This is a genomic window from Phenylobacterium sp., assembly GCF_036495085.1.
Classification (GTDB): Bacteria; Pseudomonadota; Alphaproteobacteria; order Caulobacterales; family Caulobacteraceae; genus Phenylobacterium.
The window spans coordinates 1-57262 of record NZ_DASXNL010000195.1 but is presented as its reverse complement, the minus strand read 5'-3'; the positions used below and the strand labels follow the sequence as shown (position 1 = coordinate 57262).

Below are 57262 nucleotides of genomic sequence, written 5' to 3'. Positions count from 1 at the left end.
TCGAGACGCCCAGCAGCCCTGGCTCAGCGAGCGGATTGCGCAGCAGGCCCTGCAAGACCGCGCCGGACAGGCCGAGCGAGGCGCCGACCATGATAGCCAGGATCGCGCGCGGCAGGCGTAGCTCGGTCACGACCAGGCCGGCCAGGCTGTTCGGTTCGGCGACGCCGTGCAGAAGTTCGGCGGGGCTGATGTTCACCCGACCCAGAAACAGCGACACCGCCGCGGCCGCCAACAGCGCCAGGAAAGCCAGCCACGGCAGCGCGAGCGCCTGCAGGTTGGGGTTGGGCTTCAGCGGACCGGTCTCCGTTCGGGCAGTGCGTCCAACGCCCGGCGAAGTTCGCGCGCGGCGTCGGCCGACTGCGGCAGGCCGCAGGTGTGGGCGATGTCGTTGTAGGCGATGCGCCGGCCCGCGTAGAGCCGGCGGACGACACGGTGCTGGCCCTCGTCGCTGAGCAGCGACGGCTTGCCGAGCGTCGCGCCCCCGAACAGTAGCGCATCCGGGCGCGCTGCGAGCAGCTCCTCGACGCCGAAGCTCGTTTCGGCGCTTCCAGGTTGGGCTGCGATGTTCACGGCGCCAGCGGCGGTGATGATGGCGTCGGTCAGGCTGCCCTTGCCAGGCACCGCCGATCCGCCGCTCCAGGCGACAACGCGCAGCCGGCGCGTGGGCGGATGGGCGGCGAGCTCGGCAAGCGTGGCGTCCATCTGCCGGATCAGGGCGCTGGCGCGTCCGGGCTCGCCAACCGCCTCGCCGACCTGCCTAACCGTCTGGCGGATGTCTTCGAAGCTGTCGGCGTTCTTCACCTCGACGACCCTCGCGCCGACCCGCCGCGCCATGGCGCGGGTGAGCGGGGCGCCGAGCTGGCTGTCGAGGATCAGGTCCGGCTTCACCTGGACGACGTCCTCGGCGGAGCCGTGATTGAGCGCAATGCCGGCCTCGAGACCCGGAAACAGGGCGCGCGCTCCGTCCCGGGCCAGGAAGGTCACCGACGCGATCCTCGATTTCGGCGCGATCTGGAGCAGCAGCAGGTCGGTGCAGAGGTTTAATGACATGATCCGCCTCGGCGGCCCCGCCGCGGCTGTCGCAGGCCGGCCGGCGACTAGGATCGCGACGGCGGCCAGGGCCAGGACAGCGCGGCGGAGCGTTCGCCTCATCGTCAGAATCGCAGACGTACGCCGCCGTAAGCGGCCCGGCCCGGCGTCTGGAATCCGTAGACCTCCTCGTACTTCTCGTTCGTCAGGTTCTCCGCCCGGGCGAACAGCTCGACGGTGTCGTTGACCTTCACGGAGCCCGCCAGGTTGACCAGGGTGTAGGCCTTCAGCGTCACCGTGCGAGTCGGGAAGGCGGAGAAGTCGCTGTCGGTCATGTCGCCGTTATAGCGTACCGTGGCCGTGACGTAGGCTCGGTCGGCCGAGGCGTGCCAGGTCAGGTTGACGCTGCCGCTGTCCGGCGGCCGGCGAATCTCCTGAACGCCCTCCTGCTTGGCGTTCAGGTGGGTGTAGGCGACGTCCAGGTCGAAGGCGTCGGAGAGCCGGGCGTTCGCAAACAGCTCGACGCCCTTTTGCGTGGAGTCGGTGTCCTCGTTCCGCGTGGTGCTGCAGCTCGTCGGCGCGGGAAGGCCCGGCAGCGTGCAGAGCGCGATCGGAGCTCCAAAATCCGTGAAGATCTCGTCGCGCAGCACGGAGTCAAAGTAGGTCGCGCCCAGCCGCACCCGACCCGCGTCGAATCGAAGGTCTCCGCCGACTTCCCATCCTTCCGACCGTTCAGGTTTCAGGTTCGGGTCGCCCACGAAGGGGAAGGCCGAGGCGTTGAAGCCAAACAGTTCCGTCTGGCTCGGGGCCTTGATGCCCGAACCGGCCGCGGCCCGCAGGCGGACCATGTCGGTGACGTTGAAGAAGCCCTGCACCCGGTAGGTGGTGGCGTTATCGAAGTAGTCGTTCTCATCGTAGCGGACCGCCACGCCGACGCCGCCCCGGTCAGAGACGGTCAGGTCGTACTGGCCCACGAAGCCATTGTTCTCCACCGCGCGCTTGGTGGTGTCGGCGGCGAAGGCGCCGGGCGGATTGGTGTTCTGATAGGTCTCCCGCTCGTAGTCGTAAGCGCCCGTGAACTTTTGGGTCAGCTCGCCCCTATCGAGCCGGAAGGTGGTGGCGTAGGAAACCTTCAGCCGGGCGCCCTTGTCGCCGCCGGTGTGGACGAAGTCGGTCTCGTCGTCGCGCGTCGCATCGACGCCCTGGACCGACAGACTGTGGGTCCAGCGCCCGTCGAGCATGCTGTAGTCCGCGCCTAGGAAACCGTATCTGTTGACGGCGTCGGTCTTGCTGCCGGGGGAGTCTGTGGCGAAGCCCGGCGGGAGGAACGACTGACCGTTGGTGTCGGCATTGGTGTCGGTGACGCGAAACACCCCGCGCACCTTGAGCTGCGGCGTGACTTCATAGGCCAGCTTGGCAGAGGCTGTGAGCAGCTCCGAGCCGATGTTGCGACTGCCTCCCGGCGCCACAACGTAGCCGTCGGTGTTCTGGGCGCCGGCATTGAAGACATAGTCGAGGCCGTTCGAATACCCGGCGATGCGTCCCGCGCCGCCGTATGTGCCCATGGAGCCACCTTCGAGGCGCACCCGCATCCCAGGCATGTCGCGTCCGGTGGGCGTGATGTAGTTGATCACCCCGCCAATGGCGTCGGAACCGTAGATGGCGCTCTGCTGGCCCCGCAGCACCTCGACGCGCGCCACGTCGTCCGCCAGCAGCGTGGCCCAGTCGAATTCGCCAAAAAACGGATCCGAGGCCTTGATGCCGTCGATCAGCGACAGCACGTGGTTGCCCTCGGTGCCGCGGATGCGCACCTGGGTCAGGTTGCCCACCGCGCCCGTGCGGCTCACCGCGACGCCGGGGACGTCGCGCAGCACGTCGGAAACGATGCGGACCTGCCGTTCGTCGAACTGCTCGGCCGTGATCACCGTCACCGACGAGCCGATCTTGTCGGCCTCTACGCCGCTGGTGTCGCGGGTGCCCGTGACCAGGAGTTCATCGACATTGGCCGAATTCGCGGCATCGGCGGCGAGGGCCGCCATTGGGCTGGCGGCGATGATCGCCAGGATGCTGGCGCCTAAGAGATATTTGGGCATGAAAGCCCCCCGTTTGCTGGCGTCGAGACGTCAAGCGGGAAGCCTCCGGTGGGCGCTCGCCCTCAGGCCGACAGGCCGGCAGGCGCGGACGCAGTTGCGCCCCCGCCGGACCGGTCGAAGCGGCTTCCCACCGCTTGCTGTTCGTCGCTCAGACGGAGTTCCGCGCTTCGGATTCTCACTGATCCGACGCTCGAGCGACACGCACCGACCGGTTTCCTGGCTCGCGGGTCATAGCCTCATACGCGAACCTTCCCGGGCCAATCCGCCCAGTGGCTGGCAAGAGGAGCTGAACCTCCCGCCGATGCGTATGCGCTCACCGCTTACAGTTGCAGGGACAGCCGCAGATCGGACGCCTTGCGGCCTCCTACTGCGTTCCCGATTAAGCCCGAGGGCTTCGGCGCGCCTTGTCGTCACCCGCCATCTGGGCGGGCGATCACATCTGTTGATCCAGCTGTGACGGTCCTTCCTTTGGCGAGAGTTACGAGGATTGTCCAGCGCGCCGCGTCCGCCACTTCGACGGAAAAGGTGGGGCCTCGATTCGACTGATCCATGGTCATAACCGTCGTGGACCTGGGCTTGTCGTGATCTTGAGCGCTTCGAACAGGGGCGAGCGTGCGCTCCTGGGTCTGGGCCTGCAACCGCCCCAGGTTCCGCTGCAACCCCTCGGCCTCGGAAATGAGCGCACTGGCGGCTTGTAGGGGGGCGGTCGCCATCAGATCGTTGGTCGCGCCCCGCTCCCCCGATTCCATACCGGCGCTGTCCATGACGCGCCCGCCGCATTCGTGGACGTAACGATTGGTAACCTCGCGGCAACCGTAAACCGCCTTGCGGCGTAGCCGGCCCCCCGGCACGTTTGGTTTTCGCGGTCATGATGTCCGGGGAATACAGTTCAGGATGCCGTTAATGCCTCGCATGGTCCCAAGCGCCGCTGTCGCCCTTTTGCTGGCCGCGGGCGCGGCGATGGCCGCCGTGCAGCCCAACACTCCGACGCCGATGCCCAAAGTGCAGGAGCAGATGAAAACGATCGTCGACAAGACGTCGACGGACCTCTTCAACACCGCGGGCGAGGCCGACCCTGCCAATGGCGCTGATCAGAAGGTCCCTGACGCCGCCGGCTGGGCGCGGCTGCGGGCGGACGCCGACAAGCTCAAGGCCGTGGCCGAATGGATGCAGGATTCCAAGAACGGCAAGACGGGCGAAGCGAACTGGATGAGGGCCGCAAAGGCCATGTCCACGCACTCAGGCGCCGCCAGCAAGGCCGCCTCAGCTCACGACGCCAAGGCGCTCGCCCAGGCCGCCAATGACCTCTCCGACACCTGCACGGCGTGCCACAAGTTCTACAAGAAGCAGGACTGAGGCCCCTGGCGCCGAAGCGCTACTTCGGCATTTCGCTTGGGTCTGAGCCGTCTCGCGGCGCACCGGTGCCAGATGACCCCATGAATAGCTTGCGGCCGTCAGGGAAGGTGATGTCACGGCCGTTGGCTTTGCAGACCGGGGTGCAAGCCTTGTCCTTGGATTGGTAGCCGCGGACCACGATCTCGGTGCCGACTTTCAGCGAATTTCGGTCGATACCGGCGCGCAGCAGGGTGTTGGGCGTGCCGCCTTCCACCATCCACTCCTGCGGCTTGCCCTCGGGATCGACGACATCGAGGTGCACCCAGGCGTGGGGATTGATCCACTCGACCTTGGTGACCTTGCCGCGCAACAGAACTGGCGATTTGCCGTCAAATTCCGCGGCGAATGCGTGGTGTGCTGAGGCCTGCTCGACGCCCACCACCGCAGTGGCCGCTACCGCGGCCACGGCTAGAAATCTCAACCTGCGCATTCCCTGAATCTCACGGCTGTCACGTGCGCCCCAAGATAGTGCCGCGAGTTTTGTGGCTAAAATTCGGTTCGGCCAGGAGCAGGCAAGGCCTGCTGATCTCCCCTGTTTGGGCTTCGCTCGAAGGACGCCGCCCCAAAGGCGCCGGGCGTATGATCCGAGCCTCGGCTTCAGCAGGCCTTCGGCCAGCGGCCAGACCGATAAGGTCAAGACAAAGGTGTTCCGGTAGGAATCCTTCTGCGGCGCGCCTTAAGCTGACGCGGCGCCGAAAAAGGGCGCGGCGGAGTTATCATGGGCAAGGAACGGCTGACGGCGTTCAGCGACGGCGTGGTCGCGATCATCATCACCATCATGGTGCTGGAACTTAAGGTCCCGCGTGGCGTCTCCTTTGCGGACCTGGCGCCCATGCTGCCGGTCTTCCTCAGCTATGTGCTGAGCTTCATCTACGTCGGCATCTATTGGAACAATCACCATCACATGCTGCAGCTCGCGGGCTCGGTGACTGGGCCGATCCTGTGGGCTAACCTGCACCTGCTGTTCTGGCTTTCCGTCGTCCCGTTCGCGTCCGCCTGGATGGGGGAAAACCACCTCGCGGCGGCCCCGGTCGCGCTCTATGGCGCCGTGTTGGTCATGAACGCCGCCGCCTACACGATCCTCATGACCCTGCTCATTCGACATGAGGGCCCCGACTCGTCGCTCGCCAAGGCAATGGGGCGCGACCTCAAGGGCAAAATGTCACTGGCGATCTATGTGGCGGCCATCGCCCTCGCCTTTGTGCAGCCGATCATTTCGGTGGCGCTCTATGTGCTGGTCGCGATGATCTGGTTCATTCCCGACCGCCGCGTCGAGCGAACGATGAAGATTAGTTGAGATACAAGCGCTTCTATAGAAGCTTAGAATCTACCAAATGAGAACAAGCATCGCTGTTGCCACGTTCGCGCCAACGTGTCGCACGAACTTGCCGCGATAATCATCTATGTGACGCCGGATGAGCGTCAAAACCATTCTGAAAACCCGTCTCGATGGATTGCTCCGCAACAGGAAGATCACAACACGAAGCTCAACTGTCGCTGCGATGGCCTTCGCCGTGGCGACGATCTCGTTGGGCATCGCCGAGGCGGCTGCGCATGCAGTTGCGATCAACCGCAGCCTTATCGGCGAAGCGGTGGTGACGCCTGGTCCTTCGCCTGCGCCCGTCGAGATGCGTGAGCGGCTCGTCTGGGAAGGCGCCGATCTCGACGGCGACGGCCAGCCGGACCTCGCCAATCCCACCGGCCAGGCGCCGCGACAGACTGATGCCTATGGCGACGGTCGGTTTCACGCCCCCCGCGACGGCGGCGCGCGCGAGCACGAGGGCGTCGACTATGTGGCCACCCCCGGCCAGGTCGTCGAGGCGCCGATCTCCGGCTATGTCGCCAGGATCGGTTATGCCTACCCGGACGACACTCACCTTCGCTACGTCGTGATCGAAAATCCGGCCCTCCACCTCACGGCGAGGCTCTTCTACGTCGCCCCCGACGTCGCCGTGGGCGATACGGTCGCGGTCGGGCATCCGATCGGCCTGGCGCAATCCCTCCAGCGGCGCTACCGCGGGATCACCAATCACGTGCATCTCGAAGTGGCCAACGCCAAGGGCCGCAAATTGGATGCTGCGGACCTGATCGTGGCCCGCATGGAGACCGACCGGCTGGCTGCCGACTAGATCGTCCTTAAAAGCCGGCCATGTCTAAGCGGCGCACACGGAAAAAAGCCCCGTCCCGCGGACGGGGCTTCCTTTTCAGTGTCTTCCGCACCCCTAGATTCGTCCCGCTAGAGCGTGCGGCGGCCCACCAGGAGATGGTAGACAAACAGCACGACGACGGCGCCCAGGGTGGCGACGAGGATCGAGTAAAGGTTAAGGCCGGTGACGCCTGCCGCCCCGAAGCGGGTGAATAGGAAACCGCCGACGAACGCGCCGACGACGCCCAGCAGCAGATCCATCACGATGCCGCTACCGGTCTTGTTCACCAGCTTGCTGGCGATGAAGCCGGCGACGAGCCCCAGAACGATCCAAGCGAGAATTGACATAGTTTCCTCCAGTGTCCGGCGCGGAACGCAGCTCCCCAGGGCCGGGCACCTTAACAAGGCCCCCAACTGGCATTCGGTTCCGTTCCGGCAGGGGCGCGACAACTTCTTGGGCTTGCGCAACCTTCGCTGTAGTAGCGAGTTTAGCAGCGGGGCGTGTCTGCAGCCCTAAGGAGATATCGTGCGCAAGAAGCTATCAATCACCGCAACCCTGGTGTGCTCGGCGCTGGCCGTCGCCACCACCTCAGTGCCGGTTGCCGCCCAGGCCCAGCCCCACCACAAGGAGTACGTCTGCAGGGACGTGAGCTCGCGCGGGGCCCGTAACACAGGCACCGCCGTTGGCGCCGTAACCGGCGGCCTGCTGGGCAATGCGCTTTCACATGGCGGCGGTAAGACAGGCGGCACTCTTCTCGGCGCCGGCGTCGGCGCTGTGGCGGGCCACCAGATCGCCAAGCACAACAGCACTCACCGAGAGTGCCACTACGAGTACCGCTAGGCCCTGGTCTTACTCTGTCGGCTGGTGGGCTGAGCTTGAGGTTCGCCTGATCGCATGACGCGCCGGCGCAGCGCCATCCGGATTCATTCACCTGCTTGCGCCCCGATGGATCCCGGAGTCCGCCCGCCAAAGGGCCGGCGAACTTCGGGATCGGGGCGCTAGGGTTTGATGCACAACCACCGGGCGCGGTGGAAATTCTCCGAATTCGCCACCCAGCCGGTGATCTTCGGGTTCACGATATTTCGGTTCACAACGAAATATATCGGAATCATACCCTCGTCATCGAGCATGGTCTGCTCGGCGCGCGCCAGGAGTTCCGCCCGCTTTGCGTCGTCGGGCTCAGCATCGGCCTTTGCCAGCAGGGCGTCGTAGGCGGCGCTGCGGTAGTCGCCGTAGTTCTGCGCCCCGGTGTCGGATTTGAGCAGGCCCAGGAACGTCATGGGATCGTTGAAGTCGGCATACCAACTCATGGTGCCGACCTGGAAGTCGCGGTTGCGGTAGGCGGCGAAGGCGATCGAAGTGTCGTTTTGAGCAATCGTCGCTTCGACGCCTATGGCGCGCCAATCGGCCTGCACGGCCTCGGTCAGCAAAAGGGCGTCGCTGGCGTTCTGCGTCTTTATCTCCAGCTTCAGCGGATGTTTGGCGCTGAAGCCGGCCTGCGCCAGCAACGCCTTGGCCTCAACCTGCCGCTCGGCGAAGGGCTCGCGAGCCCAGACGAGCCTCGCGCCTTGCGCGTAGTGGGCGGTTCCGGGCGGCACGAAGCTGTACGCCGGCGCCTGTCCGGCGCGCAGCAGCTTTGTGGTGATGAAGTCGCGGTCTATCCCCTCCGAGAGCGCGCGCCGCACCCGCTTGTCCTGCAAGGGCCCTCGGTCATGGGTGTTGAACACCATGTAGGAGGTGGCCAGCGACATGTGAGGCCGGGCGTACCCCGGCATCGCCTGGTCCATCCGTTTCAGCCGGTTCGTGAGGAAGTTGGTGTTTATGTCGAGTTCGCCGCGCTGCACGCGCCGCTCGGCCGAGACCAGGTCCGGCGTCGGATAGTAGTTGATCCTGTCGACGCAGACGTCGGCGGCGTCCCAGAAGCGCGGGTTCTTGGCCACCTGGATCTTGTCGCCCAAGCTCCAGGACACCAGGCTGAAGGGACCGTTGCCGACGAACCGCCCCGGCTGCACCCAGTCATCGCCGTATTTTTCGATCACATGTTTAGGAACCGGGAAGAAGCTCTGGTGCTTGGCGAGCTCTGGCATGTAGGGCGCGGGGTGTTCCAGCGTCAGCTGCAGGGTGTGAGGGTCCAACGCCCGGGCGCCTAGGGTCTCGGGCGAGGCCTTCCCCTCGTTCACGGCCTCGCCGTTCTTCAGGAGGTAGACCAGGTAGGCGTAGATCGACGCGGTCTTCGGATCGAGGATTCGCCTGTAGGCGTAGACAAAGTCGTCGGCGGTCACCGGAACCCCGTCTGACCACCGGGCGTCGCGCAGATGGAAGGTCCAGGTCAGGCCGTCCTTGCTGGTCTCCCAGGACGTCGCCATGGCGGGAGCCGGGCTCCCGTCCGGCGCGTCGGTCGTCAGGCCGACGATCAAGTCCCCGATGATCGTGAACTCGTCGACCAGGTTCGACTTCTGCGGGTCGAGCGTCAGCGGTTCGGAGTTGTTGCCATACTCAAGACAGACCTTGCCGGAAGGGCACGTGGGCCGATGGACCTTGTCCTGGCACCCGGCCAGGGCCGCGGCGGAGATCAGGACGGCGAGCAGCGGCTTGCGCAAGAAGGGGCGACTCCAAGTGGGGCAAGCGCAATCACTCCCTTGCCGGACGGGAAAAGTCGAGACGGCTACCCGCAAGCGCCCTCAGTGAAGGTAGAATTCTCCGCCCAACGCGCGAAGCTCCGCCGGCTTGATCAGCCGGCAATGGCCGACGGTCACCTTGAACAATGGCCCATCCAGGGTCCGGCTCCAGAAGTCCAGGAACCGCCGCAGCGCAGGGAACTCGGGGAAGAGATCGTATTCCTGCCAGATGTAGCTCTGCAGGAGAGCCGGATGATCGGGCATCCGGTAGAGAATTTCGGCAGTGGTCAGGCTGTAGCCCGCGAGCTGCCTGCGGAACTCAGGTGACGCCTTCATCGTCAAGGCCTCGACTTTCTATTCGCCCCGACACCAAGTTAAGCCTGATTCCTAAATAAAGGTTCCTAAAAATCAGTGCCTTAGCACTCGCCGAGAGCGACTGCTGCTCAAGGCTTGGGCGTGAGCCTCACCGGCGTCGCCGGCTCGATCGGTGTCCAGCCGCGCGCAGCGATCACGTCGTTGCTTTCCCTGGCCTCACGACCGGGATCCAGAGACCAGGTGATGTGAAAGGTCCCGCCGTCCGGCCGCGAGATGGCGCCATCGATCCGCACGACCATCGCCTGCACCCCCGCCCCGTCGTCCGCCTGACCGACGATCTCGGCTGAAACTCCGGCGGGTGGCTCAGCCGTTGCATCGCCGAACTTCAGCGTAACGTGGTGCGCCACAATCGTTGCGTAGCGTGGCGGGAATTTCTCAAGCAACGCTGCCCTGTGCTCAGGTTCGACAAGCCAGCCGGTAAAGAATGAGGTTGGGTCGGCCATCGTCGTTCCCGTCCAGACGGCGAGCCATTGAACCTTAGCCTTGGTCCAGACGGCCGCGCTTCCAAGACCGATGGGCCACTGCCTGCGGTCGAATCGAGCTTGGTCCTCGCGTCACCGGCGCGCTACGCTTCTCAGTTGGCTACCGGGGGGTGGCGTAGCAGATGGCGCCAAAATGATCTGGCTCGTGGTTCTCGGCCTCGTCGTGGGCGTCTTATGGCTCTACGGGCAGACCAGCGAACTGAAGACGCGCCTGGCGCGGGCGGAGCGTCGCCTCGGCTCTCTTGAAGCGCACCTCGAAGATGGCGTTACCGGCGAGGCTCGCCCTGCGCAGCCCCAGCAGCGCGCGAGGTCCGCTGCGACATCAGCTGCATCCATCGTGACGCCTACGATCCCGGAAGCGAGGGCTTCGGCCCTGGCGACTCGGACGGAGGCGACGTCGACCTTCGCATCAAAGGTCATGGCCCGGAACCCGCCGCGAGGACCGACCCGCGAGCAGGTCGCCGCCTGGCTGTCGGAGAACGGATTGGCCTGGCTGGGGGGCGGAGTCCTCGGGCTAGGCGGAATATTCATGGTCGCTTACGCGGCCCAGCGCGGCCTCTTCACGCCGCCGTTCAGGATCGCCTCGGCGGTGGCGCTCGGCATTGTTCTGGTCGGTGTCGGGGAGTGGCTGGGAGCCCAGGCCAAGCGCGTGGCCGGCGGTCACGCCTTGGCCGCTGCTGCAGCGGCCGGAGCCGGCGCCACGACGATCTACGCCGCTGTCTGGGCGGCCTACTGGCTCTACGGCTTTGTTGGCCTGGGCGCGGCGGGGGTGCTGCTGGGCGTCGTGGCTCTTGGCCTGCTGGCGCTATCGCTACGCCACGGTGAGCCGCTGGCGGTGGTGGCGATCGCCGGAGGACTGCTCGGCCCCGCCATCACCGGTCCGCAGCATTGGGACGCTCCGGCGCTGACCGGTTACCTGTCGCTGGTCGTGATCACCGGCTATGGCGTGGCGGGCGCGCGCCGCTGGGGCGCCACGGCAATCGCAACCCTGGCCGGCGCAGTGCTCTGGGCGATCGCGGGTTATGCAGCCGAAGGCTACGTGCGTGTCGTCGCCTTGGCCATCGGGCCGCTGGCACTGGCCATCGCAGCTGCCGAGTGGCGGCTGCGCAAAAGCGACGCTCCAGCGAAACCGGACAGTTTCAGCCGCTCTCCTGCAGCTTCGTTAGTGGCCGCAGCTTTCCTCCTCGCGGGCCTCTGGACCCTTCGGCTGGCCGGGCCGGACCTTGCCACGCTCGCCGTGGGCCAGGGCGCCTTGCTGATCCTGGCCGTGCTCGGCGTCCGCCGCGGCGTTGTTCCGCCCTACCTGCAATTGGCGGCCTATTTGTCGACGGCCGTCGTGTCCGTCGCGTTCCTCTACCACCCGCCCACCGTGCATCTGGAACTGTGGGCCGCGGCCCTTGCGGTGTGCGCGGCGGCATGCGGCCTATCGGCGGCCTTCGGCGGCAGAAACCAGGCGGAAGGCCTCTACGCCAGCGGCGGCGCGGCAGTGGCGCTGCTCCTCTGCCTCATCCTTCGCGGTCCGTTGGCGACGCAGGCGCCTTGGGTGGCTCCCGCCGGCGGCGCGCTCCTCCTGGGCGTCTGCAGTGTTCTGCTCGGGCGGCGCCTCGAAGACCCACGCCGCAGCGTCCCTCTGGCCCTATGGATCTGGGCCGGAACAGCGGCGCTGCTCATGATGTTGCGCATCCAAAGTCCCGTGCAAATCCTGCCGCTGGCGGTCGCGGTGACGGCGCCGGTCTTTGCGGTGCTGCATGTTCGCATCGGTTGGCGAGGCCTTGCCGGCGCGGCGATCGCTGGAGGATTGGCCAGCCTCGCGGCGTTGCTCAATCCAGACCTGTTGCGCCCCGTCTTCGCCAGTCACGCCTGGCCGGTCGCGATGGTTGCGGTGGCGGCCGCTTCAGCAGGGGTCGTGGCCGGGTCTTCCCGCCTGATCCGCGAGCGCGACGCAAAAGCGCCCGCAGCGGACTCGCTGGGGACGGCGGCCATCCTCATCGCCCTGACGGGCGTCATGCTGCTGCTTCGTTTCTGGGGTTCGCAAGGCGCGGGCGGCTGGCGGCTGGATCCGTTCGCCGAAGCCGGCTTGCGGACGATCAGCATTGTCGCCGCCGGGGTCCTGAGCGCGATGGCCGTGCGCGACGACTCCCACCCCATCTCGCGTTGGCGCGGGCACGTCCTGCTGGCGCTGGGGCTAGCCCACGCCATGCTGTTCCAGGTGCTCATCTTCGACCCGCTCTGGGCCTGGTGGACGCCGGCGGTCAGCGGTCCGCCGCTGGTCGACAGCCTCGGGCTCGGGTTCCTGGGGCCGGCCCTGTTCTTCGCCGTAGCGGCTTCGCGGCGTGTGACGACCGAGCGGCGGTTGACGGGCCTCTATGCCGCAGCGGCGTTTGGCCTGGGTCTTTTGTGGGCCGTCCTGGAAATTCGGCGACTTTTCCAGAGCGCCGGTCTGCACCTGGGCGCTGACCTGGTCGGACGCGCGGAGGCGGCATCCTATGCGCTCCTTGGTCTCGTGGCCGCCCGCGCCCTCTTTGCGGCGGCCACCCGCTCGGAGCGCCATGGATGGGGGCTGGGCGAGGTCGCTGGCGCCGTGCGCCGTCTGGCCCACGGGGTTGGCTGGCTGGCCGTGACCGCCGCGGTGCTTGTCTACGGCGACCTGGCGAGCCCGTGGTGGGGCCCGATCACCCGACCGCTGGCGAGCCAGGCGAATGCGGGCCTGCTGTTTGCGCTCTATGCGGCGGGCGCCGCCATGACGCTTTGGCTCGTTCACGCAGACGAAGACCCGCCGTCCAAGCTTCTGGCGCGCGCCAGCAAATTGGCGGCGGTCCTCATCATATTCGCGCTGGTGACCCTCCTCGTCCGATGGGGTTTCCGCGGTCTCGACATGCGGCCTGTCATGCAAAAGGCCAGCCTCGAGACCTGGGCGTTTTCGGCGATCTGGGGACTGTACGGCTTCGGCCTTTTGATATTCGCCACCGCGCGCCGCGAGGCGGACCTAAGGTGGGCCGCCCTGACAGTGCTTATCGGAACCACGGCCAAGGTGTTTCTGTTCGACATGGCGCAACTTGATGGCGTGGTCCGCGCCGGCTCGTTCCTGGCGGTAGGGGCTTTGCTGCTCGGCGCCGCGGTGATCGCGCGGCGGCTATCAGCGGAAAGGCCGTCGACAAGTCAGCCTGTGTAGGTCGGGTCCATCGTGGGTGTTCTCTGCGCGATGCTCCGCTAGTCTGGTCTAGCCGCAAGCCAAGCCGGAGCCGTCCATGCGCACCAACGTCGTTCTTGCCCTCGTCTGCCTCGCGGCGGCCGCCGCCGCCCAGCCGGCGTTTTCCCAGCCGGCCGTATCGAAGACGGGGCCTGAGCGGTTCGCGCCGGAGATCGCAGCCTTTGCGGCCGCCGACCGGGAGCACAAGCCGCCGCCCTGCGGGTTCCTGTTCGTCGGCTCCTCCAGCATTCGCTTCTGGAAGACCCTCGACGCCGACATGGCGCCCTTGCCGACGCTGAACCGCGGCTTCGGTGGCTCGACCATTGCCGACGTGGACTACTATTTTGATCAGGTCGTGACGCCCTATCGTCCCCGGGCCATCCTCTTTTACGCCGGCGAGAACGACATCAACGGGGGCGAGGCCCCCAGCATCGTCACCGGCAATTTCGCCCGCTTCATGGATCTCAAAACCAAAACGCTCGGTGACGCTCCGGTCTATTTCATCTCCCTGAAGCCCTCGAAACTCAGATGGCTACAGCGCGATAAGCAAGCGCAGGTCAACGCCCAGATCCAGGCTCTTGCCGAGAAGCGGAGCGATCTGCACTACGTCGATGTCGTCCCGGCGATGCTGACCAGCGGCATGCCGAAGGACATCTACGTCGCCGACGGACTGCACATGACGCCCGAGGGCTACAAGCTCTGGACCGAGGTGATCCGTCCCGTCGTTCAGGCTGAAGCCAGGCGCCCTACGAGTTGTAAGGCGAGCTGAGTCGCCGCGGCGGACGTTTCCCGGTTGGCGCCCGCCGCATTGCGGTTATCGTTGTTCATATGACCACCCATTAGAGGTGGTGGCTCGGAGGACAGGCGTATGAAGTTCACCTGGTTCAACCTGATGCCTTGGCCCTATCTGCCGGACGACTTCCGGGAGAAGAACCGCTCGGTGTGGGTGGACATCGACCAGAAGCTGTTCGATCCGGTGAAGAGCCACGAAGTCTACAACACCTACATGGACCTGCTGGAGTACGCCGACTCCCTGGGGTTCGATGGTGTGGGGGTGAACGAGCACCATCAAAACGGCTACGGGATTATGCCCAGCCCCAACATCATCGCCGCTGGTCTGGCGCGGCGGACAAAGGACGCGGCGATCGTCGTCCTGGGCAACTCCATCGCCCTCTACAACCCGCCGGTTCGCGTGGCCGAGGAATTCGCCATGCTGGACTGCATTTCCGGTGGGCGACTGGTGGCTGGGTTCCCCGTCGGGACGTCGATGGACACCAACTACTGCTATGGCCAGATCCCGAGCCTGACGCGGGAAAAGTACCAGGAGGCGCACGACCTCATCATCAAGGCCTGGACGACCCGCGAGCCGTTCGCCTTCAACGGGCGCTACAACAAACTGAGGCACGTCAACATCTGGCCGCGGCCGATCCAACAGCCGCATCCGCCGGTGCACATCCCCGGCGGCGGGTCGGTCGAGACATACGATTTCTGCATCGACAACACCTACTCTTACTCATACCTGAGCTTCACCGGCTACATACGCGCCAAGGCGTTGTTGGACGGATACTGGAAGCGGGTGGACGAGCGCGGCGCCGACAAGAGCCCCTACCGCGCGGGATTCGCCCAGACGATCCTGGTGGCCGATACAGACGAAGAGGCCGAGCGGCTCTACGCCGAGCACGTCAACTACTTCTACAACCGCTGCCTGCACGTCTATCCGGGCTTTGCCGACGCTCCGGGCTACCGGACGATCAAGACCATCCAGAGCGGTGCGCTCTCGCAGTACGCGCCCCCGAGGGGCGGGTTCGCCACGTTGACCTGGAAGGACCTGACCGAGGGCGGCCACGTGATCGCCGGCTCCCCGGAGACCGTGCGCCAGCGTATGGAGGAGCTCTGCAAAGGCCTGAACGTCGGCAATATCTTCTGCCTGATGCACGTCGGGAACATGCCGTCCGACAAGTGCATGTATTCCACCAAGCTGTTCGCCGAAAAGGTCATGCCGAAGCTTCGAGGCATGTTCCCCGACTGGGCCGATGACAACCGGTTCTGGACCTCGCCTCTGGACAAGCGGGTCGCTTCCGGCCGGCTGCCCAAGGAGGCTCCCACCGGGGCAGATCTCGCCAAGACCTACGCGCTGGAGGCCTGAGCCATGGAGCTGAAGACCGTCCAGACCCGTCATGTACCGGTTCGCTACTTCGAAGGGGGATCGGGGCCCCAACTCTTCTACCTTCATGGCGCAGGCGGTTTGACCGCGGCGGACCCGTTCCTCAACGCCCTGGCCGCCAAGCATCACGTCTTTGCGCCGCTGATCCCTGGCTACGGTGACTCCGAAGAAGCGCCCGAGATACGCGACATGCTTGATTTCACCCTGCACAGTTGGGACGTCGTCGAGGCGCTTGGCCTTGCGGACCCCCTGCTTGTCGGACACTCCATGGGTGGGATGATCGCCGCTGAGATGGCTGCCGTGGCGCCCAACGACGTATCTCGGCTGGCGCTGATCGCACCAGCCGGCCTTTGGGACGACGAGCACCCCATTCCCGACCTCTTCTCGACCCTGCCGTTCGAGATGCCGGCGCTCTTGTTCCACGACGCCGAAGCGGGCGCCGCGATGATGACCGCCGGGCGCAACGTTGAGGACCCGGGCTTCCTGCAGGCCTACCTGGTCACCAATGCCCGCCAGCTCGGCATGGCCGGACGCATCCTCTTCCCGATCCCGGAACGGGGCCTAGCCACGCGGCTCTACCGCATCAAGGCCAAGACCGTACTGGTCTGGGGCGATTCCGACCGACTCATCCCGCCCACCTACGCCCACGCCTTCAAGAAGGCCATCACCGGCGCCCAGCTGGTCTCCATCCCCGAGGCGGGCCACATGGTGATCCTTGAGAAGACCGCCGCCGTCGTCGAGGCCATTTCGACGCTCGGCTAGGCGCACCATATGCCGGGCGATGTCACTCGCCCGCCAGCCATCGCTGTTCGACGTCGATCGCGGCCCCACCGCGCCGGCGGGTTTCGACTATCGCGACGCCTTCCTCACGCTGAGCGAAGAAGCCGAGCTTGCGGCGTGGCTCTCCACCCTGCCGTTCCAGGCCTTTCAGTTCCGAGGCTATGAGGCCAGGCGCCGGGTGGTCTCGTTCGGGTGGCGGTACGATTTCACGCGCAGCCACCTCGAAAAGGCTGACGACATGCCAGCCGAACTCTCGGGGGTGCGGGCCCGCGCCGCGACCTTCGCGGGCCTCGCGCCGCAGGACCTGCAGCAATGCTTGCTGAACGAATACCTGCCCGGCGCCCCGATCGGCTGGCACCGCGATCGGCCGATCTTTGACAAGGTCGTCGGGATCTCGCTGCTGGCGGCCTGCAGCTTTCGTCTGCGGCGACGGATCCCGGACGGGTTCGAGCGCACAGCCATCGAGCTTGCCCCGCGCTCGATCTATCTCCTGAGCGGGACGGCGCGTAGCGCCTGGGAGCACTCGATCCCGGCGGTCAAGGCCCATCGCTACTCGATCACCTTCCGCAACTTGCGCGTCTGAAGGTCGCGCCAACGCGATTGATTGCCACTGCGAGGGCGGGTCACCATGGGTTATGAACCGGCGCGCCATGACGCCGGGATTCGCGAGGAAAGAGTTGATGAGAACGTTGCTGATCGCCGCGGGCGCCGCAGCCCTGTTAGCCGGCCACGCTCAGGCCAGGGTCTTGACGGTGACGCCGGGCGGGGACGCGCAGGAAAAGCTGCAAACCGCGCTGCTCGACGCAAAGTCCGGTGACACCGTATCGATCGCCGCAGGGCGCTACGAACTCACCGACGGCCTCTCGCTTGATGTCCCGGGCGTAACGGTGAAGGGAGCCGGCCCTGACGCCACGATCCTCTCCTTCAAGGGCCAGAAGAGCTCAGGCGAGGGTTTCCTGATCACCTCCAACAAGGTCACGGTTCGCGACCTCGGCGTCGAAGACACCAAGGGCGACGGGATCAAGGCCAAGGGCGTTGACCAGATCAGCTTCGTCAACCTGCGGGTCGAGTGGACCGGCGGGCCCAAGGACACCAACGGGGCCTATGGGGTCTATCCGGTCTCCTCGACCAATGTCCTCATCGACAAGGTGACGGTGAAGGGCGCCGCCGATGCCGGCATCTACGTCGGCCAGTCGAAGATGATCGTCGTCAGGAACAGCCGCGCCGAGTTCAACGTGGCCGGCATCGAGATCGAGAACTCGATGAACGCCGACGTTCTTGACAACGTTGCGACCCACAATGCCGGGGGCATCCTGGTTTTCGACCTTCCGAACCTGCCGCAGATGGGCGGCCACTCGACGCGGATCTTCCACAACAAGGTCGTGCAGAACGACACCCGGAACTTCGCCCGCAAGGGCGCGATTGTCGGCGACGTGCCGACCGGCACCGGCATCATGTTGATGGCCAACCGCGACGTTCACGTCTTCGAAAACGAGATCGACCAGAACCAGACCGCGGCGGTCATGCTGGTCAGCTACACGCAAAAGTACGATGATCTGACCTACAACCCGTTGCCGCGCGACATCGTCGTCAGGAACAATAAAATCGGCAAGAACGGCTGGGACCCGAAGTTCCCGGGTGGCGATGTGATCGCCAAGGCGATGGGCGGCAGCATGCCGCCGACGATCTGGGACGGGGTCACCAACTACACGCCGAAGGGCGCGAGCGCGCCGCAGATGGTGCATGTGCGGTTGCTGGACGGCCCGGTGGCGAACCTCCACTTCGCCGCTCCAGGATCAGTCTTCAGCGCCAAGCCGCAGGTGGTGCCGACAATCGATGACGGCGCCATCGCCGAGCCCAAGCCCGTGGTGCTGCCGAAAGCGCAAACCGGCCTATGATTCGTGTGCTCGCAGTCCTGGCGGCGGCGCTGGGTCTCAGCGCAGCCGCTCCTGCGCCGACCGACGTGGCGCTGAACGCACTCCTTTCGGCCACGCCTGCGCCAACGCTGGCGGCCTATCGTCTGTTTACGGACGATAGTGCGCGCCATCCGAACGCCGGAGTAACGCCATATGCGCTCAACACGCCGCTGTTCAGCGACTATGCGGAGAAGTCGCGCTTCCTCTACCTGCCGCCGGGAACCAAGGCCCGCTATAAGCCCCAGGGCGCGCTCGATCTTCCGATCGGGGCGACGCTGATCAAGACCTTCGCCTACCCTGCCGACTTTCGTCGTCCGAACGAGAAGGTGCGCGTTCTGGAGACCCGGCTCCTCATCCATCGCCGGAGCGGGTGGACGGCGCTGGCCTACGTCTGGAACCCCGAGCAGACCGAAGCGCGGTTGAAGCGGGCTGGGACCCGGCTGGACGTTAATTTCATCGACGCCCATGGCCTGCCCCGTCAGGTCGACTATCACGTGCCCAACGCCAACCAGTGCAAGGAGTGCCACTCCCTGTCGGGTCGGATCGCGCCGATCGGGGTCAAGGCGCGCAACCTGAACGGGGTGTTCGCCTACCCCGAGGGTCCGGAGAACCAGCTCGCCCATTGGACACGGACCGGCCTTCTTGACGGCTCGCCCGCGCCGGAGAAGGCGCCACGAACTGCGGTCTGGGACGACGCCTCCGAGCCGCTCGAAGCCCGCGCCCGGGCCTATCTCGACGGCAATTGCGGCCATTGCCACAACCCCCGTGGCATGGCCTCCAACACCGGCCTTAACCTCGACCTTGAAGAGGCCCACCCCGCCAAGATGGGCATCGGCAAGCGTCCTGTCGCCGCCGGCAAGGGCTCAGGCGACCTGGAGGTCGACCTGGTCCCCGGCCACCCCGACACCTCGATCATCGCTTACCGAATGGCTTCCACCGATCCCGGCGTCATGATGCCGGAACTCGGCCGTTCCCTGGTGCACGACGAAGGCCTCGCACTGGTCCGCGACTACATCGCCAAGATGCAGGGGCGCTAAGGCCTAAAGCAGATCTCCGCCAGCTGCGGCGGCTGTGGTGCCGTCCTTTTGGAAGGCCTTGATGACATTTCGGCCCACCGTCCAGCGGTGCACCTCGTCCGGTCCATCCACCAGCCGCTGCGCCCGGATGTGGGTGTACCAGGCGGCCAACGGGGTATCGCGGCTGTAGCCCAAGGCGCCGTGCAACTGGATCGCTGTGTCCACCACGTGGTGGACCATGTGCGCCAGGTAGACCTTGGCGATGGAATTCTCCTGGCGCATGTCCATGCCCTTTTCCGCCTTGTAGGCGATGTGCAGGAGCATCAGGCGCGAGATATAGAGTTGGGTCGCGCACTCGGCGAGCATGAACTGGACGGCTTGGCGCTCGCTGAGCTTGCGGCCGAAGGTCTCGCGGTCGGTGACCCGCGCGGCGGCCATATCGAGCGCCCGCTGCGCCATGGCGATGTTGTGCATGCCATGCCTGAGGCGCCCGTAGGCCAAACGATGCTGGCCCATGTCGAAGCCGCGGCCCTCGCCGCCCAAGAGGTTCTCGGCCGGCACCACCAGATCCTTGATCTCGATCTCGGCGTGGCCGCCGCCCATGATGTGCGAAAGCGGCCCCTCGGCGGCCATGGTCTGAATGTCGCGCTTGATCCGGTAGCCCGGGTTCGGCAGCTCGACGATAAAGGTCGAGAATTGCTGGTGACGGGGCGCGTCCGGATCGGTGCGCGCCATGACCAGAGCCAGGTCCGCGGCGCTGGCGGCCGACGAGAACCACTTCTCGCCGTTCAAGATGTAGTTTTCGTTGCCGTCCTTGACCGCGCTCGTGCGCATGCCCGTGGCGTCGGCGCCCGACGCCTTCTCGGTCATCGAGTAGCAGACCCGCTTCTCACCGTTCAGCAGCGGCTTTAGGAATTTTTCCTTCTGGTAGTCGGTGCCGTGGGCCAGCAGCGTCAGGATCGTCGCGTCGTCGGGCCCCTGGCTGTTCATCGAAAGCGCGCCCAGGTGGCTCTGGCCGAGCTCCATCTGAACCAGCGCGTTGGCCAGCGGGCCTAGACCCATGCCGCCATATTCCTTGGGCACGAAGGGCAGCCACAGGCCCTGGCCGCGAGCCTTGGCCCTCAGTTCGGCGAGGACGGTCTTGTAGCTGTCCTTGTCCTTGATCCGACTCTCGGCCGGGATGCATTCGTCGTGCACCCACTGACGCACGCGCTCGCGCATGGCCTTGGCTTCCGGCGGAATCTCGAAGTCGATGGACATTGGCGGTTCCTCTCTCTTGTTGGAACCAGCGTGTGTCCCCAGCGGTCGAGGAGCAAGCCTCATCTCACATCAAGGCTGTCGTCAGTCAGCCTGGATACCGCCTCGCTGCCCCGAGATCAGCTTCAGCCAAGGCGCCGAATGAAAGGCGCTCATCAACAGGTACATTGTCAGCATTCCTCCCAGCGCCGGCGCGTCCTGCCCTCCGGCACAGAGCGTGTTTCCCCGGCCGGCGCCAAGAATGCCCGTCAGCAGCGCCATGATCGCAAAGGTCGGCGCGGCCGCGAGGCGGAGCCAGTCGGCCGCGCCGGGAGCTGTGGCGCCGGCTCCATGGCAGCTCGCGCCAGACCCGCCGGGATGGGCTTCGTTCACGCCTTGGCCCTTGCGTCGCGGTTCTTCCACGCGGCCTCGCCAGCGTCCGAGACCTTGACCCATTTGGGGTCGGGAGGGGCGTCGGGGGCGTAGCTGTCGTGCCAGTTCCACCACTTGTAGGGCGCCGTCTGCGGATAACCGGCCGGCGAGTCTTCCCAGGTTTCCTGGCGACCAAGCGGCGTTATGTCGAGATAGCTCCAAGTGCTCCCCATCGCCTCGTCGCCACGGCTGTTGATGAAGTACGTGCGGAACACGCGTTCGCCGTCGCGAAGGAACACATTGGTGCCGTGCCACTCGTCCACGCCGAAGTCCGCATCGAAGCCGTCTGTGATGGTGTACCAGGGTATCTCCCAGCCCATCTTCGCCTTCAGGCGGGCAATATCGGCCTGCGGCGCGCGCGAGGCGAACGCGAGGGTGGTGTCTCGGGCGTTCAGGTGGGCGACATGTGCGACCTGGTCGGCCACCATCGAGCAGCCCCGGCAGGCATGGTCAGGCCAGCCGAATACCCCGGGCTCAAAGAAGGCGCGGTAGATAATCAGCTGATGGCGACCGGCGAACAGATCGAGAAGGCTCGCCTTCCCCTCGGGCCCGTCGAATGCATAGGCCTTCTCCACGGCCAGCCAGGGCATCCGACGGCGCTCGGCGGCAAGCGCGTCACGAGCGTGGGTCAACGCCTTCTCCCTCGAGAGCAGCTGCTGGCGCGCGGCCTCCCAGTCCTGAGCGGAGACGATCGATGGGGTCTGCATGGTGGGCTCCTTTCGGTTGGCGCGCCGGATGCGCCGGGGGGAGGGCGCGCCTAGGTCAGGCGCTTTTCGTAGTCAGCCTTCAGGCGGGTCCAATTCGACCAGAACATGGGAGGCTCGCCGCCGCGCAGGCGCGCCTCCAGCACATCCAGGTGCGCATGCCAGCCGGCCGAGACGCCGAGCAGTTGGCCACGGTCGCGCGCGCGCCTATGGGTCACGGTGAGCTTCACCTCCGATCCGATTGGCTCCAGTTCGAAGGTCACGTCGCTTCCGCCGGTCCACCCGAACGCCAAGAGGCGCGGTGGGTCTATGCGGATGATCGTCGTCTCCATGCTGTGAACCGCCGGGATGCTCTCTGGGCGGCCCTCATGTTGGCCGGTCAACTCGTCGTTGCGCCACGTCAGCTCGACCTTGCCGCCGACCTGCAGGTCCATGTCTCCCGTGGCCAGCCACCGGCCGCGCAACTCACTCTTGGTGAGGTAGTCCCAGAGGCGCTCGATCGGACCGGGCAGCATTCGCTCCATCCGCACGGTGGCGGCTTCAATCTGTTGGCCATAGGCGCCGATGGTCGTGGCGTCGGTCATTTGTCGTCTCCCTTCGGATTTTGAGCGTCCTGGCGGCGAAGCAGGTCTTCGAGGGCGTCGAGGCGAGCGCTCCAGAAGCGTTCGTAGAAGCGAATCCAATCGTGGGCGTCCTCGAGCGGGCTGGCTTCCAGTCGGCAGATGTGGGTGCGCCCGCGGACCTCGCGGCGCACGAGGCCGGCTTTTTCCAGCGCCTTGATGTGCTTGGAGGCCGCGGCCAATGAAATGTCGAAAGGCGCGGCCAGCTCACCGACGCTACGTCGGCCGCCGGCCAAGTCGCGGAGCATGTTGCGGCGCGTCGCATCGCCGAGTGCGTGGAAGACGGCGTCAAGCCGGCCAGCTGAGGTCATGTCTAATTCAACCATGTGGTTGAATATAGAGTTCGGACCCCGATTGTCAACCAGTTGGTTGAAGATGCGCCGCCGGCTCAGCGCTCGGGCATGCCGCCACGTTCCCCGGTTTCCTTGCGGGCGCGTTCGAGATCTTCGCCTTCGGGTCCGTTGAGCGTTTCTTCGGCTTCAACCCCTTCTCGCCGTTCAGCAGATAGTACTCGTTGCCGTCCTTGCCCGACCCGCTGATTGTCAGTTCGAGTCTGAGCCGTTCGCCCACGCGAAGATCGGGACCATAGATTTTCTCGATACAATCCATGCCAACAATCGATTTTACAAGATCACGTAGTGGGCCTTGTCTGTCCGACACGCTCGCATTCCGCTCGCCCTGAGCGCCCTGCGCGGCCAACTTGGATGGGAGAGAGACATGGCAGACGACGCTGCGGCCAAATGCCCGGTGGCTCACGGACCCTCCCACAAGGGCAATCGTGACTGGTGGCCTGGCACCCTGCGCCTCGAAGGCCTCAATCAGCACTCGCCGCGCTCCAATCCGATGGGCGAGGCGTTCGACTACGCCAAGGAGTTCAAGACCCTCGACCTCGACGCCGTGATCCGGGACCTGCATGCCCTGATGACGGACTCCCAGGACTGGTGGCCTGCGGACTTCGGCCACTACGGCGGCCTGTTCATCCGTCTGGCGTGGCACAGTGCGGGCACCTATCGCGTTTCCGATGGCCGCGGCGGCGCGGGCGGCGGCCAGCAACGCTTCGCCCCCCTCAACAGCTGGCCGGACAACGCCAACCTCGACAAGGCCCGCCGCCTCTTGTGGCCGATCAAGCAGAAGTACGGCCGCAAGATTTCCTGGGCCGACCTCTATGTCCTGGTCGGCAACGTCGCCCTGGAGTCCATGGGCTTCAAGACCTTCGGCTTCGCCGGCGGTCGGCCTGACACGTGGGAGCCCGAGGAACTTTATTGGGGTCCCGAAGGCAGCTGGCTCGGCGACGAGCGCTACAGCGGCGAGCGTCAGCTGCACAAGACCCTGGGGGCCGTGCAGATGGGCCTGATCTATGTCAATCCCGAAGGGCCCAACGGCAATCCCGACCCTGTCGCGGCCGCGCATGATATCCGCGAGACCTTCGCCCGCATGGCCATGGACGACGAGGAAACGGTCGCCCTGATCGCCGGCGGCCACACCTTCGGCAAGACCCACGGCGCTGGCGACCCGTCCTTAATCGGCCCTGAACCGGAAGGCGCGGCGATCGAGGACCAGGGCCTCGGCTGGCGCAGCAAGTACGGCGCCGGTATGGGCGCGGACGCCATCACCGGCGGTCCGGAGGTCACCTGGAGCCAGACGCCGACCAAGTGGAGCAACAACTTCTTCGACAACCTCTTCAACAACGAATGGGAACTGACCAAGAGCCCGGCCGGCGCCCAGCAGTGGCAGGCCAAGGGCGCGGCCGCCGACATTCCTGACGCACACGATAGTGGCAGGAAGCGTGTGCCCACGATGCTCACCACCGACCTCTCACTGAGGTTCGATCCCGCCTATGAGAAGATCTCGAAGCGCTTCCATGAGCACCCCGATCAGTTCGCCGACGCCTTCGCCCGCGCCTGGTTCAAGCTGACCCACCGCGACATGGGCCCGATCCAGCGCTACCTCGGCCCGCTCGTCCCGAAGGAACGTCTGATCTGGCAGGATCCGATCCCGGCCGTGGACCATCCTCTCGTCGACGCCAAGGACATCGCCGCCCTCAAGACGGAGATCCTGGCCTCCGGCCTCACCGTGCCTCAGCTGGTCGGGGCTGCCTGGGCGTCGGCCTCGACATTCCGCGGGTCCGACAAGCGGGGCGGCGCCAACGGCGGCCGCGTCCGCCTCGCGCCTCAGAAGGATTGGGCGGTCAACAATCCGCCCGAACTTGCCAAGGTGCTGCAAGGACTCGAGGCGATCCAGGCCCGGTTCAATGGCGCGGCTTCGGGCGGCAAGAAGGTCTCGCTGGCCGACCTGATCGTGCTGGGCGGCTCAGCGGCGATCGAAAAGGCGGCCAAGGACGCCGGGACCGATGTCGCCGCGCCGTTCACACCGGGCCGTATGGACGCGTCCCAGGACCAGACCGACGCAGACTCCTTCGCCCCGCTCGAACCGATCGCTGACGGCTTTCGCAACTACCGCGCCGGCGAACAGTTCATGGCGCCTGAAGAGGCCCTGGTCGATCGCGCCCAGCTCTTGCGGCTGAGCGCGCCGGAGATGACGGTCCTGGTCGGCGGCCTGCGTGTCCTGGGCGCCAACGCCGCCGGCTCCAAGCAGGGCGTCTTCACCACAGCGCCCGGCAAGCTGAGCAATGACTTCTTTGTCAACCTGCTCGACATGGCCACCGAATGGCAGGCCACCGATAAGGAGAACCAGTTCGAGGGCCGCGACCGTAAGAGCAAGGCGGTTAAATGGACCGGTTCACGGGTCGATCTGATCTTCGGCTCGCACTCTGAACTGCGGGCGTTGGCCGAGGTCTACGCCTCAGCCGACGCACAGGAAACCTTCGTCAAGGACTTCGTGGCCGCCTGGACCAAGGTGATGAACGCCGACCGCTACGATCTGGCGTAACGCGGACCTGGTTCGCACCCGGCTGGGGGCGGCATTCCGCTGAATGCCGCCCTTGCCTTGAATCCTGGATGCTGACCGCTAGGTGTCATCCGAGGCGGCGGCAGTGGCTTCCTTCCATACCTAAGCTCTATTGTCCCTGAGGCCCATAGTGCGGCATTGAAGCGTGGGGCCACGCCGTCGGCCGGCCGCCGCCAGATCAGGGAGAGACCATGAGCCTTGCGACCAGCAAAACCCTCGACAACCTCAAGGCAGCCTTCGCCGGCGAGAGCCAGGCGAACCGGCGCTACCTCTACTTCGCTCAGAAGGCCGACGTGGAAGGCTACAACGACGTCGCCGCGGTGTTCCGCTCGACGGCGGAAGGCGAGACCGGCCACGCCCATGGCCACCTCGAATTCATGGAAGCCGTCGGCGACCCGGCCACCGGCCTGCCGATCGGCGGCACCTCGCTGAACCTTAAAGCCGCCATCGCCGGGGAGACGCATGAGTACACCGACATGTACCCGGGCATGGCCCGCACGGCCCGCGACGAAGGGTTCGACGAAATCGCCGACTGGTTCGAGACCCTCGCCAAGGCTGAGAAGTCTCACGCCGGCCGTTTCCAGCGCGCGCTGGACGCCCTCGACTGATCGCAGGCCTTCTCCGGATTGTTTCCAAGGCGGCGGCCTTCGGGTCGCCGCCGTCCATTGACGCGGCAGGCCCATAGTGAGCGATGACGAGGTGAGAGACGCCAAGAACGGTCCTCCACGGGAGGGCAGCCTCGACGCGCCGTTTCGGCATCCGATCGCCTGGCGCGATGACGACTACTACGACCTCGCTAAGGTCGAGGCCGAGATGGAACGGCAGTTCGACGTCTGTCACACCTGCCGCCGCTGCTTCAATCTGTGCGACAGCTTTCCGCGCCTGTTCGACGTCATCGACGAGAGCCCGACAGGCGAGCTCGACAGCGTGCCGAAGTCGGCCTACGCCAGGGTCGATGAGGCCTGCACGCTTTGCGACATGTGCTTCCTGACTAAGTGCCCCTATGTACCGCCGCACGCCTTCGACATCGACATCCCGCACCTGATCGTCCGCTACCGCGCGGCCAAGCGTCGGGAGGGCGAACGGGATTTCGTTCGCGAACAACTGGGCATGACCGATCGCAACGGCAAACTCGCCAAGCCGGTCGCGGGCCTCGCCAATTCCATCAGTGCACGGAAGAATACGCCGCTACGCAAACTCCTCGAGGCGATCGCGCAAATCGACGCCAACGTCGAACTCCCCAAGTACAGTTCGAAGTCCGCGACGGACCGGTTGAAGAGCCCGCTGGCGCCCAACCCCGCGGGTCCGGCGTTCGGGCGGCGGAAGGTCGCGCTCTATGCCACCTGTTTCGTCGACTACAACGAGCCGGACACCGCCGTGGCTGCGGCCCGCGTACTGGCGTTGCAAGGCGTCGAGGTGAAGCTGGTCTATCCCGAATGCTGCGGCATGCCGCAGCTCGAGGCCGGTAACCTTGCGGACGTGGCCGGCCGCGCAGGCCGCGTGGCCGGGATCTTCCAGCCGCTCATCGAAGACGGCTACGACGTGGTGGCCCTGACCGCCTCCTGCGGCCTGATGATGAAGTTCGAGTGGCCGTTGATCGAGCCGCAGAACAAGGCCGTCGCCGCCCTCTCCGCCGCGACCAAGGACATCTGCGAATATGTGGTCGACCTGCAGAAGTCCTTTGGCCTCGCCGCGGGCCTGACCCCGGTCGAAGGCGGGATCACCTTGCACCACGCCTGCCACGCTCGGGCCCAGAACATGGGCGCCAAGTCCGCCGAGATGCTGCGGCTTATTCCGGAAACTCGCGTCGAGCTGGTCGAGCGCTGCTCCGGCCACGGCGGCACCTTCGGGGTGATGAAGGAGACCGCGCCGGTCGCCCGAAAGGTCGGCCGCCCAACCGCACGCCAGATCGCCGCCAAGGGGACCGACACGCTGTGCTCCGACTGTCCGCTCGCCTGCAAGCACCTGGGCCAGCTGCTCGTCGCCGAGACGGCCGATGCGGCGCATGCCGCCCCACGCCAGGCCCATCCGATCGAGATCTTCGCCCGCGCCTACGGGGCGGTGTAGAAGGAACCCCATGCCCGCCGATCAGCGCCAGATCACGCCCGCCGACCTGATCTCCGACATCGACTACGCCCGGGAGCGTCGCGAGCGCCGCCAGAGCCTGCTGCCGGTGAAGCGCCTGCGCCGCAGCGCGCTTGGCCCGGTCTGCACGGTCCTTTTCGAGTGCTACGAGACCATGCTCTTCCAGGTGCAGGAGATGCTGCTTACCGAAAAGGGCGGCGCCGAGCAGGTTCCCGACGAACTGGCCGCCTACAACCCGCTGATCCCCCAAGGCTCGGAACTGGTGGCGACCATCATGTTCGAGATCGATGACCCGGTCCGTCGCGAGGCCACGCTGGCGAGGCTAGGCGGCGTCGAGGACTGCTTCTTCATCCAGGTCGGATCGGAGCGCGCCGCGGGCGTGCCCGAGGGCGATGTCGAGCGTACGCGGGAGGACGGCAAGACCTCCTCCGTGCACTTCCTGCGCTTTAACCTGACCGCCGACCAGATCGCCCACTTCCGCGATCCGGCGATCCAGGTCCTGGTCGGTTGCAGCCACGAGGCCTACAGCCACCTCGCGGGCTTCACACCGGCGACCCGGGCCGAGCTCGCGCGCGATTTCGCCTAGCGACCGGGAAACGCCTCCCCGATGCATCGTCCGGGAAGGCCGGGAAATGACGGCATGAAGAGTCGCGACTTGTGCGCTCTGACGTATCGCGCTCTCCTCGCTCGCCAGCGAGTCCGCCGCCAGAGCGGGCCGCATCGGGAGGGTTCCACTTGACGACCACAACCGCCGCCGACCTCGCGTCGCCGTCCACCATGCGCAAGGTTGTGCTGGCCAGCATGATCGGCACCACCATCGAGTGGTACGACTTCTTCCTCTACGGCTCCGCCTCTGCCCTGGTGTTCGGCAAGCTGTTCTTTCCGAGGGCCGATCCGCTCACCGGCACCATGCTGGCCTTCGCAACCTACGCCCTGGGCTTTCTGGCCCGGCCGCTGGGCGGGGTGGTCTTCGGCCACTTCGGGGACCGAATCGGGCGCAAACAGCTCCTGATGCTGAGCCTGATCATGATGGGCGGCTCGACCTTCCTCATCGGGCTCCTGCCGACCTTTGCGCAGGTCGGCGTCTTCGCGCCCTTGGGCCTGGTGCTGCTGCGCCTGGTGCAAGGCTTCGCCGTCGGCGGCGAGTGGGGCGGGGCGGTGCTGATGGTCACCGAGTACGGGGAGGCGAAGCGGCGCGGCTTCTGGGCCGGCTGGCCGCAGGCCGGCGTGCCGGCCGGCAATCTGCTGGCCGCCGCGGTGTTGACGGTGATGTCCGCCGTGCAATCGAACGCCGACTTCCTGGCCTGGGGCTGGCGCGTGCCGTTCCTGCTGTCGGTCGTGCTGGTCGCCGTGGGCTACTGGGTCCGCACGACCCTGGCCGAAAGTCCGCTTTTCCAGCAGGCGCTCGAGGACGCCGGCGCCCCGCCGCGCGCGCCTTTGGTCGACGCCATCCGCGAGCGCCCTGGCGGAATCGCCATCGGCGCCGGCCTGCGCGTGGCCGAGAACATCAGCTTCTATGTCTTCGCCACCTTCGGCCTGACCTACCTCGTCGACCACCTGCACGTGCCGCGCACGACGGCGCTGAACGCCACGCTGATCGGCACGGCGGTCGAGGTGGCAGTGATCCCGATCGCGGCCAGCCTCTCGGACCGGCTGGGCCGCCGGCCGGTCTATTTCTTCGGGGCCGTCGCGCTCGCGGTCTGGAGCTTCATCTTCTTCCGCCTGCTCGACACCGGCCAGACATCGCTGATCATCGCGGCCATGGTCGGCGGCCTCGCCTGTCACGGGATAATGTATGGGCCGCAGGCGGCCTTCATCGCCGAGCTGTTCCCGACGCGGATGCGCTATTCCGGCGCCTCGTTGGCCTACCAGGGCACTTCGATCTTCGCCGGTTCGCTGGCCCCGATCATCGCCCTCGCTCTTCTGGGCCGGTTCAACTCCTGGGTCCCGATCGCCATCTACCTCGCCATCGCCGGCGCCATCAGCGCCTTCGCTGCGCTCAAGGCGCGCGAGACCAAGGGCCTCACCTTCGCCGAGATCGACGCCCAAGCGTGGTAACGAAAAGGGCCGCCCTCGCAAGCGGCCCTTCTCACAGTTCGATCAGGTGCGTCTCGAAGCCGCCTCACGCGCGGTCTGTGTTGGCTTCATGAGGGGGTGTCGGGGAATGGAACCATGGCAGGCTCGTCAGAGGTGCAGAAGCGCAGCCCTCGCAAAGGGCGTCGCAGCGGTTGGCTCGTCGCAGCTCAGCGTTCAGAATGCGGCGCGCTTTTACGGATGGGTTCGTCCTGGCCGATCAGCGACAGTGATCGGGGCCGACCCGCGAAAGTAGGTAGGAGCCCCGCCCCGAGGGACGGCGCTCCTACGCCGCCTTAGAAGATTTCGAACAGGCCTGCCGCGCCCATGCCGCCGCCGACGCACATCGTCACGACGCCGTACTTCGCCCCGCGGCGTTTGCCCTCGTACATGAGGTGCGCCGTGCAGCGGGCGCCGGTCATGCCATAGGGGTGGCCGATGGAGATCGAGCCACCGGAGACGTTCAGCTTGTCGTTCGGGATGCCAAGCTTGTCGCGGCAGTAGAGCACCTGGCTGGCGAAGGCCTCATTCAGCTCCCAGATATCGATGTCCTCGATCTTTAGGCCATTGCGCTCAAGGAGCTTGGGGATCGCGAACACAGGGCCGATGCCCATCTCTTCCGGACCGCAACCGGCCACCGCCATGCCGCGATAGGCCCCCAGAGCCTCGAGGCCGCGCTTTTCGGCTTCCTTGCGCTCCATGAGCAGCACCGCAGCCGCGCCGTCCGACAACTGCGATGCATTGCCGGCGGTGATGAACTTGCCTTCCTGAACGTAGCGGCCGCCCTTGAAAACGGGCTGGAGCTTTTGCAGGTCGGCGAGCGTCGTCTGCGGGCGATTGCCCTCGTCGGCGGAGATGGTGATCTCCTTGTCGGCAGTCTCGCCGGTTTCCTTGTTGACCAGCACCTTCATGATCGTGGTCATCGAGGCGATCTCGCGGTCGAAGCGCCCTTCGGCTTGGGCCTGGGCCGTTCGCTGCTGCGACTGCAGAGCGTACTCGTCCTGCGCCTCGCGGCTAACGCCATAGCGCTCGGCTACGATTTCGGCGGTCTCGATCATCGAGGTCGCCAGTTCCGGCACGTGCTCCTTCAGCCACGGGTCTGTGGCCATGAAGCGGTTCACCTTGTCGTTCTGCACCAGGCTGATCGACTCGATGCCGGCGCCGATGGCGATCGGGGCCCCGTCGTTGATGATGTACTTGGCCGCTGTCGCAACCCCCATCAGGCCCGACGAACATTGGCGGTCCATGGTCGTGCCCGAAACCGTATTGGGCATCCCGGCGCGCAGCGCCGCCTGGCGGGCGATGTTGTTGCCGGTCGTGCCCTGCTGCAGGGCGCAGCCCATCACCACATCATCGACTTCCCCCGGGTCGATGCCAGCCTGCTCGACCACCGCGGCCAGGGCGTGGCCTCCGAGGGTCGCGCCGTAGGTGTTGTTGAACGCGCCGCGGTAGGCCTTGCCGATGGGGGTCCGGCGGGCGGCGACGATGACGGCTTCACGCATGGGGGAGATCCTTCGCTTGGTGTCTGCCTCCCCGGTTAGGTGAGGAGGGACCATCGGCCGGGGAGCCGATGGTCGAGGGCAATATTCAATTGGGACGGCGGCGGACGGAGCTTGGCCCTTCCACCCCGGCTCTTTGGCGGGCAGTCCCCCTCCCCCAACATCCGGGGAAGGTATTGGTCAGGCTTTGAAGTCGGAGAACTTCTTGCCCTCGGCGACGAGCTTTTCCAGCAACATGGAGGGCTTGAAGACGTCCCCCATCTTGGCCTGGAACTCCTGCATCTTGGCCAGCACCTTATCCGGGCCGACCTGGTCGCCGTAGTGCATCGGGCCGCCACGGTAGACGGGCCAGCCGTAGCCGTTGACCCAGACGACATCGACATCGGAGGGGCGGATCGCCTTGCCCTCTTCGAGGATCTTCGCGCCTTCGTTGATCATCGGATAGACGCACCGCTCGAGGATCTCCTCGTCGCTGATCTTCCGGGGATTGGCGCCGGACTTCACGATGAAGTCGTTGATGATCTTCTCGGTGACCGGGCTGGGCCTCGCATTGCGATTCTCGTCGTAGTCGTAGTAGCCGGCTCCGGTCTTCTGGCCGCGCCGGTCCATCTCGCAGAGCACGTCGCGGATAGTCTCGCCCTTTGACTTCTCCTTCACCCAGCCGATGTCGAGCCCGGCCAGGTCGCTCATCGCGAACGGGCCCATAGGGAAGCCGAAGTCGTAGAGCACCCGGTCGACGTCCCAGGGCATGGCGCCTTCCATGACCAGCTTTTGCGCCTCGCGTTGGCGCTGCCCCAGGATGCGGTTGCCGACGAAGCCGGGGGTGACGCCCACCAGCACGGCGACTTTGCCGATCTGCTTTGCGAGTTTCATCGACGTGGCGATCACGTCCTTGGCCGTGTGGTCGGCGCGGACGATCTCCAGGAGCTTCATGACATTGGCAGGCGAGAAGAAGTGCAGGCCAATCACGTCCTGCGGCCGCTTGGTCACCGAGGCGATCTCGTCGATGTTCAGTCCCGAGGTGTTGGTGGCCAGGATCGCGCCCGGTTTGCAGATGGCGTCCAGCTTCGTGAAGATGTCCTTCTTCACGTCCATACGTTCGAAGACCGCTTCGATGACGAGATCGACGTCCTTGAAATCCTCAAGGTTGAGCGAGCCCTTGATCAGGCTGGTGCGCTGCTCGACCTGCTCTGCCGTGATCCCGCCGCGCGAGGCGGTGCGCTCGTAGTTTTTGCGGATGACGCCGAGGCCGCGGTCCAGGGGTTCCTGTTGCTGCTCGACGATGACCACGGGAATGCCGGCGTTGGCGAAGTTCATGGCGATGCCGCCGCCCATGGTGCCGGCGCCGATGATGCCGACGGACTTGATCGGCCGCGTCGGGGTGTCGTCCGCCACGTCGGGGATCTTGTTGGCTTGGCGTTCGGCGAAGAAGTAGTAGCGCTGCGCCGCCGACTGGGAGCCGCTCATCAGCTCGCCGAACAGCTTGCGCTCGGCCTTCAGACCCTCCTCGAAGGAAGGCGAATTCACCGCGGCTTCGATGCACTTGATGTTGGCTTCCGGGGCCGCGAAGCCCCGGAACTTGCGGGCATTGGCCTTGCGGAAGTCGGCGAAGATCTCGGGGTGGCCCTTGGCGGCTTCCAGCTTGGCGTTGTTCTCACGCACCTTCACCAGGGGCTTGCCTTCGGCCACCGCCTTGTTGGCGAAAGCGACGGCGGCTTCCTTGAGTTTGCCCTCCTCGGCCAGTTCGTCGACCAGCCCCATGGCGAGGGCCTGCTTAGCCGGGACATGCCGCCCCGAGGTGACCATGTCGAGCGCGGCTTCCACGCCCACGATGCGCGGCAGGCGCTGGGTGCCCCCGGCGCCCGGCAGCAGGCCCAGCGCCACCTCCGGCAGGCCCACACGGGCCGAGGGGACGGCGATGCGGTAGTGGGCGCAGAGCGCGACTTCCAGACCGCCGCCCAAGGCGGTGCCGTGGATCGCGGCGATCACTGGCTTCGGCGAGTTCTCCATCATTTCCTGGACGTCGAACAGGCTCGGGCCGGCCATGGCCCCGCCAAACTCGGTGATGTCCGCGCCGGCGATGAACGTGCGGCCCTCACAGATCAGCACGATGGCCTTGGCCGATGAGGCGATGGCCTCTTTGAAGCCTTCGAAAAGGCCCTCTCGGACCTTGGCGGAGAGCGCGTTGACCGGCGGCGAATTGAGCGTGATGACCGCGACGTCGCCGTCCTGGGTCAGGGTGGTCACCGAATTGATCTCGGTCATGCGCTTAGCATCCCTATGTTGGCGGACCGCTCACTTGAAAGGGCTCGAACGGGGACCGGCGGTCCGGAAATTCAAACGCTTGTTACAGGCCACGCTGGACCCTTCCAAGTCAAATGTGCGAGGGGGACTGAGGGCGCGGTCGAACCGGCGCAACAACAAAAAGGGGAGGCGCGGCATGGCGCTCGATCTGTTCTCACTGAAGGGGCGTGTCGCGCTGGTCACCGGCGGCTCACGGGGCATCGGCAGGATGATCGCCAAGGGCTTCATCGAGCAGGGCGCCAAGGTCTACATTTCGTCCCGTAAGGCGCCGGCCTGCATCGAGACCGCCGAGGAACTGGGCCCGAACTGCATCGCGCTCCCTCAGGACGTCTCGACAGCTGATGGTGTGAAGGCGCTGGCCGCAGCCTACCTCACCCATGAGGACAAGCTCGACATCCTGGTGAACAACGCCGGCGCCGCGTGGGGCGCGCCCTTCGAGGAGTTTCCGGAGAGCGGCTGGGACAAGGTGCTGAACCTGAACCTGAAGTCACCTTTCTTCCTCACCCAGGCCCTGCACGGCGCGTTGAAGAAAGCCGCCAGTCGCGACCAGCCGGCCAAGGTGATCAACATCGCCTCGATCGACGGTATCCGCCTCAATCCGCAGGAGACATATTCCTACCACGCCTCAAAGGCGGGCCTGATCTATCTGACCCGCCGGATGGCCGCCAAGCTGATCGAGGACGCCATCAACGTCACGGCCATCGCGCCCGGCGCTTTTGCGTCCGAGATGAATCGGGTCGCCCGCGACCACGGCGAAGAGGTCGCCAAACGCATCCCCTCCCGCCGCATCGGGCGTGACGAGGACATGGCGGCGGCGGCGATCTACCTGGCCTCGCGCGCCGGTGACTATGTGGTCGGCGAGACCATCGCCGTCGATGGTGGCGTGGCGCTGGCCGGCATGGGCGGGCTCTAGCCCGCGCCAAGGGCCTTCCGCTCGCGCCGGCGGGCGTGGAGGATGTGTTCGGTGTAGCCGTTCGGCTGCTCGCGACCCTTGAACACCAGGTCCAGCGCGGCCTGGAACGCGACGCTTGAGGCGGGATCGTGGCTCATCGGCCGGTAGACCGGATCACCTGCGTTCTGGCCGTCGACCACCTTGGCCATGCGCAACATGGTCTCGCGAACCTGGGCTTCGGTGCAGACCCCGTGGTGCAGCCAGTTGGCGATGTGCTGGCTGGATATGCGCAAGGTTGCGCGATCTTCCATCAGGCCGACATCGTGGATGTCAGGCACCTTTGAGCAGCCGACGCCCTGGTCGATCCAGCGGACGACGTAGCCAAGGATGCCCTGGGCGTTGTTGTTCAGTTCCTCCTGCACATCGGCAGCGTTCCAGTTGGAGCGCGCCAAGGGCGGTGTGAGGAGTTCGTCCGTGCCGGTCCGCTCTTTGGACCTGGCCATGGTCGCCTGAAGCGCCGGCACATCGACCTCATGATAGTGCAGGGCGTGCAGCACCGCCGCCGTCGGGGAAGGCACCCAGGCGGTGTTCGCGCCGGCCCTGGGATGGCCGATCTTCGTCGCCAGCATCGCCTGCATCATGTCGGGCGCCGCCCACATGCCCTTGCCGATCTGGGCGCGGCCGGGGAAGCCTGTGGCGAGGCCGATCTCGACGTTGCGCTTCTCATAGGCCGGCAGCCAGGGTTCGGCCTTGATCGCGTCCTTGCGAACCACCGGCCCGGCCTCCATCGCTGTGTGGATTTCGTCGCCCGTACGATCGAGGAAGCCGGTGTTGATGAACACGATCCGCTCACGCGCGGCGTGGATGCAGGCGGCCAGATTGGCGCTCGTGCGCCGCTCCTCGTCCATGACGCCCAGCTTCACTGTATTGCGTGCGAGGCCAAGCTCGTCTTCGATCAGGTCGAACAGGCGAACGGCAAGCGCCACCTCATCGGCCCCGTGCATCTTCGGCTTCACGACATAGATCGAGCCGAGTGGGCTGTTGCGGCGCGCGCCTTGGATGTCGTGCAGGGCCGCGGCGACTGTGATCATCGCATCGACCACCGTCTCGAAGGCCGCCGCCCCCTGATAGCGGACCGCCTCGGTGGTCATGTGGTGGCCGACGTTGCGCACCAGCATCAGGCTGCGGCCGGGGAGCGTCAGAATCCCACCCGCTGCGGCCGTGTACTGACGATCGTCCGCCAGTCTGCGTGTCTCCGTGCGGTCGCCTTTGGCGAAGGTGCTGGAGAGGTCGCCGCGCATCAGGCCCAGCCAGTTGCGATAGACGCCCACCTTGTCCTCTGCGTCCACGGCGGCGACCGAGTCTTCGCAGTCCTGAATGGTGGTGAGCGCTGCCTCCACCAGCACATCGGCGACGCCCGCGGGGTCGTCCTTGCCGATGGCGTGCGTTCGGTCGATCAGGATTTCGAGGTGCAGGCTGTTGTGCGCCAGCAGCACGCCCTGGGGCGCCTCGGACGCGCCGCGCCAGCCGATGAGCTGACCCGGTGTCGAGAGCCTGGCCTGCCGGCCGTCCTTCAGCCGGACAGCAAGTGCGCCATCGGTGACCAGGTAGGCCACGGCCTCGTCATGCGAGCCCGCAGAGAGCGGTGCGATCCGGTCGAGGAAGGATCGCGCGAAGGCGATCACCTTGGCCCCGCGCACGGGGTCGTAGCCTCCTGCGCCCACCGGGGGCTCCAGCGCATCGGTGCCGTAGAGGGCGTCGTAGAGGCTGCCCCACCGCGCGTTGGCGGCGTTCAGGGCGAAACGTCCGTTGGACACCGGCACCACGAGCTGCGGCCCGGCCAGCCGGGCGATCTCCGGATCTACGTTTTGCGTGGCGATCTCGAAGGCAGGCGGCGGCGGCTGCAGATAGCCGATCTCGCGCAGGAAGTCCGTCTCTTCGGCGACATCGAAGGTCTTGCCGCGACGCTCGCGCCACCAGGCGTCGATCTGCGCCTGGAGTTCGTCGCGGCGCGCGAGCAAAGCGGCGTTGCGCGGCGTGAAGTCGGCCAGGACCTTCTCCAGCGACGCCCAGAACGCGGCGGGCGTCACGCCGACGCCCGCCAGCAGGTCCTGCTCCACAAAGGCTGCCAGGATGTCGTCGACCGAGAGGCTGCTCGTGATGTCCATGGGCTTGACCGGGCTTAGATGGGCGTGGCGGCAAAGGTCGCCCGGGATGCCGGACGACCACGAAAAAGAAAGGCCCCCGCCCGAAGGCGGGAGCCAAAGGTCTTGTGGACCAGCCCGGCGTCTTACGCGAACTGGTTCATTGTGTTGTGCACGCCGCCGGCCTTCAGGGCCGCCTCGCCTGCAAAGTATTCCTTGTGGTCGTCGCCGACATCGGAGCCCGACATGTTCTGGTGCCTCACGCAGGCGATGCCCTGACGGATCTCCTGGCGCTGGACGCCCAGGACGTAGCCCAGCATGCCCTGGCTGCCGAAGTACTCCTTGGCGAGGTTGTCGGTGCTGAGCGCGGCCGTGTGATAGGTCGGCAAGGTGATCAGGTGGTGGAAGATGCCGGCCCGCTTGGCCGCGTCCGCCTGGAACGTGCGGATCTTCTCGTCCGCCTCAATGGCAAGCGCGGTGGCGTCGTAATCGACGCTCATCAGCTTCTCGCGGTCGTAGGCGCCGACGTCCTTTCCGGCCTTGGACCAGGCGTCATAGACCTGCTGGCGGAAGTTCAGAGTCCAGTTGAACGAGGGCGAGTTGTTGTAGGCGAGCTTGGCGTTCGGGACGACGGCGCGGATGCGGTCCATCATGCCGGCGATCTGCTCGATGTGCGGCTTCTCCGTCTCGATCCACAGCAGGTCGGCGCCGTTCTGCAGCGAGGTGATGGAGTCGAGGACGCAGCGGTCCTCGCCCGAGCCGGCACGGAACTGGAACAGGTTCGAGGGCAGCCGCTTGGGGCGCAAGAGCTTGCCGTTGCGGTTCAGGACAACGTCGCCGTTGGCCATGTCGGCCGGCGAAATCTCCTCGCAGTCGAGGAAGCTGTTGTACTGGTCGCCGATGTCGCCCGGCGCGTGGCTGACCGCGATCTGCTTGGTGAGGCCCGCCCCAAGGCTATCGGTGCGAGTGACGATCACGCCGTTATCGACGCCGAGCTCGAGGAAGGCGTAGCGAACCGCCCGGACCTTCGCCAGGAAGTCGTCGTGCGGGACGGTCACCTTGCCGTCCTGGTGGCCGCACTGCTTCTCGTCCGAGACCTGGTTTTCGATCTGCAGCGCGCAGGCGCCCGCCTCGATCATCTTCTTTGCAAGCAGGTAGGTGGCTTCGGCATTGCCGAAGCCGGCGTCGATGTCGGCGATGATCGGCACGACGTGGGTCTGGAAACCATCGATCGCGTCCAGGATCTTTTCTTCCTTTTGCCTGTTCCCGGCCGAGCGCGCGGCGTCGAGGTCGCGGAAGAGCATGCCGAGCTCGCGGGCGTCGGCCTGCTTCAGGAAGGTGTAGATTTCCTCGATCAACGCGGGAACCGAGGTCTTCTCGTGCATCGACTGGTCAGGCAACGGGCCGAACTCGGAGCGCAAAGCGGCGACCATCCAGCCCGACAGATAGATGTAGCGTCGGTCGGTCGTCCCGAAGTGCTTCTTGATCGAGATCAGCTTCTGCTGGGCGATGAAGCCGTGCCAGCACCCCAGCGACTGGGTGTAGTCGGCGGGGTTGGCGTCATAGGCCGCCATGTCCTTGCGCATGATGTCGGCCGTGTAGCGGGCGATCTCCAGGCCGGTTTTGAAGCGGTTCTGCAAGCGCATGCGCGCCACGGATTCGGCGCTGATGCCGTCCCACGTGCCGTTCTTGCTCTTGATGAGCTGGCCCATCTCGATGATGTGATCTTGGTAGGACATGTGCCTCTTCCGCAGCTTGGCCGGACATGACGCGCCCGGAACTTGGCCTCTTCGATACGCCCCGATCCTGTCGCTTGAGGATCGGCTGCGGAGTCGATCTGTAAATTGTTACAAGACTTTGGTGTAATGTTGTAAGGATCGCACTGACAGCTTGAGGCCCTCATGCCGACCGAACGACGTCTCTACATCGGACCGAGACTGAGGCGGCTTCGCCGCGACCTGGGCCTGACCCAAGCCGACATGGCCTCCGACCTGGATGTCTCGGCCTCTTACGTGGCTCTGCTTGAGCGCAACAATCGGCCGCTGACGGCGGACCTGCTGCTGCGCCTTGCGCAGACCTACAGCGTGGATGTGGCGACCCTGGCCGGAACAGGCGCCGCCGATGAAGCGGCTCGGTTGCAGGCAATCCTCAAGGATCCGATCTTCGCCGACATCACACCCGCCGCCCTGGAGGTCGCCGACGTCGCCACCAACTACCCGGGCGTGACGGAGGCGTTCCTGCGCCTCTACACAACCTACCAGGAGGAACAGCTCGCGCTCGCCGACCGCGGAGCCGAGACGCGCGCGGCCGGTGAGGTTGCGGGGCCGGAAGCCTCGGATCCCGTCGCGGAATCACGACGCTTCCTGGCCGCCCGCCGCAACAGTTTCCCAGGCCTCGACGACACCGCCGAGCGCTTTGCCCGAACCATTGCCGAGCAAGGCGGCGCGCTCGAGTACCTGAAGATCCGGCACGATCTGCGTGTGCGGCGCCTGCCCTCCAACGTGATGGTCGGCTCGATGCGCCGGCTTGACCGACATCGCAGGGAAGTCCTGCTGGATGACGCCCTGGACGCCGCGAGCCAGGCCTTCCAGCTGGCGCTGCAGCTGGCCTACCTTGAGATGGGCGCTGAGATAGACGCTGTGCTTGCGGACGGCGGCTTTGCCTCCGAGAGCGGCGAACGACTGACCCGGCGAGCCCTGGCGAGCTACGCCGCCGCCGCGATTCTGATGCCTTATTCCGCCTTTGCTCGGGCTGCAGAGGCCCGTCGCTATGACGTGGAGGCTCTTGGGCGGCAGTTCGGCGCGAGCTTCGAACAGACGGCGCACCGCCTCACGACGCTGCAGAAACCCGGCCAGGAACGCGTGCCGTTCTTCTTCATTCGCGTCGATCCGGCCGGCAACGTCTCCAAGCGCCTCGACGGCGCCGGCTTCCCGTTCGCCCGGCACGGCGGCGGTTGTCCGCTTTGGTCGGTGCATCAGGTGTTTCGCACGCCGCGCGAGATCGTCACCCAGTGGCTGGAACTGCCCGACGGCCAGCGTTTCTTTTCCATCGCCCGCACCGTAACCGCGGGCGGCGGCAGTTTTGGCGCGCCCAGGGTGGAGCGGGCGATCGCCTTGGGCTGCGCGGCCGAACATGCAGGGCGGCTGATCTACACCCAGGATCGCGATGGCCAGGGTTCGGAGGCCGCGACCCCGATCGGGGTCACCTGCCGGCTTTGCCAGCGGACCGAGTGTGCGGCGCGCTCAGAACCTCCGATCGGACGCCAGATCCTGCCCGACGACATCCGCCGCACGAGCCTGCCATTTGGGTTTTCGGACAGTTGAAACTCGCCCGACAGGTTCGCCGCAAATGTTTGTTTGCTTCTGAACTGTCATGCTCCAAGTCGCTGGCGCGGTGGCGAATTCCGTGCGCAAATTCCTCAAAATATCGGGGATGAAACACCTCCCCGAATAAACTTGGGGATGCAACATGGTTCAGGGGGCGGTCCAGGCAACGGACCGATTCGAGCGCAAGCGTGAGGCGATCCTCGACGCGGCGACGGAGTTGCTCAACACCCGTGGGGTCAAGGGACTGACGCTCGGGGTCGCCGCCGCTGCCGTCGACCTCTCCACCACCAGTGTCACCTACTATTTCAAGCGCAAGGACGACCTGGCGGCCGCCTGCATGATGCGCGGCATCGACGACATGCTGGAGGTCGTCAAGACGGCCCTCGCTGAGCCCGCGCCGTCGGCCAGGCTGCATGCCCTGCTGAACCTCTATCTCGACAGGATGCGCCGCGCAGCCGTAGGCGAGGCGCCGCCCCTGCCGCTGCTTTCCGACCTCAGAGCCTTGAGCATGCCGCAGCGCAGCGAGGTCGCCGCGGCCTATATGAAGCTGTTTCGCCGGCTGCGGCAGATCTTCGAAGCGCCCGAGCTTGCCTGGCTTTCCCGCGGACGGCGCACCGCACGCACCCAGATGCTGCTGGAGCAACTCTTCTGGGTCTCCGCATGGCTGCCGAAGTACGATCCCGAGGACTACGGCCGCATTCGCGAGCGGATGTACGACATCCTGATCGGCGGGCTCGCCGCGCCCGATCGCGTCTGGAAACCCCTCCCGTTGCCCATGGTCCAGCTTGCGCCGAAGGATCGCCACGAGATGAGCCGGCAGACCTTCCTGATGGCGGCCACCCGACTGATCAACGCCCGCGGCTACCGCGGGGCGTCGGTCGACAAGATCTCGGCGGAGCTCAACGTCACAAAAGGCAGCTTCTACCACCACAACGAGGCCAAGGATGATCTTGTCGTGGCCTGCTTCGACCGCACCTTCGACGTCATGACCCGCGTCCAACGCCTGGCGATGGGGCTGCCCGGCGACCAGTGGACCCGACTGACAAGCGCCGCTGCCGCGCTCGCGGAATATCAACTGTCGGAAAACGGGCCGCTCCTGCGCAGCTCGGCCTTGGCCGCCCTGCCGGAGCCGATCCGCGCAGAGATGGTCAGGCATTCCCACCGGGTCTCGGACCGCTTCGCCTCGATGATCTCCGACGGCATCGCCGAGGGCTCGCTCCGCGCGGTCGACCCGTTCCTGGCCGCCCAGATGCTGAACGCAACCTTGAACGCCAGCGCCGAGCTCGATGTCTGGGTGCCGGGCGTCAGCCAGAAGGCGGCGCCGGCGGTGTTCACGCGCCCGCTGCTGATGGGCGTCTTCTCGCGCTAGGCCAGGTCGCCGACGGAGCTCACGGGTTCGCCCTCGGTGGCAAGGTCCGCAGCGGCGGCCAGCTTGCGCAGGGTTTCAGCGTGGCTGGCGCGGCTGATGCGATAGCCGAGCAGGAGCAGCGTGGCGGTTCCGTAGAGCACGGCCTGCGTAGGCACATAGACCAGACCCAGGTGACGGATCACGTCCGGGTCGACCTGCCCCGGCTTGGCGTGCGCCGGGAAACGGATCGCGGAGATGATCATCCCCGAGGCGAAGATCCCGACGCCCGTCACCGCCTTGGCGATGAATAGGGTGGCGGCGAAGAACACACCCTCCTGGCGCCGTCCGGTCTTCAGTTCGGAGTCCTCCACCACGTCGGCGATCATCGAGGAAAACAGGATGGTGCCCACAATCCCCACGCCGACGGAGACGATGGTGGTGACAAAGATCAGGGGGTAGAGCAGCGGCGAGCCGTTCGTCGGAAAGGCCCCTGCGAGGCGCAACACGATGGGCGCCACGCCAACCGAGATACCGAGGGGGATCAGAATCAGGGCGGCCGGCTTCTTGTCGAAGCGTTTGGCGATGCGCGGCGCGGCGGCGAAGGCCAGGATCGCGGCGCCCAGGCTGGCGAAGGTGAAGAGCGCGATCTGCGCGGAAGAGAATTCCCAGAAGTAGGTTGAGAAATAGAGGTTGATCGAAAAGCCCAGCCCGATCCCCATGGCGTAGAAGAAGTTGGACGTCAGGATGAACAGGAACGAGCGATTGGCGAGCGTGCCGATCAGCTCGCGGGTCAGCCGGCCCAGGGTGACCCTCTCGCTGGGCGGCTCGCGCAGGAACGGGATCTGGCGGTGCGTGCCGATGGCCGAAACCAGGATCGCAAACAACATCAGCCCGCCTGCGAAGAGGCCGTAGTTGGCGTACCCCTGCCGATTTAACTGTCCTACGGGGAACTCTGCGGTTGGCCGGAGGAAGACGCTCAACGCCAAACCATACATGGCCAGTCCGCCGACCCAGCCGAACAGGTAGCGATAGCTGAGCAGCCGCGTCCGCTCGTCATACTCGGTGGTCAGCTCGGCTGCGAGCGCCGAGGAGGGCACCTCGTAACAGCTGATGAAGCTGCGGATCAGGATCGCGGTCGAGGCGAGGTAGATTACCAGCAATCCTGGCTCCCACCCCTTGGGCGGGTTCCATAGCAGGACGTAGGAGACGCCCACAGGCACGGCTGCGGCATACATGAAGGGGTGCCTGCGCCCCCACCGCGAACGCGTATTGTCGGAGAGCTGACCTACGATCGGATCGACAAAGGCGTCGACCACGAGGGCGAACATGATCGCCAAACCGACGGTCGCGGCGGGCAGCCCCATGACCTGGGCGTAGAAGAAGGCCAGGAAGTAGGAGAAGCCGTTGTCCTTCACCCCGAAAGCCACCGAGCCGAATCCGTAGAAGAGCTTGGTGACCGGCGTCAGGCGCCGGGCCCTGGGATGAGCACGTGCGGTGGTCAAAGAGACCTCATCAAGTCCGGCTTCTATTGGGCCGGTTCGGGGTCGGCGCTGGAGCCGGCGGGGATGTTCACGACCCTGTCTTCGGGTTCGAGCGGGGTGCGGGTGGCCACATCGCCGGGCCCCTTACTCGCTGCGACTTCGCGAAGGCGGGCCACGTTGCGCTCATGGGTGGCGCGATCGATCTTGTAAAAGCTCAGCGCCACCACCGAGCCTCCGTTCAGCACGATGACGCAAGGGATGTAGAAGAGCGCCAGGCGCCGGACGATTTCGGGGTCGACCGTGCCGGGCACTGCATGGACCGGGAAGCCGACCAGCGAAATCAGCGAGCCGGCGATGAACGCGCCGAGCCCGGCCGTGAACTTGGGAACCAGGCCGTTTGCCGCGAACAGAACCCCTTCTGAGCGTATGCCGGTCTTCACCTGTTGGTCCTCGACGACGTCGGCCACCATGGAGGTGAGGATGACCAGTCCCATCAGCCCCATCGCCGCAGTCAGCAACACGTCGCCGAACAGCAGCGCATAGAGCAGGTTCGAGCCGTTGGGCGGCATGATGCCGAGCAGGCGCCCGGAGATCGGCAGCAATCCGGCGAACACGGAGACGGACAGCAGGCCGAGCATCGCCCGTTTCTTGCCGAAACGCTGCGCCAGGAACGGCGCAAGGAACACGCCAATCACCGACGCCAGCAAGCCGCCGGACGCCAAGGGGCCGATCATCTGCGGCTTGAGGCCCCAGAGGTGGAGATAGAAGTAATTCTGCAGGGCCGCGATGATCCCGATTCCCGAGCCGCCCAGGATGTTGGCGACCATCAGCACCAGCAGGGCCGGATTGGCGAAGACCGAGAGGATTTCCTGGATCGTCTGCCCCAGGGAGGTCTTACGCACCGGGGGCCTGTGCAGGTAGGGGATCCGGCTGTGGGTCGCGGCGCTGGAAACCAGGATGCAGATGAACATGACGACCGAGGCCAGCGCGCCGAACTCGGCGTATCTCGCACGGTTGAGGACGCCCAGCGGGTTCGACGCGTCCTGCCGAAGGAAGACCGAGTAGAGGACAATCTGGGTCACGGCGATCGCGGAGATGGCGAAGAACCATCGGTATGCCAATAGCGACGTCCGCTTGTCATAGTCGGGGGCAAGCTCGGGCGAGAGCGCCGATGAGGGGATTTCGTAGCCCGCGACGGAGACGCGAACAGCGATCAGCATCACCACGGCCAGGATGAGCAGCGCCCCGCCGTCGAGGCCCTTGGGAGCGTGCCACAGGAGATAGAAGAACAGGGCCACGGGGATGGCCGAGGCGTACATGAACGGGTGCCGGCGGCCCCACGGAGAACGCAGGTTGTCCGACCAGTGGCCGATCATAGGGTCGATGACCACGTCGGCCACCAACGACACCATGATCGCCAGGCCGACCCAGACTGCGGGCAGGCCGATCACCTGGTTGAAGTAGAGCTGCAGCACGGCGGCCGAAAGGACAGCGGCGGAGACGCCGTAGGCCACCGATCCCAGGCCGTAGGTGAGCTTGACGGCTGTGCCTAGCGGCGGTGGCGTCGGGACGGAGTCGCTCACGATTGTGCAATCGCCGTATTGCGGCGGTCCGGCTCCATGCGTTCCTCCTGCCGCGCGGGACGCGGGAATCGTCAGGCGTTCGCAACCGTCGAGGCGGCCGTCGCCTGCTCTCTCTCAGTCCGCTGAGCGTGCGGGAGGGTCACCATGGCGTCAACGCTTTTGATCTTACATCGCTGACATCTTCGAAAATCCGGAATGTTTCAGGTCGAGGATCGCGCAAAGCAAAGGGCGCGCCCTTGCGGGCGCGCCCTCCGAGCCGGATGTCCGGGTCGTCTAGAAGCGGTACTGGAACTCGATCCCGTAGGTCCGTGGCGGGGTCAGCGGGTAGGTCGAGGAGATCCCGTTGAAGCTCGCCGTCTTCTGCACGGCGTTGAACGTGCCGGGAATGGCCGCGCTCGGCAGGCCAGGCGTCATGCCGGCCGCCGCGATGGTCGCCGCCCCGTAGAGGCCGGTGACCCGGGTGCTAGACGCACCCCCATCGTAGCCCAGGGTGTCGCCGATGTTCTTGATGTAGGCGATGATCGAGTACCGGTTGTCCTTGTCCTTCCAGGTGATCCGCGCGTCCCACTGATCCCAGGACGGCGCTTCGTTGTAGGACCGCTGGAAGAGGCCGGCGTACTGCTTGTCGCGCCAGATGTAGCTGACCTCCGGCGTCAGCGTGCCCTTCTCGAACTCGAACCCGTAGGTCACCGCCGCAGCGATCTTGTTCTTCGGGTTCTGAGCCAGGCTGTTGCCGGCCAGGTCCTGCGGGCGCTGCACAAGGCCGGTATTGACGTCGCAGAGCGGGTTCGGATTCGGGTTGCTGGCGGAGGGCGTGCTGCCGGTGCCGGTGCAGGATTGAAGCGCCGTCAGCGGCTTGGCCCCGGCCGCCATGGCCTCCGGGTCGCTCGGGTCGATGATCCCGCTCAGCGTCTTCACGTGGGCGTCGTCGTAGGAGTAGTTGAAGAGCACCGACATGTGCTCGATCGGCGCCCAGGTCACCTCCAGCTCTGCGCCCTGGCTGACCGCCTTCGGAACATTGAGGTATAGGCTCTGGCTCACCGACAAGGCGCCGGAGTTGGAAACCACCGACAGCGGCGCCTGATAGCCCCTGAGGTCTTCGTAGAAGATCGCCAGGTTGGCTTGCAGGGTGCGGCCGAACGCCTTCTTCAAGCCGATCTCATAGTCGTTGATGTGTTCGGCGTCGGTGAAGGGGAACTGGCCCGCCGTGCTGGTCACCCCGGTGTTGAAGCCGCCCATCAGGTAGCCGCGGCTATAGCGGGCGTAGAGGTTGGTGTCCCGATCCGGATCCCATTGGACGCCTGCCGTGCCGGTGGTGGCGTCCCAGCTATGGTCGTAGCTGCGGTGTGCGAAGCCATCCGGCGTGAAGGTCACGCCGCTGCCGTTGATGCCCCCTGGCACCACGCCGGTGGGCAGGCCGCCCAGGTAGACGAGGCCCGCGGTGACGTCGACCGGCGGGGTGAAGGACTGGCCCAGAACCTGCGGCGACGAACCGCTCAGGCAGGCGCTTGCGCCGAAGCAGACGACCCGCACGGACTCGGTCCCGCGAAGGTTGTCGTGGCTGTAGCGCAGACCGAGCGTCGCCTTCAGGGTGTCGGCGAATTTCCAGTCGAGCTGGCCGTAGGTGGCGTAGGATTCCTGTTCGAATTCGGGGCGGTTGTCGAACAGCCGACGCTGAAAGTCAGGGCCGACAAGGCCGGTGATTGCCGACGCCGCGGGCGTGATCGGGCCGTCGAGTTGGGGCTGATCGAAGAGCGTCGTGAAGACCGGCTGCTTGTACCCCTCCTTGTAGTAGTAGAGGCCGCCAATCCACTGCAGCGCGCTGTCGCCGGTTGAGGCCAGGCTGATCTCGTGGCTGATGTTGTGGTAGTCTTCCTGATACGTCGAGGCCTGGCGCGGGAAGACCGTCAGCGGTGCGCATGAGCCTCCGGCCAGGTTGGTGGCCGCACAAGGTTGCGCCTTTAGAGCGGCTGTCCCGGCGGCCGGGAATGCCGGGTTGAACGGCAGAAGGTTGACCTGGAACGAGCTGATCGACCCGCCGCCGTTATCCGAGAACAGCGTATAGTGGTAGTTGATCCCGCCTCCGGCGTACTTCAGGTCCATGTTGTCGAAGTGGTAGGTCAGGTTGGTGGCGATGCCGAAGGCTTCGTCCAGCGAGACCGTCTGGGCGATGTTGGTCGCGAACTTGCGTGGATCGCTGCTGGCGGGATTTACGCAGCCAAGCGGTGAGGTGTTCACGACATTGGAGGCGACATTGCCAGGCGCGCAGGCGAAGTTATTCCTGACGGTCTGCAGGTCGGACTGGGAAAAGTTGAGAGGCGCTGGAGAATAGCTGCCGCGCGCACCCGGACCGCCGGAGCCGTTGTTCCAGCCGGTGATGTATGCCTTCGCCCAGCCGTCCAGATGGTCGCCGAACTTCGCCTGAAGCTGGCCCTCGACATAGAACTGGTCGATGACGTTGCCTTCGCTCGGCATGCCCGGGACGACGTTGGTGTAGTAGCCGTCACGCTGCTTTTCCCAGTTGCCGGCCAGCCGGAACTGAAGGTCCGGCGTCAAGGGCCCGGATACCGCTGCTTCGAGAAGGGTGCGTCCGTAGTTGGCGACCGTGGCGCGGACTTCCGCATAGGGGTCTTCCGTCGGGCGCTTGGAGATCACATTGATCGCGCCGCCGATCGAGTTGCGGCCGTAGAGCGTGCCTTGCGGGCCGCGAAGCACTTCTACCCGATCGGTGAAGATCGGTGTCTTGCCGACTGTGGTGGTGGAGGTGGTGTAGATACCGTCGTCGTAGACCGCCACCGGCACAGCGACCGGGTGCGCGTTGGTCAGGCGCCCGATGCCGCGGATCGAGGTACGGTCACTCGCGCTCGAGTAGTTCAGGCCGGGCGTGTAGTTTGTCAGATCCTGGATCGAATTGATGCCCATGAGGTCGCGCTTCTCGGAGGTGAAGGCCGAGATCGCGACAGGCACGTCCTGCAGGCTCTGGCTGCGCCGTTCGGCGGTGACCACCAGTTCTTCGATGGTGTCGGCGGCGGCCGCAGTGGCGGCGGGTCGAGCTTGAGCGTGGACCGATGTTGCGCCGAGCGCAGCGGCGACCAGCAGGGCGCTGGACGATGCCAAAAGGCGAAGCTTGTCTTGCAAATTATCCTCCCCAGACAGAAAGCCGTTCCGGCTCTTGATTAAATTTCTTGGTTTTGGGCGCAGGGGAGCGAGCCGAGGCCAACATCCGTCCGCGCGGATTTTAGCCCAAGGCCGGCCGCGGTAAGCGCGCACGGGGCGCCGACGGCGCGCGATCTTGCGATCGCCCGCTTAGACAATGAAATTGTTGTACGCCCCATACGCTCCCCGCCGCGCGTTGGCGGCCTGTGACGGGCATTCGTCGGCAGATAGGCCGCCGTCACCCGCTCATGACTGAATTGGAAGGGTGCGCGAGCGTGGCCTTAGCGTCAACATTTTTCGCCTTTTGCGCCAATAATTCGAATAACCGGAATCGGCGAGTAGGAATTGCGCTGAAAAAACAAAGGGCGCGTCCTTGCGGACGCGCCCCAGTAAACCGAAAGAACGGTGTGTTTTATTAGAAGCGGTACTGCAGCTCCACGCCGTAGGTACGGGGCGGGGTGAGGTAGTAGGTGGGCGACACGCCGTGGTCGCCCAGCCCGGTCAGGACCATGGGAATGCCGCCGGTCGCAAGACCGGAATAGCGGGTCGCCGTTGAACCGCTCTCGTAGCCCACGCTGTCGAAGACGTTCTTCACGTACCCGATGATCGAGTACTTGTTGTCCTTGTCCTTCCAGGTCAGGCGCGCGTCGACCTGATCCCACGACGGCGCCTGGTAGTAGGAGCGGTCGAAGATCGTGCCGTACTGCTTGTCGCGCCAGATGTAGCTGAGCGACGGCGACAGCGAACCCTTATCGAGCTCGACCGTGTAGGTGACGTTCAGCGCCACCTTGTTCCTGGCCGAGTTCGGGAGCGCGTTGCCGGCGAGGTTCTGGGCGCGCACGATGTTGCCGGAGTAGATGTCGCAGACCGCGGTCGGGTTCGCAGCGCACGTGGACAGGGCTCCGATAGGCTTGGCCCCAGCCGCCACACCGGTCGGATCGTTCGGGTCGATGATCCCCGTCAGTTGCTTGATGTGGGCGTCGTTGTACGAATAGTTGAAGCCGACCTGCAGATGGTCGATGGGCTGCCAGATGGTCTCGAGCTCGACGCCCTGGCTGATCGCCTTCGGTACGTTCAGGAACACGCCCTGGCTCTGAGCAAGGCCGCCCTGTGTGTTCACGATCGTCAGCGGCGCCTGCAGGTCTTGGTAGTTGTAGTAGAAGACCGCAAGGTTGGTCTGCAGGGTGTGGTTGAACAGGTCCTTCTTCAGGCCGACCTCGAAGGCGTCTGAGTGCTCGGGCCCGGTATAGGGCGACGAACCCAGCGTCGTCGTGATGCCGACGTTGAAGCCGCCGGCCTTGTAGCCGCGGCTATAGCGGGCATAGGCCATGGTGTCGCGATCGGGATCCCACTGCAGGCCGGCGGTGCCGGTCCAGGCGTCGAATGACGCGTCGTAGTTGCGCGTCGCAAAGCCGTCGGGCGTGAAGGTCACGCCGCCCGGCTTGCCGTTGTTGACCACGCCCTTGGGCGGAGCGACAGGCGCCCCCCCTAGGAGCAGGGATTGAAGCGGGCCGTAGACCGTAGCGGCGGTGACATCGACCGGCGGCGAAAGCGTGCCCAGGGTCTCCGGCACGGTGCCGCAGGCGGCCACCTGGTAGCAGATCAGGCGAACCGATTCGGACCCGTCCTTCTTGTCGTGGCTGTAGCGGATGCCCAGGGTGGTCTTCCAGTCCTGCGCGAACTTCCAGTCGATCTGGCCGAAGCCGGCGTAGGACGTATCCTCCAGTTGCGGACGGTCGTCGTAGCTCCGGTTCTGGAAGACGCTGGCGACCCCCAGTGGCGTCAGAGCCGGCACCGCCGGCTGGACCAAGCCGTTCAGCCCGGTCTGCGCGGCCAGGGTCGTGAAGACCGGCTGCTGGTAGGCTTCATGGTAGTAGTAGGCGCCGACCAGCCATTGCAGCGAGCCGGATCCGCTCGACGACAGGTTCAGCTCGTGGCTGTCCCAGTGCTTGTTCTCCTGGTAGGTCGACGAGGAGCCGCCCGGGCGAATGGTCGCCGCCGTGCATCCCGGCACGAAATTGCAGGTGGCCGTCGCGCTCAGCGGGATTTGGAAGGACTGGACTGCGCCGCCGTCGAGCGGCGACACCAGGGTGTAGTGATAGGTGTCGTACCCGCCGATGTACTTCAGGTCGAAGGCGTCGAAGTGGTAGGTCCACTGCGTGGCGAGGACGTAGGTCTCGTCCAGCGAGACCGTCTGGGCGATCGTGGACGCGAACTTGCGCCGGTCGCTGCTGGCCGGATTGACGCAACCGGTGGGCGAGGCGTTGACGACATTCGTCGCGACGCCCGAGCAGGCGAAGTTCGGGTTGATGTAGAGCGCGCTCGGCAGGGTCTCCAGCGGGTTGTACGGGCCAGGCGTGTAGCTCGTCTGGCCGCCGGGGCCGCCGGCGCCGTTGTTCCAGCCGGCGATCGAGGCCTTGACCCAGCCCTCAAGCCGGTCACCGAACTTCCCCTGAAGTTGGCCCTCGACATAGTACTGGTCGATGACGTTGCCCTGGCTGGGCATGCCCGGCACGACGTTCGTGAAGTAACCGTCGCGCTGCTTTTCCCAGTTGCCGGCCAGGCGGAACTGAAGACCCTCCGTCAAGGGGCCGGATACCGCCCCCTCGAGAAGTGTGCGGCCGTAGTTGGCGACCGTGGCGCGGACTTCCGCATAGAAGTCCTCAGTCGGACGCTTCGAGATCACGTTGATGGCGCCGCCGATCGAGTTGCGGCCGTAGAGCGTGCCCTGCGGGCCACGAAGGACTTCGACGCGGTCGACAAAGATGGGGGTCTTGCCGGCTTCCACGGTCGAGGAGGTGTAGACACCGTCCGAATAGCTGGCCACGCCGGGGTCGGCGGCCTGGACGTTGGTCAGGCGGCCCACGCCGCGCAGGGAGATCCGGTCGCCTTGGCTGGAATACTGCAGCCCGGGCGTGAAATTGGTCATGTCCTGGACCGAGTTGATGCCCAGGAGGTCGCGCTTTTCAGACGTGTAGGCCGAGATGGCGATCGGCACTTCTTGCAGGTTCTGGCTGCGCTTTTCAGCAGTGACGACCAGTTCTTCGATAGTGCCGGCCGCAGCCGCGGAAGCGGCGGGCTGGGTCTGGGCGTGTGCAGAAGTATTGACGGCGGCGATAAAAAGAAATGCGCCGGACGCCATTAGGCGAACTCTGTTCTTCAACTTAAACCTCCCGGGGAGCGGATACCGCCGGTCATTGAAACCGGCGCCTAATTCTCTCGAATCCGGGAGCCATAGGGGAGGGCAGGCAGCCTTGGCCATACTCAATCAACGATTCGAATGATCGGTTTGGTCAAAGTGTCGCCGCACTGCAACACTTGCGCTTCACAGACGCCGATTTCGGCAGCTTAATTGACAGTCAGGACAATTTTTCCGACGTGCGAGCCGCTTTCCAGGCGGGCGTGAGCCTTGGCGGCCTCGGCCAGCGGGAAGGTCTTGTCGACCTGCGGCTTCACCTTGCCGGCCTCGATCCAGGGCCAGACCAGCTTTTCGACAGCCGCGGCGAGCCGGGCCTTCTCGTCTGCGTCGCGCGGCCGGAGCGTTGAACCGGTGACGGCGGCGCGTTTCTGCATGAGCCGCCCGATCGGCAGCATGACCTCTCCGCCCCCGAGGCTGGCGATGAATACGATCCGTCCGCCGGTCTTCAACGCCTCGAGGTCACCGGCGAAATAGTCTCCGCCGACCATGTCGAGGACGACATCGCAGCCACCCTCCCGCTTGGCGACCTCGGCGAAGGCCTCCAAGGTTGTATCCACGGCGACGTCGGCGCCCAGCGAGCGCGCCGTGGCAGCCTTCTCGGCGCCCCTCGCGGTGGCGATGACCTTCGCGCCAAAGGCCTTGGCCATCTGGATCGCCGTGGTGCCGATGCCCGAGGTGGCGCCGTGAAGCAGCAGGGTCTCGCCGGACCTGAGCGCCCCGTGCTCGAAGACATTCGCGTAGACCGTGAACACCGTTTCAGGGAGCGCGGCAGCCTCGGTGAAGCCCAGGCCCCCGGGGATCGGCAGTGCGTGGCGTGAGTCGCAGACGGCGTACTCCGCATAGCCGCCGCCGCCTAGAAGGGCGCAGACCTTGTCGCCCGCCTTCCAGCGCCCGGCTCCAACGACGACCTCGCCCGCCACCTCCAGGCCCATGGTTTCCGGCGACCCCGGCGGAGGCGGATAGAACCCCAGGCGCTGAATGATGTCGGGCCGGTTGATCCCTGCGGCTTGAACCCGGATCAGGATCTGGCCTTCCTTCGGCGTCGGCCTGGGGATCTCCACGGGCTTCAGCGCCTCGGCAGGCCCTTTGCCACCCTCGATGGCGATCGCGGTCATCATCTCAGTCATGTGGGTGGCCCCAGAAAGCTGTGCATTGGTCTCTTGCGCAAACTTGCGCTCAAGCGGCTTGCGAGGTTGGATAGCGCCCCATCGGGAAACCGGAAAGGGACGCCCGTCATGGAAGAACCTGCAGAAGTCCGTATCGGCCGCGGCCAACGCCTCATCGAGGCCGTGCGCGAGGACCTGGAGTTGTTCGGCGTGGCCGAACTGGAGGAGCGTATCGAGATCCTGCAATCGGAGATTTCCCGGGCGCAGGCCCAGATCGACCGCAAGCGGGCCGGACGGGCGGCGGCCGACGCTTTGTTCGGTGCGAGGCCGAGCTAGCTTGGGGTCCGTCGGGGCGCAAAATGGGCCAGATCCGGTGGCACAGGTGTTGCACGGACGGTTTTTCGCGACCGCTTTGCGGGCTGAGTGTAGGTTGACCACCGTATGAGCGATCTCAAAGTCTCCTCCACGCCGTGGCGCGCCGAAGTGATCCAGGACTTCGCCCGGTCGGAACTGTTCCAGCGCACCTTCCAGGAGGGCATGGACCTGGTGGAGGAGACCGCCGGCTATCTGGACGGGGCCGGCCGGCAAGCCTCGAAGCTCTTGTCGCGCAATGCGGCGCTCGCCTATGCGGCCGAAAGCATGCGGCTGACGACCCGGCTGATGCAGGTCGCCTCCTGGCTGCTCGTGCAGCGCGCGGTGCGGGAGGGCGACATGCCGCCGATCGCCGCCTGCGAGGACCGCTATCGCCTGACGGGCGAGGAGGTCTGCCGCGCGAACGGCGAGGCCGATGGCCTGCCGGGCGAACTCCTGATGCTGCTGGACCGCTCGGAGCGGCTCTATGAGCGGGTCCGCCACCTTGACCGGCGCATGTATGTCGAGGGCGCCACCGATGAAACGCCGCATCCGGTGCTGTCGCAGCAGGACAGGCTGAAGAGCGCCTTCGGGAGCTGAACCGGCGCAGCTTCGCGCAATCGAAAACGCCGCGGAGGGCGACCCCGCGGCGTTATCGTTCTTGAGACTTTTGAATCGCCCCCGTGGGGCCCGGCCAGAGCCGGCCTACTTGCGGGTGAAGCCGCCGAACTTGGCGTTGAAGCGCGACACGCGGCCGCCGCGGTCGAGCATCTGGTGGCCGCCGCCGGTCCAGGCCGGATGGGTCTTCGGATCGATATCGAGGTTGAGGGTCGCGCCTTCCTTCCCGTAGGTGGAACGGGTCTGGTAGGTCGTGCCGTCCGTCATCACCACGGTGATGAAGTGATAGTCCGGATGGGTGTCTTGTTTCATCGGATGAGCGCCTGACGTAAAGGAGCGTCGAAAGAGTTATCGAGGGCCTTCCGCAGAGGGGGCCCTTCGAGGAAGCCGGGCGTATAGAGAACCGCCGCTGCAAATGCAAGGTATGAGCGTAGATGGGTGAGCCCCTATGACTGATCTGGGGGCCGAGGCCGCCGTAGCCGGCCGGCCGACCGCGGGGCAGGCGTTCGCGCAGTCGCTGGACGAGGCCGCAGAACGACGGCCAAAGAGTCGCAATGTCCGTGCGCTTGGCCGCCTGATCCCATTTGCCGCAGGCCATCGGCTGGATGCGATGGGCGCCGGGGTCTTCCTGGTGACGGCCGCCGCGGCGAGCCTGGGGCTCACCGGGGCCGTGCGGCTGTTGGCCGACCATGTGACGCAGGCGGTTTCGGCGCATGCCTCTGCAAGCGCCGTGGCGCCCTGGTTCTGGCTGCTGGGCGGCGTGGCGCTCGCCTTGGCGCTCTCCTCGGCCATGCGCTATTTCTTCGTCACCAAGCTCGGCGAGCGGATCGTGGCCGACCTCAGGAAGGCCACCTACGCCCATATCCTTTCGCTCGACCCCGCCTTCTTCCTGATGACCCGCACCGGCGAGGTGCTGTCGCGGCTGACGACCGACATCCAGATCGTCGAGAACCTGCTTACAACCTCGATCTCGGTGTCGCTGCGCAACGCGCTGATGCTGATCGGCGGCCTGGGCTACATGCTCGTCGTCAGCCCGCGGTTGACCGGGCTCGTGCTGATCACCGTCCCGCTGATCCTTGCGCCGCTGTTCCTGTTCGGACGCCAGGTGCGCAGGCTCACCGCCTCCACGCAGGACCAGTTCGCTGCGGCCATCGGCCACGCCGGCGAAACGCTCGATGCGCTGGAGATCGTCCAGGCCTTCGGACGCGAGGCTTCTGGCGCGGCGCGCTTTGGGCAGGCGGTCGAAACCTCGTTCCAGACGTCGCTGCGCCGGATGACGGCGCGCGCCGGCATGACGGCGGCGGTGATCGCGCTGGTCTTTTGCGGTGTCGTCTGGATCCTCTGGCTAGGGGTCGAGGCGCTTTTCAACCAGCAGATGACGGTCGGCACTCTCTTCCAGTTCGCCCTCCTGGCCGTGTTGTCGGCGAGCTCGGTTGGCGCGCTTGGTGAGACCTGGGGCGATGTGCAGAAGGCGGCCGGGGCCATGGAGCGGGTCTCGGAGATCTTGGCCGCGCGCCCCGGAATTGCGGCGCCTGCCCATCCCCAGGCGTTGCCGAGCCCGGCGCGGGGCGAGGTCACGCTCGAAAACGTCACCTTCGCCTACCCCGGCCGACCAGACATGCCGGCGGTGCGAGGCCTGACGCTGAGCGTGAAGCCCGGCGAGCGGGTGGCGCTGGTCGGTCCTTCGGGGGCCGGCAAGAGCACCGTGTTCCGCCTTCTACTTCGCTTCTACGACCCCCAAGCCGGCCGCGTGCTGGTGGATGGCGTCGATCTGCGCGCGGCTGATCCTGTGGAGGTCCGCGCTCGAATGGCCCTGGTCGCCCAGGAGTCGCCGCTTTTCTCCGGCTCAGCGCTCGAGAATGTCCGCTTCGGGCGCGAGGACGCCAGCCTCGATGAGGTTCGGGCCGCCGTCCGCGCCGCCCAGGCCCAGGGTTTCATCGACGACCTGCCGCAGGGCATCGACACCCAGATCGGCGAGCGAGCCCGCAGCCTCTCCGGCGGTCAACGCCAGCGGCTGGCTATCGCGCGCGCTCTCGTTCGACATGCCCCGATCCTGCTGCTCGACGAGGCGACCAGCGCGCTGGATGCCGAGAACGAGCGCCTGGTGCAACGCGCCCTCGACGAGGCCATGGTCGGCCATACCACTCTGGTCATCGCCCACCGCCTGGCGACCGTGCTCAAGGCCGACCGCATCGTGGTCATGGACGAGGGGCGCGTCGTCGAAGAGGGCACCCACCATGAGCTGGTGGCGAGGAACGGCCTCTACGCCCGGCTGGCCTCGCTGCAGTTCGGTGAGGCGGCGTAGGGTCTCAGGGGGCGAAGTCCTGAGTCCGGCCAATGGGAGGCGGCGGCGCGAACGGCTTGGAGGCGAAGATGTGATAGGTCCGCCCGCCGACGGCCGACGTCGTGTCGAACCGGACCGACCCTGAGATCGGACCGGGCCAAACGCGGGGCAGGACGGCGACGCGTTCGAGATGTATCGGCTGCCCATCCCAGTTACCGCCGGGCCGCAAGACGGATGCAGCCTGCTCAGCGGTTAGCGGTTCGGATCGAGCATGACGTTCAAGATCTTGTCCTCTTCGCCCGCCAAGGACGCGCACAGCAGCTGCGCCGTCTCGCTCGCCGACGCATTCTTGAAATAGTGCACCGTCACCTCTGCTGGCTCGTAGGTCGTGGTCCCTTGCAGAGCCCGCCGCTCGGGCGCGTCGCCGATTTTGACGAGGAACTCGCCCTTCGAGATGAAGCAGATCACCGGAACGGTATGCTTGTGCGGCGGCATGACCTGGCCGGGAAGGAATTCCACCCGGTTGGCCTCCACACGGTCGATGTGCTTGCCGGGCGCGATCGGAATGACGGCCAGGGGCGTCCGCGTAGGGATCGGCGCCTGGGCGTGCGCCGTACAGCCGGCGGCGGCTGCCATCGTCAAAGCGGCCAACGGACTGCGGACGTTCATCCGCGCGCCTTCACGGCCAGCGCAGGGAAGTCGCTGAAGAGGCCGTCGATCCCGGCTGCGTAGAGCGCCCTATAGACCGCGGCCACATCGCCGTGGGACGAGGGGTCGGTTCCATTTCGCAGCTTGGGCGGCAGGAAGACATTCTCGGCGCGCACCGTCCACGGATGCACCGCCAGCCCCGCGGCGTGGGCGTCGCTCACCAGAGCGGTCGGCCCGCCAAGGCCGCCATCTACGGTAGGCACAACCATCGACCAGTCCGGCCCAACGCCATTGGCATACGTCGCAATGGTCTTCAGCCCCGTGGCTGAGGCCATATCCCTGTAGCGGAGCGTCACGTCGGTGGGGCCCCCTTCGGGCGACATCAGCTGGACGCGCGGCGCCTTGGAGAGGGTCATGAAGGTCTTCAGCGGCAGGACGTCGAAACATTGGACGAATACCGGCGCGTTCGCGCTGTCGAGGTCGTTCTTCTTCAGCGCCTCGGCCAGCCGGCCCTCCATCGGCAGGCCTATCTGGGCGAAATAGCTGGCGTGCTTCATCTCCGGATAGGTGCCGATCGGCCGCTTCAGGCGTGCGGACTCCGATTTCGCCAGATCGATCACTTCCTGGTAGGTCGGGATCGACTCCTGGCCGTTGAATTTCGCGCTCTCGGGCCGAAGCTTCGGCAGCCGCTCGCGGCAACGCAACGTCTTCAATTCCTCGAGTGTGAAGTCCTCGGTGAACCAGCCGCTCACGGCCTGGCCCTGGATCTGGCGGGTGGTGAGGCGGTTTTCGAACTCCGGCTTCAGGGCGACGTCGGTGGTCTGGGAGATCTCGTTCTCGTGGCGGACCACGAGATGGCCGTCCTTGGTCAGCACCAGATCCGGCTCGATGAAATCGGCTCCCTCGGCGATCGCCAGTGCGAACGCCATGAGGGTGCTTTCGGGCCGCTCGCCGCTTGCACCGCGGTGGGCGATGATCAGCGGCTTCTTCTTGAACCCTTGAGCCGTGACCGGCATCGCGCCGAAGGCGGCGACCGTAGCCGCCGCCGCGCCCAGGGTGCGGCGGGTGATGTCCATGGCGTTCCCCCTAATCCTTAGGGACAGTCAGGCACCCGGCGAGGGACGGGTCAACTATTTGGCCGCTTGGCGCAGGCGCTCCAGGAGTTGCGGCTGGATCTCCAGGTTTCCCGCGCAGACCGACCCTGCAGCCAGCACATCATCACCGCCCAGGGCGTCGGAGACCCGCCCGCCGGCCTCGGTGACCAGCAGGATGCCGGCTGCGAGGTCCCAGGGCTTGAGGTCGCGCTCCCAGTAGCCGTCGTAGCGGCCGGCCGCGACCCAGGCGAGGTCGAGCGCCGCTGACCCGAAGCGACGAACGCCTGCGACCCGCTGAGTGATCTGATGCAGCTCCTTCAGGAAGGTCGCATGCTGCCCGTGGCCCATGAACGGTATGCCAGTCGCCAGCACTGATTCTTCCATGCGTGTGCGCGCCGCCACGCGCAGGCGTTTGTCATTGACGAAGGTCCCCTTCCCCTTCTCGGCCCAGAACAGGTCGTTGGAGACGGGATTGTAGGTCACCGCCGCCACGATGGCGCCCTCGCGCTGCAGGGCGATGTTGATCGCGAAGTGTGGGATGGCATGCAGGAAATTGGTCGTGCCATCGAGCGGGTCGACGATCCAGGTGTGGGTCTTGTCGGTGCCTTCGATCAGCCCGCGTTCCTCGCCAAGGAAGCCGTAGCCCGGGCGGGCCTTGGTCAGCGCCTCGAAGATGGTCTGCTCGGCTTTCAGGTCGGCGGCGGAAACGAAATCGGCAGGCGCTTTCTTGGCCACCTGAAGCTCGGACAGCTCGCCGAAGTCGCGGTTGAGCCCCCGCGCAGCCTTGCGCGCGGCGTCGGACATGACCTTCAGGAGGGCGGACTGGGTGCTCACAGTGGGAAAGATCTCAAGCGGCTAGAGGGCGCGGACCGTAGTGATGGGGCCGTAGCGGCGCAAGGCGCTCCGTTGCCGCAAAGGAGGATGCCTAGGTGGCGCGATCGGCGATCCCGACCGCCATCGCGGCGTT

The 57262-nt window shown here is 65.9% G+C and carries 50 protein-coding genes and 1 riboswitch (1 of these 51 cut by a window edge); of the genes, 22 read left to right on the top strand and 28 right to left on the bottom strand.

Features of this window, described 5'->3' with window-relative positions; all coding sequences use genetic code 11:
- The 4 genes from VGI62_RS22170 to VGI62_RS22155 all read right to left on the bottom strand — a co-directional run.
- Nucleotides 1–232, bottom strand: partial view of an iron ABC transporter permease gene (locus VGI62_RS22170; protein ID WP_331506778.1) — the 5' portion only. 707 nt of this gene lie to the left of the window's left edge; the window shows 232 of its 939 coding nt (coding positions 1–232); the start codon lies at nt 230–232; the stop codon falls past the left edge of the window.
- 56 nt (nt 233–288) lie between these two features.
- On the bottom strand, nt 289–1152 hold the full coding sequence (locus VGI62_RS22165) for an ABC transporter substrate-binding protein (protein ID WP_331506777.1): 864 nt from the start codon (nt 1150–1152) through the stop codon (nt 289–291).
- A 2-nt stretch (nt 1153–1154) separates the two neighbouring features.
- Nucleotides 1155–3122: a TonB-dependent receptor plug domain-containing protein gene (locus tag VGI62_RS22160; protein WP_331506776.1), complete on the bottom strand. Its 1968-nt coding sequence runs from the start codon at nt 3120–3122 to the stop codon at nt 1155–1157.
- Between the two features lie 189 nt (nt 3123–3311).
- Nucleotides 3312–3536: riboswitch (cobalamin riboswitch) on the bottom strand.
- A complete protein-coding gene (locus VGI62_RS22155) occupies nt 3533–3886 on the bottom strand; it encodes a hypothetical protein (RefSeq protein ID WP_331506775.1) in 354 nt (117 codons plus the stop codon). It overlaps the preceding riboswitch by 4 nt.
- Before the next feature lie 139 nt (nt 3887–4025).
- Here VGI62_RS22155 and VGI62_RS22150 point away from each other — a divergent pair, with 139 nt between their 5' ends.
- The gene (locus VGI62_RS22150) at nt 4026–4478 is read left to right on the top strand and encodes a hypothetical protein (RefSeq protein WP_331506774.1); all 453 of its coding nucleotides are present in this window, start codon (nt 4026–4028) and stop codon (nt 4476–4478) included.
- Nucleotides 4479–4497: 19 nt separating this feature from the next.
- On the opposite strand, the gene VGI62_RS22145 is transcribed toward VGI62_RS22150, so the two are convergent.
- Nucleotides 4498–4947 (bottom strand): DUF6152 family protein, encoded by a 450-nt coding sequence (locus tag VGI62_RS22145; protein ID WP_331506773.1) that lies wholly within the window; start codon nt 4945–4947, stop codon nt 4498–4500.
- A gap of 288 nt (nt 4948–5235) precedes the next feature.
- Between VGI62_RS22145 and VGI62_RS22140 the strand changes: the two genes are divergently transcribed.
- Both VGI62_RS22140 and VGI62_RS22135 read left to right on the top strand, forming a co-directional pair.
- Nucleotides 5236–5814 carry a TMEM175 family protein gene (locus VGI62_RS22140; protein ID WP_331506772.1) on the top strand — a complete coding sequence of 193 codons (579 nt, stop codon included), beginning with the start codon at nt 5236–5238 and terminating at the stop codon, nt 5812–5814.
- 118 nt (nt 5815–5932) lie between these two features.
- Nucleotides 5933–6646, top strand: coding sequence for a M23 family metallopeptidase (locus tag VGI62_RS22135; RefSeq protein WP_331506771.1), 714 nt, complete (start codon nt 5933–5935; stop codon nt 6644–6646).
- A 107-nt stretch (nt 6647–6753) separates the two neighbouring features.
- Here VGI62_RS22135 and VGI62_RS22130 read toward each other — a convergent pair whose 3' ends face one another.
- The gene (locus VGI62_RS22130; protein WP_331506770.1) at nt 6754–7011 is read right to left on the bottom strand and encodes a GlsB/YeaQ/YmgE family stress response membrane protein; all 258 of its coding nucleotides are present in this window, start codon (nt 7009–7011) and stop codon (nt 6754–6756) included.
- Between the two features lie 178 nt (nt 7012–7189).
- Between VGI62_RS22130 and VGI62_RS22125 the strand changes: the two genes are divergently transcribed.
- Nucleotides 7190–7504 (top strand): glycine zipper 2TM domain-containing protein, encoded by a 315-nt coding sequence (locus VGI62_RS22125; RefSeq protein ID WP_331506769.1) that lies wholly within the window; start codon nt 7190–7192, stop codon nt 7502–7504.
- A gap of 158 nt (nt 7505–7662) precedes the next feature.
- Here the strand turns inward: VGI62_RS22125 and VGI62_RS22120 are convergent, their stop codons facing one another.
- The 3 genes from VGI62_RS22120 to VGI62_RS22110 all read right to left on the bottom strand — a co-directional run bounded on the left by VGI62_RS22120 (nt 7663) and on the right by VGI62_RS22110 (nt 10100).
- Entirely contained in the window at nt 7663–9264 is a 1602-nt protein-coding gene (locus tag VGI62_RS22120) for a peptide ABC transporter substrate-binding protein (RefSeq protein ID WP_331506767.1), read from the bottom strand.
- 81 nt (nt 9265–9345) lie between these two features.
- The gene (locus tag VGI62_RS22115) at nt 9346–9618 is read right to left on the bottom strand and encodes an usg protein (protein ID WP_331506789.1); all 273 of its coding nucleotides are present in this window, start codon (nt 9616–9618) and stop codon (nt 9346–9348) included.
- Between the two features lie 107 nt (nt 9619–9725).
- Complete coding sequence (locus VGI62_RS22110) at nt 9726–10100, bottom strand: hypothetical protein (protein ID WP_331506766.1); 375 nt, start codon at nt 10098–10100, stop codon at nt 9726–9728.
- Nucleotides 10101–10272: 172 nt separating this feature from the next.
- On the opposite strand from VGI62_RS22110, the gene VGI62_RS22105 reads away from it, so the two are divergent.
- The 7 genes from VGI62_RS22105 to VGI62_RS22075 all read left to right on the top strand — a co-directional run bounded on the left by VGI62_RS22105 (nt 10273) and on the right by VGI62_RS22075 (nt 19226).
- Nucleotides 10273–13311 (top strand): DUF2339 domain-containing protein, encoded by a 3039-nt coding sequence (locus VGI62_RS22105; protein ID WP_331506765.1) that lies wholly within the window; start codon nt 10273–10275, stop codon nt 13309–13311.
- Between the two features lie 76 nt (nt 13312–13387).
- A complete protein-coding gene (locus VGI62_RS22100; RefSeq protein WP_331506764.1) occupies nt 13388–14098 on the top strand; it encodes a GDSL-type esterase/lipase family protein in 711 nt (236 codons plus the stop codon).
- A gap of 99 nt (nt 14099–14197) precedes the next feature.
- The gene (locus VGI62_RS22095) at nt 14198–15475 is read left to right on the top strand and encodes an LLM class flavin-dependent oxidoreductase (protein WP_331506763.1); all 1278 of its coding nucleotides are present in this window, start codon (nt 14198–14200) and stop codon (nt 15473–15475) included.
- A gap of 3 nt (nt 15476–15478) precedes the next feature.
- Nucleotides 15479–16255 carry an alpha/beta fold hydrolase gene (locus VGI62_RS22090; protein ID WP_331506762.1) on the top strand — a complete coding sequence of 259 codons (777 nt, stop codon included), beginning with the start codon at nt 15479–15481 and terminating at the stop codon, nt 16253–16255.
- 19 nt (nt 16256–16274) lie between these two features.
- Complete coding sequence (locus VGI62_RS22085) at nt 16275–16856, top strand: alpha-ketoglutarate-dependent dioxygenase AlkB (protein WP_331506761.1); 582 nt, start codon at nt 16275–16277, stop codon at nt 16854–16856.
- Between the two features lie 97 nt (nt 16857–16953).
- Complete coding sequence (locus VGI62_RS22080; protein WP_331506760.1) at nt 16954–18171, top strand: parallel beta-helix domain-containing protein; 1218 nt, start codon at nt 16954–16956, stop codon at nt 18169–18171.
- Nucleotides 18168–19226 carry an SO2930 family diheme c-type cytochrome gene (locus VGI62_RS22075; RefSeq protein WP_331506759.1) on the top strand — a complete coding sequence of 353 codons (1059 nt, stop codon included), beginning with the start codon at nt 18168–18170 and terminating at the stop codon, nt 19224–19226. The genes VGI62_RS22080 and VGI62_RS22075 overlap by 4 nt, the downstream gene beginning before the upstream one ends.
- Before the next feature lie 3 nt (nt 19227–19229).
- On the opposite strand, the gene VGI62_RS22070 is transcribed toward VGI62_RS22075, so the two are convergent.
- The 6 genes from VGI62_RS22070 to VGI62_RS22045 form a co-directional block, all read right to left on the bottom strand.
- Complete coding sequence (locus VGI62_RS22070) at nt 19230–20465, bottom strand: acyl-CoA dehydrogenase family protein (RefSeq protein WP_331506758.1); 1236 nt, start codon at nt 20463–20465, stop codon at nt 19230–19232.
- 81 nt (nt 20466–20546) lie between these two features.
- Nucleotides 20547–20834 carry a hypothetical protein gene (locus tag VGI62_RS22065; protein ID WP_331506757.1) on the bottom strand — a complete coding sequence of 96 codons (288 nt, stop codon included), beginning with the start codon at nt 20832–20834 and terminating at the stop codon, nt 20547–20549.
- On the bottom strand, nt 20831–21580 hold the full coding sequence (locus VGI62_RS22060; RefSeq protein ID WP_331506756.1) for a DUF899 domain-containing protein: 750 nt from the start codon (nt 21578–21580) through the stop codon (nt 20831–20833). The genes VGI62_RS22065 and VGI62_RS22060 overlap by 4 nt, the downstream gene beginning before the upstream one ends.
- Before the next feature lie 50 nt (nt 21581–21630).
- Nucleotides 21631–22161 carry an SRPBCC family protein gene (locus tag VGI62_RS22055; RefSeq protein ID WP_331506755.1) on the bottom strand — a complete coding sequence of 177 codons (531 nt, stop codon included), beginning with the start codon at nt 22159–22161 and terminating at the stop codon, nt 21631–21633.
- Nucleotides 22158–22508, bottom strand: a complete 351-nt coding sequence (locus VGI62_RS22050) for a metalloregulator ArsR/SmtB family transcription factor (RefSeq protein WP_331506754.1) — start codon at nt 22506–22508, stop codon at nt 22158–22160. Before VGI62_RS22050 ends, VGI62_RS22055 begins: the two co-directional genes overlap by 4 nt.
- Before the next feature lie 46 nt (nt 22509–22554).
- Nucleotides 22555–22857: a hypothetical protein gene (locus VGI62_RS22045; protein ID WP_331506753.1), complete on the bottom strand. Its 303-nt coding sequence runs from the start codon at nt 22855–22857 to the stop codon at nt 22555–22557.
- Between the two features lie 57 nt (nt 22858–22914).
- On the opposite strand from VGI62_RS22045, the gene katG reads away from it, so the two are divergent.
- The 5 genes from katG to VGI62_RS22020 all read left to right on the top strand — a co-directional run bounded on the left by katG (nt 22915) and on the right by VGI62_RS22020 (nt 29247).
- Complete coding sequence (katG, locus tag VGI62_RS22040; protein WP_331506752.1) at nt 22915–25086, top strand: catalase/peroxidase HPI; 2172 nt, start codon at nt 22915–22917, stop codon at nt 25084–25086.
- A 209-nt stretch (nt 25087–25295) separates the two neighbouring features.
- The gene (locus VGI62_RS22035) at nt 25296–25712 is read left to right on the top strand and encodes a rubrerythrin family protein (RefSeq protein ID WP_331506750.1); all 417 of its coding nucleotides are present in this window, start codon (nt 25296–25298) and stop codon (nt 25710–25712) included.
- A 76-nt stretch (nt 25713–25788) separates the two neighbouring features.
- Nucleotides 25789–27171 carry a heterodisulfide reductase-related iron-sulfur binding cluster gene (locus VGI62_RS22030; protein WP_331506748.1) on the top strand — a complete coding sequence of 461 codons (1383 nt, stop codon included), beginning with the start codon at nt 25789–25791 and terminating at the stop codon, nt 27169–27171.
- A 10-nt stretch (nt 27172–27181) separates the two neighbouring features.
- A complete protein-coding gene (locus tag VGI62_RS22025; RefSeq protein WP_331506747.1) occupies nt 27182–27775 on the top strand; it encodes a DUF3501 family protein in 594 nt (197 codons plus the stop codon).
- A 149-nt stretch (nt 27776–27924) separates the two neighbouring features.
- A complete protein-coding gene (locus VGI62_RS22020; RefSeq protein WP_331506746.1) occupies nt 27925–29247 on the top strand; it encodes an MFS transporter in 1323 nt (440 codons plus the stop codon).
- A gap of 311 nt (nt 29248–29558) precedes the next feature.
- Here the strand turns inward: VGI62_RS22020 and VGI62_RS22015 are convergent, their stop codons facing one another.
- Both VGI62_RS22015 and VGI62_RS22010 read right to left on the bottom strand, forming a co-directional pair.
- On the bottom strand, nt 29559–30764 hold the full coding sequence (locus VGI62_RS22015; RefSeq protein ID WP_331506744.1) for an acetyl-CoA C-acyltransferase: 1206 nt from the start codon (nt 30762–30764) through the stop codon (nt 29559–29561).
- 177 nt (nt 30765–30941) lie between these two features.
- Nucleotides 30942–33026, bottom strand: a complete 2085-nt coding sequence (locus VGI62_RS22010) for a 3-hydroxyacyl-CoA dehydrogenase NAD-binding domain-containing protein (protein ID WP_331506742.1) — start codon at nt 33024–33026, stop codon at nt 30942–30944.
- A 175-nt stretch (nt 33027–33201) separates the two neighbouring features.
- Between VGI62_RS22010 and VGI62_RS22005 the strand changes: the two genes are divergently transcribed.
- On the top strand, nt 33202–33978 hold the full coding sequence (locus tag VGI62_RS22005) for an SDR family oxidoreductase (RefSeq protein WP_331506740.1): 777 nt from the start codon (nt 33202–33204) through the stop codon (nt 33976–33978).
- On the opposite strand, the gene VGI62_RS22000 is transcribed toward VGI62_RS22005, so the two are convergent.
- Together VGI62_RS22000 and VGI62_RS21995 are read right to left on the bottom strand one after the other, a co-directional pair.
- The gene (locus tag VGI62_RS22000; protein ID WP_331506739.1) at nt 33975–36125 is read right to left on the bottom strand and encodes a malate synthase G; all 2151 of its coding nucleotides are present in this window, start codon (nt 36123–36125) and stop codon (nt 33975–33977) included. The two genes, VGI62_RS22005 and VGI62_RS22000, sit on opposite strands and share 4 nt — an antisense overlap.
- A gap of 122 nt (nt 36126–36247) precedes the next feature.
- The gene (locus VGI62_RS21995) at nt 36248–37840 is read right to left on the bottom strand and encodes an isocitrate lyase (protein ID WP_331506738.1); all 1593 of its coding nucleotides are present in this window, start codon (nt 37838–37840) and stop codon (nt 36248–36250) included.
- Between the two features lie 162 nt (nt 37841–38002).
- On the opposite strand from VGI62_RS21995, the gene VGI62_RS21990 reads away from it, so the two are divergent.
- On the top strand, nt 38003–39424 hold the full coding sequence (locus tag VGI62_RS21990) for a helix-turn-helix domain-containing protein (RefSeq protein WP_331506737.1): 1422 nt from the start codon (nt 38003–38005) through the stop codon (nt 39422–39424).
- A gap of 145 nt (nt 39425–39569) precedes the next feature.
- Nucleotides 39570–40796, top strand: coding sequence for a TetR/AcrR family transcriptional regulator (locus tag VGI62_RS21985; RefSeq protein WP_331506736.1), 1227 nt, complete (start codon nt 39570–39572; stop codon nt 40794–40796).
- Here the strand turns inward: VGI62_RS21985 and VGI62_RS21980 are convergent.
- From VGI62_RS21980 to VGI62_RS21960, 5 genes are all read right to left on the bottom strand, one after another.
- A complete protein-coding gene (locus tag VGI62_RS21980) occupies nt 40793–42277 on the bottom strand; it encodes an MFS transporter (protein WP_331506735.1) in 1485 nt (494 codons plus the stop codon). The two genes, VGI62_RS21985 and VGI62_RS21980, sit on opposite strands and share 4 nt — an antisense overlap.
- A gap of 23 nt (nt 42278–42300) precedes the next feature.
- Nucleotides 42301–43839, bottom strand: coding sequence for an MFS transporter (locus VGI62_RS21975; RefSeq protein ID WP_331506734.1), 1539 nt, complete (start codon nt 43837–43839; stop codon nt 42301–42303).
- 273 nt (nt 43840–44112) lie between these two features.
- Nucleotides 44113–46977, bottom strand: a complete 2865-nt coding sequence (locus VGI62_RS21970) for a TonB-dependent receptor (protein WP_331506733.1) — start codon at nt 46975–46977, stop codon at nt 44113–44115.
- 433 nt (nt 46978–47410) lie between these two features.
- Nucleotides 47411–50158, bottom strand: coding sequence for a TonB-dependent receptor (locus tag VGI62_RS21965; protein WP_331506731.1), 2748 nt, complete (start codon nt 50156–50158; stop codon nt 47411–47413).
- 185 nt (nt 50159–50343) lie between these two features.
- Nucleotides 50344–51321, bottom strand: coding sequence for an NAD(P)H-quinone oxidoreductase (locus tag VGI62_RS21960; protein WP_331506730.1), 978 nt, complete (start codon nt 51319–51321; stop codon nt 50344–50346).
- 108 nt (nt 51322–51429) lie between these two features.
- Between VGI62_RS21960 and VGI62_RS21955 the strand changes: the two genes are divergently transcribed.
- Together VGI62_RS21955 and VGI62_RS21950 are read left to right on the top strand one after the other, a co-directional pair.
- On the top strand, nt 51430–51636 hold the full coding sequence (locus VGI62_RS21955) for a DUF1192 domain-containing protein (protein ID WP_331506729.1): 207 nt from the start codon (nt 51430–51432) through the stop codon (nt 51634–51636).
- 105 nt (nt 51637–51741) lie between these two features.
- Complete coding sequence (locus VGI62_RS21950; protein ID WP_331506728.1) at nt 51742–52251, top strand: DUF1465 family protein; 510 nt, start codon at nt 51742–51744, stop codon at nt 52249–52251.
- A gap of 105 nt (nt 52252–52356) precedes the next feature.
- Here VGI62_RS21950 and rpmE read toward each other — a convergent pair whose 3' ends face one another.
- On the bottom strand, nt 52357–52581 hold the full coding sequence (gene rpmE, locus VGI62_RS21945) for a 50S ribosomal protein L31 (RefSeq protein ID WP_299540133.1): 225 nt from the start codon (nt 52579–52581) through the stop codon (nt 52357–52359).
- Nucleotides 52582–52717: 136 nt separating this feature from the next.
- On the opposite strand from rpmE, the gene VGI62_RS21940 reads away from it, so the two are divergent.
- Nucleotides 52718–54574 (top strand): ABC transporter transmembrane domain-containing protein, encoded by a 1857-nt coding sequence (locus tag VGI62_RS21940; RefSeq protein ID WP_331506726.1) that lies wholly within the window; start codon nt 52718–52720, stop codon nt 54572–54574.
- 231 nt (nt 54575–54805) lie between these two features.
- Here the strand turns inward: VGI62_RS21940 and VGI62_RS21935 are convergent, their stop codons facing one another.
- From VGI62_RS21935 to VGI62_RS21925, 3 genes are read right to left on the bottom strand one after another with little or no spacing between them, the layout of a single operon-like run.
- On the bottom strand, nt 54806–55222 hold the full coding sequence (locus VGI62_RS21935) for a cupin domain-containing protein (RefSeq protein ID WP_331506725.1): 417 nt from the start codon (nt 55220–55222) through the stop codon (nt 54806–54808).
- The gene (locus tag VGI62_RS21930) at nt 55219–56277 is read right to left on the bottom strand and encodes a glycerophosphodiester phosphodiesterase (RefSeq protein ID WP_331506724.1); all 1059 of its coding nucleotides are present in this window, start codon (nt 56275–56277) and stop codon (nt 55219–55221) included. The genes VGI62_RS21935 and VGI62_RS21930 overlap by 4 nt, the downstream gene beginning before the upstream one ends.
- Nucleotides 56278–56331: 54 nt before the next feature.
- Nucleotides 56332–57129, bottom strand: coding sequence for an inositol monophosphatase family protein (locus VGI62_RS21925; protein ID WP_331506723.1), 798 nt, complete (start codon nt 57127–57129; stop codon nt 56332–56334).
- Between the last annotated feature and the right edge of the window lie 133 nt (nt 57130–57262).

Coding starts and splice junctions, on each gene's coding strand:
- VGI62_RS22165 (WP_331506777.1), bottom strand. CDS start 1,152: ATGAGGCGAACGCTCCGCCGCGCTGTCCTGGCCCTGGCCGCCGTCGCG.
- VGI62_RS22160 (WP_331506776.1), bottom strand. CDS start 3,122: ATGCCCAAATATCTCTTAGGCGCCAGCATCCTGGCGATCATCGCCGCC.
- VGI62_RS22155 (WP_331506775.1), bottom strand. CDS start 3,886: ATGGACAGCGCCGGTATGGAATCGGGGGAGCGGGGCGCGACCAACGAT.
- VGI62_RS22150 (WP_331506774.1), top strand. CDS start 4,026: ATGCCTCGCATGGTCCCAAGCGCCGCTGTCGCCCTTTTGCTGGCCGCG.
- VGI62_RS22145 (WP_331506773.1), bottom strand. CDS start 4,947: ATGCGCAGGTTGAGATTTCTAGCCGTGGCCGCGGTAGCGGCCACTGCG.
- VGI62_RS22140 (WP_331506772.1), top strand. CDS start 5,236: ATGGGCAAGGAACGGCTGACGGCGTTCAGCGACGGCGTGGTCGCGATC.
- VGI62_RS22135 (WP_331506771.1), top strand. CDS start 5,933: ATGAGCGTCAAAACCATTCTGAAAACCCGTCTCGATGGATTGCTCCGC.
- VGI62_RS22130 (WP_331506770.1), bottom strand. CDS start 7,011: ATGTCAATTCTCGCTTGGATCGTTCTGGGGCTCGTCGCCGGCTTCATC.
- VGI62_RS22115 (WP_331506789.1), bottom strand. CDS start 9,618: ATGAAGGCGTCACCTGAGTTCCGCAGGCAGCTCGCGGGCTACAGCCTG.
- VGI62_RS22110 (WP_331506766.1), bottom strand. CDS start 10,100: ATGGCCGACCCAACCTCATTCTTTACCGGCTGGCTTGTCGAACCTGAG.
- VGI62_RS22105 (WP_331506765.1), top strand. CDS start 10,273: ATGATCTGGCTCGTGGTTCTCGGCCTCGTCGTGGGCGTCTTATGGCTC.
- VGI62_RS22100 (WP_331506764.1), top strand. CDS start 13,388: ATGCGCACCAACGTCGTTCTTGCCCTCGTCTGCCTCGCGGCGGCCGCC.
- VGI62_RS22095 (WP_331506763.1), top strand. CDS start 14,198: ATGAAGTTCACCTGGTTCAACCTGATGCCTTGGCCCTATCTGCCGGAC.
- VGI62_RS22090 (WP_331506762.1), top strand. CDS start 15,479: ATGGAGCTGAAGACCGTCCAGACCCGTCATGTACCGGTTCGCTACTTC.
- VGI62_RS22085 (WP_331506761.1), top strand. CDS start 16,275: ATGTCACTCGCCCGCCAGCCATCGCTGTTCGACGTCGATCGCGGCCCC.
- VGI62_RS22080 (WP_331506760.1), top strand. CDS start 16,954: ATGAGAACGTTGCTGATCGCCGCGGGCGCCGCAGCCCTGTTAGCCGGC.
- VGI62_RS22075 (WP_331506759.1), top strand. CDS start 18,168: ATGATTCGTGTGCTCGCAGTCCTGGCGGCGGCGCTGGGTCTCAGCGCA.
- VGI62_RS22070 (WP_331506758.1), bottom strand. CDS start 20,465: ATGTCCATCGACTTCGAGATTCCGCCGGAAGCCAAGGCCATGCGCGAG.
- VGI62_RS22060 (WP_331506756.1), bottom strand. CDS start 21,580: ATGCAGACCCCATCGATCGTCTCCGCTCAGGACTGGGAGGCCGCGCGC.
- VGI62_RS22055 (WP_331506755.1), bottom strand. CDS start 22,161: ATGACCGACGCCACGACCATCGGCGCCTATGGCCAACAGATTGAAGCC.
- VGI62_RS22050 (WP_331506754.1), bottom strand. CDS start 22,508: ATGACCTCAGCTGGCCGGCTTGACGCCGTCTTCCACGCACTCGGCGAT.
- katG (WP_331506752.1), top strand. CDS start 22,915: ATGGCAGACGACGCTGCGGCCAAATGCCCGGTGGCTCACGGACCCTCC.
- VGI62_RS22035 (WP_331506750.1), top strand. CDS start 25,296: ATGAGCCTTGCGACCAGCAAAACCCTCGACAACCTCAAGGCAGCCTTC.
- VGI62_RS22025 (WP_331506747.1), top strand. CDS start 27,182: ATGCCCGCCGATCAGCGCCAGATCACGCCCGCCGACCTGATCTCCGAC.
- VGI62_RS22015 (WP_331506744.1), bottom strand. CDS start 30,764: ATGCGTGAAGCCGTCATCGTCGCCGCCCGCCGGACCCCCATCGGCAAG.
- VGI62_RS22010 (WP_331506742.1), bottom strand. CDS start 33,026: ATGACCGAGATCAATTCGGTGACCACCCTGACCCAGGACGGCGACGTC.
- VGI62_RS22005 (WP_331506740.1), top strand. CDS start 33,202: ATGGCGCTCGATCTGTTCTCACTGAAGGGGCGTGTCGCGCTGGTCACC.
- VGI62_RS22000 (WP_331506739.1), bottom strand. CDS start 36,125: ATGGACATCACGAGCAGCCTCTCGGTCGACGACATCCTGGCAGCCTTT.
- VGI62_RS21995 (WP_331506738.1), bottom strand. CDS start 37,840: ATGTCCTACCAAGATCACATCATCGAGATGGGCCAGCTCATCAAGAGC.
- VGI62_RS21990 (WP_331506737.1), top strand. CDS start 38,003: ATGCCGACCGAACGACGTCTCTACATCGGACCGAGACTGAGGCGGCTT.
- VGI62_RS21985 (WP_331506736.1), top strand. CDS start 39,570: ATGGTTCAGGGGGCGGTCCAGGCAACGGACCGATTCGAGCGCAAGCGT.
- VGI62_RS21960 (WP_331506730.1), bottom strand. CDS start 51,321: ATGACTGAGATGATGACCGCGATCGCCATCGAGGGTGGCAAAGGGCCT.
- VGI62_RS21955 (WP_331506729.1), top strand. CDS start 51,430: ATGGAAGAACCTGCAGAAGTCCGTATCGGCCGCGGCCAACGCCTCATC.
- VGI62_RS21950 (WP_331506728.1), top strand. CDS start 51,742: ATGAGCGATCTCAAAGTCTCCTCCACGCCGTGGCGCGCCGAAGTGATC.
- rpmE (WP_299540133.1), bottom strand. CDS start 52,581: ATGAAACAAGACACCCATCCGGACTATCACTTCATCACCGTGGTGATG.
- VGI62_RS21940 (WP_331506726.1), top strand. CDS start 52,718: ATGACTGATCTGGGGGCCGAGGCCGCCGTAGCCGGCCGGCCGACCGCG.
- VGI62_RS21935 (WP_331506725.1), bottom strand. CDS start 55,222: ATGAACGTCCGCAGTCCGTTGGCCGCTTTGACGATGGCAGCCGCCGCC.
- VGI62_RS21930 (WP_331506724.1), bottom strand. CDS start 56,277: ATGGACATCACCCGCCGCACCCTGGGCGCGGCGGCGGCTACGGTCGCC.